This window comes from Chryseobacterium sp. GVT01B (genome assembly GCF_019970045.1).
GTDB lineage: Bacteria > Bacteroidota > Bacteroidia > Flavobacteriales > Weeksellaceae > Chryseobacterium.
The window spans coordinates 346,029-403,699 of sequence record NZ_JAHXYI010000005.1 but is presented as its reverse complement, the minus strand read 5'-3'; the positions used below and the strand labels follow the sequence as shown (position 1 = coordinate 403,699).

Sequence of the window (57,671 nt, the reverse complement as noted above, 5' to 3'; positions counted from 1 at the left end):
TGCGAAGCCTGGGTTTCCACCACCACCACCTTGGATTTCTTTTGCAAGATCCTTTACGATAGTGCCAGCCTGATAATCTGCAGCCAGATCATCAGAAACACCAACAGTAATCATTGGTTTTCCGTCTGCATCAGAAAGAATGATCGTTACAGAAGCAGGGATTTCTCTCTTCAGCTGGAATACGATGTCTTTTACAGAACCTGCATCCAGAGAAGTTTTCTTTACAAGAAGCTGTTTGTTGCCTTTCTGCTCATAAGCATTTTTCCATTCTCCGATTTCCCCTTTTGCTTTTTCCTTTTTAAGAGCATCTACTTCAGCCTTCAATGATGTATTTTCTTCGATCAGTTTCTCGATAGATCTTACCACATCTTTAGACTTTAATAATTGAGAAAGCTCAATAATCTGTTTTTCAAGATTGCTGAAATACTCTTCAGATTTATCTCCTGAAATCGCTTCAATCCTTCTGATTCCCGCAGCAGCAGAACCTTCAGAAGTGATTTTGAAATGACCGATTTCGCTGGTGTTTTTTACGTGAGTTCCTCCGCAAAGTTCTTTTGAACTTCCAAACTGGATCATTCTTACGCTGTCACCATATTTTTCACCAAATAAAGCCATTGCTCCTTTCTCCAGAGCTTCCTGGATCGGAATATTTCTGAATTCCTGTAAAGCAATACTTTCCTTGATTTTCTTATTTACTTTTTCTTCAATTAATGCCAGTTCTTCCTCTGTCATTTTATTGAAGTGAGAGAAGTCGAAACGTAGATAATCAGGACCTACATAAGACCCTTTCTGCTCTACGTGAGTACCTAAAACGTCTCTTAAAGCCTCGTGCAGAAGGTGAGTTACAGAGTGGTTTGCCTGAGAGTTTTTTCTTTCAGAAGCATTTACTTTAGCATAGAAAACAGCGCCTGCATCTTTCGGAAGACCGCTGATCAATGAAATGATCAATCCGTTTTCTTTTTTCGTTTCCAGTACTTCAAAGCTTTCAACAGCGTTCTCAAGAACACCTTTGTCTCCAACCTGTCCACCTCCTTCAGGATAGAAAGGGGAGCTGCTTAGTACTACCTGGTAAAATTCTCCGTCTTTATTTTCTACCTTTCTGTATCTGGTAATATACGTTTCAGATTCAGTCTGGTCATATCCTACAAAGGTTTCAGGCTTCGATTCAAGATTTACCCAGTCATATACTTTCTGAGCAGAATCAGCTTTTGAACGAAGTTTTTGTTTCTCCATCTCAGCTTTGAAACCTTCTTCATCAATCGTTAATCCTTTCTCTTCAGCAATGATTCTTGTTAAATCATCAGGGAAACCATAAGTATCATACAATTCAAAAACCTCTTCGCTTGGTAATACTTTCTGATTATTTGCAATAGTCTGCTGAATCAGTTTTTCAACTCTGATCAGACCGTTTTCAATTGTCTTTAAGAATGAATCTTCTTCACTTTTGATCACTTCAGCAACCAGTTTTCCTTGTTTTTCAAGTTCAGGGAAGAAAGGTCCCATTTGCTCCTGAAGAACAGCCACCAATTTGTAAAGGAAAGGCTCTTTCATATCCAGGAATCGGTAAGAATAAGAAATTCCTCTTCTTAAAATTCTTCTGATTACATAACCTGCACCTCCATTTGAAGGTAACTGTCCGTCTGCAATCGCAAAAGAAACCGCTCTGATATGATCTACCACAACACGGATGGCAATATCTTTTTCGTCTTCTAAAATTCCTGTATATTTTTTACCTGAAAGTTCTTCAACTTTAGCAATAAGCGGAGTGAAAACGTCTGTATCATAGTTGGAAGACTTCCCTTGAAGCGCCATACAAAGACGTTCAAAGCCCATTCCCGTATCCACGTGCTGAGCAGGAAGCTTCTCTAACGATTTATCTGCTTTTCTGTTGAATTCCATGAAAACCAGGTTCCATACTTCTACAACCTGTGGGTGGTCATTATTTACCAGTTCAAGTCCTGAAACTTTCGCTTTTTCCTCTGGTGTTCTCAAATCGACATGGATTTCTGAACACGGTCCGCACGGTCCGCTTTCACCCATTTCCCAGAAGTTATCTTTTTTATTTCCGTTAATGATTCTGTCTTCTGAAATGTGAGACTTCCAGAAATCATAAGCATCCTGATCTCTGTCCAGATTTTCAGAAGCATCACCTTCAAAAATCGTTACGTATAAATTTTCTTTTGGAATTCCGTATACTTCAGTCAGTAATTCCCAGGCAAAAGCAATAGCCTCTTTTTTGAAGTAATCCCCGAAAGACCAGTTTCCCAGCATCTCAAACATGGTGTGGTGATAAGTATCTCTACCTACATCATCCAGGTCATTGTGCTTCCCTGAAACTCTCAGACACTTTTGGGTATCGGCAATTCTAGGGGCGGTAGGTGTTTTGTAGCCAAGGAAAAAATCCTTGAACTGCGTCATTCCGGAGTTGGAAAACATAAGGGTAGGGTCATCTTTCAGCACAATAGGAGCTGAAGGAACAATAAGGTGCCCCTTACTTTTAAAATAGTCTAAAAATTTTTGACGTATCTCTTGTGATGTCATAGTATTGCTTTTGCTTTTTTTAATATCAAATTTTGATAAGATGCAAATTTAAGATTTTTAAGCGATTTGTAATAATTTTATGCTATGTTTTGAATGGGGATGGGTTTTGATAATGAAGGGGCATCATTTTTTGATTACACCTTGTAAACCTTTTAGTTTTTTAAAACCTATAAAGTTTGAAAGCTTATCGATAAAAGCCAGCAGAGTTAAATTGTACTTGATTACAACAACAGATACAGGTTTTGTGAAGAATCAATTTAAAAGTTTTATTTTGGAGCAAAGAATTTCCTATGAAATATAGTATTGTATTTTTATTCTTAACAATGTTCATTTATTCCCAGAAAAGAGTTTCAAATACAGATGTTACCAACTTCTGGAAAGCCTATGATCTGGTACAGAAATCTAATGATTCTCTGGAACAGATGGAAATTATTAAGTCAGAATATCTGGAAAAAGCAAGTCCGGCACTTAATGCATTGATAAAAATGGATACAATGAGCGTTTCAGATTATGTCAGAAGTATTAATACAACACCGAAGCGCTGGAATAAAGTGCGTGCAAAGACACTGGAGATTGCAGAGCAGGATTATGATCTAGAAAAGCTGTATACGTCTTTTAAAAAAATCTATCCGCCGTTTCACAGTCCTCAGATTAGTTTTGTGATAGGTACTTTTAACAGAGGAGGAACCACAACCCGGGAATTTATTTTAGTAGGAACAGAAGTCGCTGCACTTACTTCACCCTCAGATTCGGAAATCAAACTGTCTACAGAGTATACTATTGCCCATGAGCTGGTTCATGTACAGCAGGATTATATCAATGGAGTGAATAATGAAGAGGAATATCGTAATCTGGATTTATTAGGCTGGGCTTTGATGGAAGGTTCCTGTGATTTTATTGCTGAAAAGCTTTTGGGAAAACTTCCTCACATTGCTTATATGGATTATGGCAGACAGCATGAGGTGCAGCTTTGGTCTGAATTTAAAAAAGAGATGTACTTATATGATACAGAAAAATGGATGTATAATGGCCCTTCCAAAGATAAACCCGCTGATCTTGCATATTTTATAGGATATACCATCTCTAAGAGCTATTATGAAAAGGCCGCAGATAAAAAAGCAGCATTGAAGGAAATAATTAATATCAATTATTCAAAAAAAGAACATCATACATTTTTTTTTAAAGCAGGCTATGGGAAATAAGATTACCTGTTATTTTGTGATTTTCCGTTTAACTTATTACCTTCGTTGTGATCTGAAATAAGACAAAAAATCCTCCACATGACAAAAAACGAAGAGTTGAAAAGCTGGATAGAACAGTATTCCGGGCCGCTTCTGAAAAAAGCGCTTTACCTGCTTTCAAATAAGGAGGATGCTCAGGACGTAGTTCAGGAGGTTTTTCTCGCTGCCTACTCGGGATATGATTCTTTTGAAATGAAAAGCCAGCCTCTCACCTGGCTGATGGCTATTCTGAACAGGAAAACTGCTGATTTTTACAGAAAAAAATATAAATCAGAACCTAATATCAGACTCGATCATTTTTTTGATGAAACAGGATCATGGAAAAATAATGATATTTTAAATGACTGGAATGTATCGGGTGAAGGTGATGAACTTTTAGATAATCAGGATTTTAATAAAACATTAGAGGAATGTATTGAGGAATTGCCCTCCAGATGGAAGATTCTGCTTAAAATGTATTATATCGAAGAAAAAAAAGCACCGGAAGTAAGTCAGGAATTGAATGTTTCTACGACTAATCTTTGGAAGATACTTCAAAGAAGCCGGATACAGCTGAGAGAATGCCTGGAGTTTAACTGGTTTTCAAGATCGTAAATGAAATGATAAGAAAAATACTACATATCCTTTTTTTACCATGCAGTGAAGCAACATTGCTCATGGAAAAACATAATGCCGATACCATTTCTGCCAAAGAAAAAAGAAAACTTAACATCCACCTGATGATCTGTAAATGGTGCAGGATGTACAAACAAAAACTGGAAATCCTGGATAAAGTTCTCGCCAAGACATTTTCTGAACAGAAAACCGAAATAAATGAATCTGAAATTCAGGATTTTAAAAATAAAATGATCGATAAATTAAATTTCTAAGAAAAATTCTGTCAGGATTGTGAAAAGGCTCCGACTATACTATTGAAAACAATAAAGTATTCAATTAAAATCTTAAAAACATGGTCGGAACAGTACACGAATCTAAAAATCAATTCACCCGGACCGGGTATTATATCTCCCTTTTCGGAGCAGCTCTTATTTTGCTGTGGATCGGTATTTTCAAATTTACCCCTACAGAAGCAGCCGCAATAAAACCTTTGGTAGAAAACCATTTCTTAACTTTTTTCGTATATAAGATTATGAGCATTCAGGCAGTGTCAAATCTTATCGGAGTGATAGAAATTATCATTGCATTACTCCTGATATTTAGTGCGAAATTTGCTGTACTGAAGAAGTATGCAGGAATAGGAATGATAGTCATTTTTCTGGTAACATTAAGCTATTTGTTTACAACGCCGGGAATATGGAAAGTGGTGGATGGAGTTCCTGTGACAGATTTCTTTATTGTAAAAGACCTGATGCTTTTAGGATTTGGATTGATGCTCGTTCAAAATAATAAGTAATGAATAAAAAGGTAAAAATGAAAAATATATTAATTGTACTCGGAATCATTCTGGGTATAGCAGTCTTTGCTGCGGGATCCGGGCTTTTCAAAAAAAACAAGCCTAATGTAGTGGAAATAAAAAAAGAAAATGAGAAAATTATGGATAACAAAAACGTTAGAGAGATTTATTTTGCAGGTGGATGTTTCTGGGGAACAGAACATTTTTTTCAACAGATTCGTGGTGTTGTAGGAACAGAAGTGGGGTATGCTAATGGAAATACCCAAAATCCTACTTATGAAGAGGTAGTAAGTCATACAACAGGTTTTGCTGAAACAGTGAAAGTGAAGTATGACCCCGAGCAGGTAGATCTGAAACTGTTAATTGACCTTTATTTTAAAACCATTGATCCTACAAGCAAAGATCAGCAGGGAAATGACAGAGGAAACCAGTACAGAACAGGAATTTATTTCACTAACAAAACAGATGAAGCTGTAGTAAAAGATGAAGTTCAGAAACTGGCAAAAAACTATAATAAGCCTTTATTGGTAGAAACTATTCCATTGAAAAACTTTTATAGAGCAGAAGATTACCATCAGGATTATCTGGATAAAAATCCGGGAGGATATTGCCACATTGAACCGGGACTTTTTGAAATGGCAAAAAAAGCAAATCCGCTTCCAAAGCCAGCCTACCAAAAACAGGATAAAAAAGTTTTAAAAGAAAAACTGACTGCAGAACAGTATAATGTTACTCAGGAAAACGGTACAGAAAGACCTTTTCAGAATGAATACTGGAATGAAACCCGCGAAGGAATTTATGTAGATATTACCACAGGAGAACCTTTGTTTATCTCTACAGATAAATTTGAATCCGGCTGTGGATGGCCAAGTTTCTCAAAACCTATTACAAAGGCTTTGATTGATGAAAAACTGGATCGTACTCACGGAATGGACAGAGTAGAAGTAAGAAGTAAAACCGGTGATGCCCACTTGGGACACGTTTTCACAGACGGTCCTACAGACAAAGGCGGACTTCGTTACTGTATCAACAGTGCTTCGCTGAAATTTATTCCAAAAGCTGAAATGGAAACAAAAGGATACGGAAAATATCTTCCGTTGTTAGATAAAAAGTAATATGAAAGGAAGGCTGCCATCTGGCAGCCTTTTTATTTTGAATCTTTAAATCATTCAATCTTTAATTCTAACCATTGAAACCTACCAATCTCTTTTTCTCAGAATCCAGTACGATCCGAATATGAATAGAGCAGACCATACCAGACATGCAATAAGACTTTCTGTAGGGTAGTGGAACTCATATTTTACGCCCATCATTTTAGCCATATTTAATCTCATCATCGGATTAGGAATAAGGCTGGACATACTTTCCAACGGTAAAAGATGCGTGATGAAAAAGTCATTCTGAAGAATTTCATTTCTCTGTGGCCCCTGCATCCCTTTTACTTTTGAGAATACTTCCACAGCTGTTAAAATTCCTTCCCCAATCCAGAAAACAAAAAGAGCAAGAAATACAAACACTGATTTTCTCAGTAAAATGGAAAGAAACATTAAGAAACAGAAGAAAGTAAACAGTTTTACAAAGTAATTTCCAATAAAGAAAATCTCAGCAACAACCTTTGCAGATTCTTTTGTATTTGAATATTGATAACCAAGGAATATAGTAATACCCAATACAATCAACGTTGAAACGATCGTAAAAATACTTATCGTCAGTAGTTTTGAAGTAATGAATTCTTTTCTGCTTAATCCATCAATCGTATTCTGCTTAAACATCCGGTTGCTGAATTCCTGCGAAATAGAGAAAACAATAATCAGTCCCAGGAATATTTTCAATAAAGCAACAATCCATGTGGTAAAGTTCCAGATTTCCGGGAAATTGTAAATCCCCTGTTCCTTTAAGTTAATCGTTCCTCCAAAAACATCAAAGTCAACCAATCCGATGAAAAGCAATGCGATAAGAATGGCGAAATAAAGTATTGTGAAAACCTTAAACGGTTTATAGTTCAGGTTTTTGTAGTATTCCAGTTTTAATAATTTTATCATGACTAATTGGTGTTTTTTACAAGTTCAAGGAATTGAGATTCAAGAGATAGTTTTTTCTTGGTCAGATGAGAAAGATAAATCCCTTTCTCTGCCAGTTTCTGATTCATAGCCGACGCTGAAATAGAAGCATCATCACGGATCTGAGCCTTGATAAGATCGCCTTCCTGATTGATGGAGGAGAACCATTGAAGCTCGTTCAAAGCATTTAAAAGCTGTGTGTTATTGTCCGCTTTCAGTTCAAAATATCCATTGTTGGAAGTCATTTCATCCACTCGTCCGCAGTAAATGGAATTTCCTTCTTTCAATACAATCACATGGCTGCAGATTTTTTCAATTTCATCCAAAAGGTGGCTGGCAATAATGATCGTGATCCCCTGTTTGGCAATATTACTGATGATTTCTCTGATCTGAATAATTCCTTCCGGATCCAGTCCGTTGGTTGGTTCATCTAATATCATCACTTCAGGGTTTTTTAGCATCGCGGAAGCAATAGCAAGACGTTGTTTCATTCCCAGAGAAAAGGTTTTGAACGTATCTTTTCTCCTTTCAAACAGGTTTACGGTTTTCAAGACTTCATCAATTCTTGAATAAGGAGCATTTTTAATTTCTGCTACAATTTTAAGATTGGTTTCTGCACTTAAATAAGGGTAAAAGTTGGGCTGCTCGATAATTGCTCCGATCTTTTTTAAAGTTTCCGGATCCGTTCCTTTTTTACCAAACCAGAACCAGTCTCCGCTGGTAGGATTGATGGTTGAAAGCAACATCCCGAAAGTAGTAGATTTTCCGCTTCCATTCGGACCCAGAAGCCCATAAACATTTCCTTTTTCAACGTCAAAAGAGATATTGTTGACCACAACCCTTTTGAATTTTTTCGTTAAATTTTTTACTGATAAAATCTTTTCCATGTAATTTGTTTTACATAGTAGTAGTCTATATAAATTAGATAATGTTACAGAATTATCATAAATCAATATTAATTTATGGGTAAATACATTAAATTTGATAGAATTAATCAAGACTTATGAAGCTAATTGAACTGGCAGAAGAACTTAATGTTTCTGCAGAAGCCATAAAACAGTTTATACAGGATTTCGATCTGGAATTGGTAGAATGCATCAGTACCAATTTTGAAGTAAAAGACGATTTTGAAAAATTTGCCCGCGAAAATATAGACTTTTTAAGGTTGTACGAAAAAGACCTGGATAAGAATAAAACACTGGAACAGATTGCCAAAGTTATTAATCAGCCTAAAGAAAAGGTTGAAAAGGTGATTAAAGATAACAACCTCAATATTTTTGATAACGGCTTTTTCAAATCCTCAATATCAAGCTATGGAATTGATAACAAATTGGGAGGAAACTACCAGTTTGTCTATGATTATTTCGGACACAAAACCAGCCTCCAGCAAAGAGATTTTATAGGATACAGAGATCTGTTCTTTTACACCTCCACTGTTTTGGAGCCATTCCTGAATCCGCAGCAGATCAAAGACTGGGGTATCAACAAACCTGCAGGAATTATTCTGTACGGACCTCCGGGAAGTGGTAAAATATTTTGGGCAAATAAAATTGCTGAGATTATCGGATACCAGTTTAAAGAAGTCAAGAAACATTATCTGGGAACTTCTTTGATTGACGGAAATGAAATCAATTTCAGTGATTTTTTACTGAGCATGATGAAAGAAAATAAAATGCTTCTTTTCATGGACGATTTTGACGAAATTATGATGCAGAGAAGAGCGGAAACAGATATTGCATCCTGTAATCTTGAAGCTCAGGAGCTTATCCTTCATTATATCGGGAAATTTGAAAAAGAAGGTGTTCTGATGGTGGGCTCTGCCAATTCTGTCTCGGAAATTAATGAAGAAATTCTTGCTCCGGGAAGATTTGATGTGATGATCCCGATCTTTCCACCTAATGCTTCAGAACGTTCAGAGATCATTTTATATGCAATGACCAGAGGACTTGAGGAAGATTCGCTGCTTTATAAAATACTTAAAAATAACAAAGCAGATAAAGTCCCTTTCTGGCATGAAATATCCGGTAAAATGAGGGCTTTCAGTAATACCATGCTGATCGATTTCACCCAAAGTTTAAAGAAAAGAATTAAAAACCTGTATCAAAGAACCAGAAATGAAAAACTGAAGATTGATCAGGAACTTTTGAACGGGGCACTGAGAGATGCCGGTTCAAAACTTACTGAAGAATATCTGGATCAGGTGGCCAAGTTCTTAGCCGATGCCATTATCAATAATTTTGATGATTTCAAGTTGAGAATTCAGGCTTTGAAAAATGAACTGGAAACTTATAGAGTTGTCGAAGAACCACAAAGAGCCATTGGGTTTCAGCATAATGAGGAGGAGAAAGATAAGGGGTAATAGGGTTTAGAGTTCAAGGTTTAAAGTTTAAAGTTTGAGGTTTCTGGTTTTATGATCTATCTTTTACCAGATATGAATTTGTCATGAATACATTTTACTTTTTTACATAAATACATTTTATAAAAATCACTCATGAACAGCATCTGGGAACTGGAAACTTTCTACAGGAAAAGAGATATCATTATCATTGGTGCCGGGTTTTCCGGGCTTTGGACAGCGATATCTATCAAAGAGAAATATCCCGAAAAGTCGATTTTAATTATTGAGCGGAATGCCATTCCTCTGGGAGCTTCAACGAGGAATGCCGGGTTTGCCTGTTTCGGAAGCCTTACTGAAGTGATTGCTGATTCACAGAAAATGGGTTGGGAGAAAACTCTGGAGCTTGTTAAAATGAGATTTGACGGACTTCAGAAAATTCAGCATTATTTTAAAAATGATGAAATTGATTTTGAACTTACTGGCGGCTATGAAATTTTAAATAATGAAGAACCTTTATTCTATCTCGATTCCGTTAATGAAAAGCTGAAAGCAATAACTGGTCTGGATAAAACCTATACTCTGAAACAGGACAAAATAAAGGAATTCGGGTTGGAAAAATCTGCATTTCTGATTGAAAACCCTTGTGAAGGGAGTCTGCATTCAGGAAAACTGTTGCAGAAATTGCTTGAAAAGTGCCATGAGCTGAAAGTAGAATTTTTATTCGGAACAGAAGTTGGAAATATTGAAGAAACAGCCAATAAGATGGAGGTTTGTCTTTCCGGTGATCTTTCTGTAAAAGCAGATAAAGTGATCTGTTGTACCAACGCTTTCACTTCCAGGTTTCTGGAAAAAGAAAATATCATTCCTGCCCGTGGACAGATTCTTCTGACAGAACCCATAGAAGGATTGAAGCTGAAAGGAACTTTTCACTATGATGAAGGGTATTATTATTTCAGGAATCTCGGAAACCGGGTGTTATTGGGTGGTGGAAGAAATCAGGATTTTGAAACAGAAGAAACAACGGCTTTTGAAACGACAGAATTTTTACAAAATCATTTGGAAAACTTTTTAAAAGAAGTCATACTTCCTTATAAAGACTTTAAAATAGCACTCCGCTGGTCAGGAATTATGGCGATGGGCGATGAAAAATCACCTATTGTAAAACAACTTTCAGAAAGGCAGTTTTGTGCGGTAAGACTTTCAGGGATGGGCGTTGCTCTGGCTCCTAAGATGGGTGAAATAATGGCTGATATGATTTGAAATAAAGAGGTATACCAATGAAATACTTACCCTACGAACGCATTACTTACAAAACAAATTTATCTGAACAGGAAGTTTTAACAAGACTTTCAGGCTTTGTAGAACCTAAAAAATTTGGTTTGGGAAAAAATTATATAAAAGAATATGAAGGAACTGTGAATAATAATAGCTTTGAAATAAGCAAAGTTATTCAGTACAGAAACTCGTTTCTTCCTCAGATAAATGGTAGAATTCAAAATGAAAATAATGGAACCCAAATACAGGTGACCATGTCGCTACATGCATTTGTCTTCTTTTTTTTAATAGTCTGGTGTTCATTTGCTCTGATTTTCTTCATAGGAGTTTCCATAAGAACTATAAGAGAAAAGGAAATATCAGTAGAACTTTTTCTTCCTCTAGGTATGCTCTTGTTTGTCTACATTTTAACTATGGTAGGATTCAAATCGGAAAGTAAACAATCAAAAGAATATCTTAGAAGAAGCTTTGATGCTGAAATTATCAATGACTAATTACTCATTATCCCACCAGTTCAATAGTTCAGAGTCTATTTTTTCCGGATTGAATTCAAACCCTGAACTCCACATGCTGGAACCCCCAAAACTTTAAACCCGGAACTTTGAACCCGCACCTCTCCACTCTAAAAGAATTCCTTATTTTTGCAAAAAGAAACATTCGTGATTAACAACGACCAGATAAAAGAAGTTCAATCCAGAATTGAAGACTTACACAGATACCTTCAGATTGAAAAAAAGAAGATAGAAATTGCCAATGATGATGAAAAAACTGCGGCACCAGAATTTTGGGACAATCCAAAAACTGCTGAAGCATTTTTAAAACAGCTTCGTTCCAAGAAAAAATGGGTGGAAGGTTATGATGAAATTCAGACGCAGTTTGAAGATATACAGGTTTTAGTGGATTTTGCCAAAGAAGATCCGGATTCTGAAAAAGAACTGGATGAAACCTTTCCGCAATTGGTAGAAAAAATTGAGGATCTTGAATTCAAAAATATGCTTTCCAATGAAGGTGATGAGCTTTCTGCTGTACTTCAGATCACCGCTGGGGCTGGAGGTACAGAAAGCTGTGACTGGGCGGCTATGCTGATGAGAATGTACACCATGTGGGCAGAAAAACAAGGATATAAAATCCGTGAGCTGAACTTTCAGGAAGGTGATGTAGCCGGTGTGAAGACAGTTACCCTGGAGATTGAAGGAGAATTTGCTTTTGGATATCTGAGAGGTGAAAATGGGGTACACCGTTTAGTAAGAATTTCGCCTTTCGACAGTAATGCAAAACGTCATACCAGCTTTGTTTCCGTATATGTTTATCCTTTGGTAGATGATACGATCGAAATTAATATTAACCCTGCTGATATCTCTTTTGAAACGATGAGGTCTTCCGGAGCAGGAGGGCAGAACGTAAACAAGGTAGAAACCGCTGTACGTCTTCGTCACGCACCAACCGGAATTATCATTGAAAACTCAGAATCCCGTTCTCAGCTTCAGAATAAAGAAAAAGCAATGCAGCTTCTTCGTTCAAGACTCTATGAAATGGAACTGGAAGAGCGTATGAAGGCAAGAAATGAGATAGAAGCCAATAAAATGAAGATCGAATGGGGAAGCCAGATCCGAAATTATGTAATGCACCCTTACAAACTAGTAAAAGATGTACGCTCAGGTCATGAAACTTCAGATGTGGATGCTGTAATGAATGGAAATCTTACCCCATTCTTAAAAGCATTTCTAATGGCCGATGGGACGGCGGTTTCGGATGATGACCTTGACCTTTAAAAATCATGTTTGAATTTTAGTTAAAATCTTATAATTAATTTTTGTTTCAGACATTTTAGACTTATTTTTGTTGTTCATCGATATTTATGGAAGATTTCAATAGCTGGAAGGATTTATTAAACCCGGAGTTTTATATTAAAATGGGAGGGTTTTGGCTTATTTTGTTTATCGTATTTGCTGAAACAGGGCTTTTTGTAGGGTTTTTCCTGCCGGGAGATTCACTTTTGTTCGTTTCAGGAATTTATGCCGTTGAAATCATCAAAGAGACTTTTGGCTCTACAGGGAGCGATTTCTTAGATACTACATTATTAGCTTCGGGAGTAGCTCTTGCCGCTATTATTGGAAATGAAGTAGGATACTATTTCGGAAGAAAGGCCGGGCCTGCTTTATATAAAAGACCGGATTCAATGCTTTTCAAGAAAAAATACCTTTACCAGGCTCATGATTTCTTTGAAAAACACGGAGCATTAGCAATTATTATGGCCAGATTCTTACCTGTTGTAAGAACTTTTACACCCATTGTAGCAGGAATTGTGAAGATGGATAAAAAGGAATTTTTAAGAGATAATATTATTGGTGCTGTGCTATGGTCATTCATTTTGATCTTTGCCGGACATTATCTGGATAAACTGTTTATGGAACAGTTTGGAATCAACCTAAAAGAGAAACTGGAATACATCATTATTGTGATTGTCCTGGTGACAACACTTCCGGTGATCTTCAAATTTGTATTCGGAAAAAAAGAAGACCTTTCTAAAAAATATGAAGACCAGGATTTTGAATAAATAAAAAATTCAATCAAAATATAGAGCCATCTCAATAGTGAGATGGCTTTTTTATGCATAAGAAATGTTTTTTACCCCGCAAAGTTCGCAAGGTTATTATTATGATCTGTTATTTTTTCGTTCGCAGAGGTGTTTCACTTAGCTAAGTCACCTGCCTAGAGGAACGAAGTGTCTTTGCGACCGAGATATATAAGCATTAAAATTCTTTTGCGACCATAGCGTTTTTAAATACATCTACCAGGCAAAAATTGTTTTTTTTATACTGGATATTTAAAAGACTCTTATGAACGAATTGGTTAGGATAGTTGTTTAATTATTTTGAATAGATAATTATTTTTTGATCCATTCCAGAATGTTGGGATAGATGATACTGTCTCTTTTTCTTTTACTGAAGAACCTTGGAGCATGACCAGCACCTTTCATAAAGATAAACTTGTGTGGAATATTCATTTGGGTAAGCGCTGAGTCCATGGAAATTCCCTGATGCTGATTGACAAGAAAATCATTGTTACCCTGAAACAGGAGGGTAGGAACATTGGTAATATTCGCAATAGGGCTGGCTTCTCTGAAGGCTTCAGAAACATTTTTCCGGTCAAATTTACTGCCTACTACCTTTTGAAAAGTGGGAGATGTATATTTGGAATAAAAAGATTTAAGATACTCAGCGCTGTAAAAATCTGTTGGTCCACTGAGAGAAATAATCTTTTTGATCTGATCAGAATGCTGATATCCGTAGAGTAATGCCAGATGTCCGCCGGCACTTTCTCCCAGAAGAATATAATTGTTGGGCAGAAGTTCTGCTTTTTCCGTTAAAGAATTGAATTTTTCAATCGCCAGGCCAATATCCTCAAGCTGTTGTTTATAAGTGATTTTTTTCTTTGCAGAAACTAACCGATAATTCATACTGATACTCGGAATTTTGTTTTCAAAAAGCATTTTCTGAATCTGTATCATGTGTTCCTTTTTACCTAAAGTCCAGGCGCCGCCATGAACGATAAGAACAACGGGAGAATCTTCAGCATAATCTTTGGGAAGAAAGACATCCATTTTCTGTCTTTTATGCTCACCGTATTTTAAATTGTAAATTTTCTGCTGACCTCCGGGACCTACCCAGACTCTGAACTTTGTATTGCAGGACTGCAGCAGAAAACCGAAACATCCCATTACGAAAAAATGATACCTGAGAATGAGCTTTTTCATTAATTAAATTTAAGAAAAAATTGATGTATTGTCAATGATAGATGTCAAATTACTTAAAGTCTTTCGGCTGTTTTTGATGAAAGTCCTTTTTTGATACTGATAACATCTTTTTCTCCTTTCTTGAATATGAAAGAAATTTCGCTGTCATCATCCTGCAGGAAAAATACATCCTCTTTTTCAGCCAGCATTCTCACTTTGGGAATAGTACTGCTCTGAATAAAGAGCTGACCGTTTTCGTATAGAATATGAATAATACTGTCGTCCGCAAGTTTATAATTACCCACATATTTTTTAAGTAAATCAGTACTTAAAGTGACTTCTTTCTTAGGTTGTGGAAGAGTATAGGTTTGATCTAAAAGGGCTGCTAGAATGGTGTTCCCTGCTTTTTCCAGTTTTTTACTCGTGATATTATTGAGAAGAATAATGCTGAGATCCTCTTCAGGAAGCATGGCAAAATAACTTGTAGAACCTTCTATATTTCCACCATGGTTGATGAGTTTTTTACCATACAGATCATCAATAAACCATCCGTAACCATAGCCGCTCAAATATGGGGTTGTAGCTTTTTTAAATGTTTCTTTGGATACAATTTTATAGTCTCTTAATCCTTTATAATAATTGTAAAGGTCTTCAGCAGTACTGTAAATCTGTCCTGCAGGGCCCGTTAATGTTGAATTCCAGACTTCTGTTTTTTCCTGTCTTGTATTTGAAATATATGAATAGGGAACTGTTTTATATGGACTTTTCAGAGCCAGATAATTAAAGCCTGTGTGAGTCATCTTCAGAGGATTTAATATGTTTTTTCTTATCGCATCTTCATAAGAAAGGCCCGTTAATTTTTCAATAATAATTCCCAGCAGAATATAGCCTGAATTGGTATATGAGAATTGAGTACCCGGCTGAAAAGCCAGAGGCTCGTTTCTAAAATAAGAAAGCTCTTTATCTCTGGTAATACTTTTTCCGGTGTGAAGCAGGCTGAAATACTCCTTGTTTTGCAATACTTCATAGATACCTGAACTGTGGGTAAGCAGATGCTCTATCGTGATTTCATTTCCTCTCGGATAATCGGGAATAAACTTTGAGATGGGATCATGAACAGAAAGTTTTCCCTCTTCACTTAATTTTATAATCATTAGAGCTGTGAAAGATTTGGTCAAAGAAGCAATCTGATAGACACTTTCGTTTTGATTGGGGATCTTTTTTTCTGCATTTTGCCAGCCGTAAGACTTTTCAAAAATGATTTTATTCTGATAATGGATTAAAGCTGTTCCATTAAATTTATTGATAGCTGCGTATGCTCTTATGATACTGTCTATTTCCTGTTTTTTCTTTACCTGATCAATAGTGCTGACATTCGTTTCAGTCTGGGCTTTTAAAGGAGAGCAAAATATGCTGAACATAAAAATTGAACATGGTAAGACTAAAATAGAGGATTGACGTCGCATAGTATCAGATTTTAAAAACGGTTAAAAGTAAGCAGATTTTTGTTATGTTGTTAGCACATAATTTATTATCCATAAGAATTTGAATACTCAGCTGCCGAGAGCTTTATAATTTATCCGGAAACTGTGTAGCAAGCTATAAGTTTTCAGCATAGCGGCTCAGGGAATTATTGTATCTGGGCAAATGTTTTGAAATTGCTTTCAGGGTTAATGATAATGCTTCTTTGTATTCTCCCGCTGAAGAAAGGGACAGCGCTAAAAAAGAGTCTACTGCATCATTCAGTTCATCAGAATAATTAGCTTTTTCTTCCCTTAAAATATCAATACTTTCTTCTATCTTTCCATTATTTCTTAAGGTACTTGCCAGCTGGATTCTTGCTCTTCTCCTTCGCAAACCGGTTAGACCATGATCTAATGCAGATCTGTACAAAGGTTCCGCTTCCTTTTCATATCCCGTTGAATCAAAAGCACAGGCTTTTTCAAAATCAGCAATAGCCAGGGAATCCGTTAGTAATTCTACATGACTTCTAATTTGGTGAATAAACTCTTCATGGTGTATTGTTCCCAGTTTTAACCATATACTTTGTAATTGAGTTTCCCAGTTTTCATCCATTGGATAGATTTTAAACAAAGATATAAAATATTGAAAGCTGGGTATTGATTAATCATTCTTATAATTTTCAAAATTATTGTCAGATTATGAATCTAAAAACGGAATTAAATATTTATTTTTGCTGAACTTAACAAAGATTAAAAAATTATTAAAATATGGCATCAGGCTTTTTTGCAATTTTAGATGATATTGCAGCATTGATGGATGATGTAGCAGTTACGAGTAAGGTTGCTACCCAAAAGACAGCTGGTATTTTAGGAGATGACCTTGCTGTAAATGCAGAAAAAGCCACTGGCTTTCTTTCTTCCAGAGAAATTCCGGTTCTGTGGGCTATCACCAAAGGATCATTTATCAATAAACTGATTATTCTTCCTATCGTTTTTTTACTCAATTGGTTGTATGCTCCTGCTATTAATTATGTATTGATCCTTGGAGGATTCTATCTGGCCTTTGAAGGAGTTGAAAAAATAATAGAATTTCTTTTTCATCGTGACAAAAAGGGGCATGAAGTTATAGAGGAAATTGTAGAAGAAGAAAAAAGTTCTGAAGAAATAGAAAAACAGAAAGTAAAATCGGCAATTACAACGGATTTTATTTTATCAATTGAGATCGTTATTATTGCTTTAGGAACCGTACTGGAAGAAAGTCATCCTTTCATTACGCAGATTTTAGTAACGAGCCTGGTGGCGTTTATTGCTACTGTTGGGGTTTATGGAATTGTAGCTTTGATCGTAAGAATGGATGATGCAGGTTTTAAATTGATAAAGAAAAGTAATGATAAAGGTTTTTTCGGGAGCCTTGGACATCTATTAGTGAAGGCTTTACCTATTGTTATTAAAATATTAGGAGTCGTTGGAACAATTGCCTTAATAATGGTTGCTGGTGGAATTTTTCTACATAGAATAGAATTTTTTCATGGCGTACTTCCAACCTGGCCGGATGTTTTAAAAGAGCTTACGCTTGGAGTTGCTGGCGGATTGGCAGCGGTTGCTGTATTTACATTAGGAAAAGGAATCTATTCATTGGCGACAAAAAAATAAAAACAGAATTAGAATTAAATAACCAAAAAAATCCTGTATTCGTAAGAATGTAGGATTTTTTATGGTCTGGCTTAAAGATTATTTTGAACCTTTCAACCCTAACTTTTAAATGAAAAAAGAGACTTTTTACAAGTCTCTTTTTATATTAATTGAATAAATCTTTTACTTTATCAAAAAAAGTTTTTTCCTTTCCGGATGGTTCTGCAACCATTTCTCCGCTGGACATCTGCTTTTCAAAGAAGTCTTTCTGATCTTTAGTAAGCTTTTGTGGCGTCCATACATTAATGTGGATAAACATGTCTCCTTTTCCGTAACTGTCGATGCTTGGAAGTCCTTTTCCTGCCAATCTTAAGATCTTTCCGGACTGAGTTCCCGGATCAACGGTAATTTTTACTTTTCCGCCTACAGTAGGAATTTCTTTTTTCGTTCCTAAAGCAGCTTCAGCAAAAGAAACATACAGTTCCTGGTGAAGATTATCGCCTTCTCTCTTAATGATTTGATCTACTTCCTCTTCAATGATGACCAATAAATCCCCTGGAATTCCACCAAATGGAGCATCATTTCCTTTCCCTCTTACATTCAGCTGAATTCCGTCTCTTGCTCCTGCTGGAATGTTGATCGTGATTTCCTCTTCATCTTTGATAAGACCTTGTGCATTGGCTCCTGCAGGAATCTTGTCAGCAACTTTCCCAATTCCCTGACAAGTACTACATGTAGTTTGAGTCTGCATTTGACCAAACATGGTATTCATTACTTTTAACTGAACACCGGAACCGTTACAGGTAGGACATGTTTTTGAAGTGGCACCTTCTGCCATCTTCATTTTCTTTACTTTAATGGTTTTCTGAGTTCCGTTTACCATTTCCTCAAGATTCAGCTTGATTCTGATTCTTAAATTAGAACCTTTTACCTGCTGACGGCCTCCACCGCCACCACCAAATCCTCCGAAACCACCACCGAAAATATCTCCAAACTGGCTGAAAATATCCTCCATGTTCATTCCGCCTCCGAAGCCACCGCCTCCGAAACCGCCATTTCCACCCATTCCGGCGTGACCGAACTGGTCGTATCTGGCACGTTTCTGATCGTCGCTTAGAACTTCGTAAGCCTCAGCAGCTTCTTTAAATTTTTCTTCAGCCTCCTTATCACCAGGATTTTTATCCGGGTGAAATTTGATGGCCATTTTACGGTATGCTTTTTTTATTTCGTCGGCGGATGCAGATTTGCTGATCTCAAGAACCTCGTAATAATCTCTTTTTGACATGACAATTTTATAATTGATTGTTGATAAATGATAAAAGATATTCTAAAGCTAATAAGTGAAACATTCATCAATTATCACTCATCATTTATCATTTATGAATTTTAATTTCCTGTTACTACTTTTGCAAAACGGATTACTTTATCACCTAAAGTATATCCAGTTTCAATAACGTCTACGATTTTTCCTTTCAAATCTTCCGATGGAGCAGGGATCTGAGTAATCGCTTCATGGAAATCAACATTAAAGCTGTCACCAGCTCTTACTTCCATTGTTTGTAAGCCTTTTTCGGTAAGTTTATTTTTGAATTTCTGATAGATAAGCTCTACACCTTGCAGGTCAGCCGGGTTTCCGTTTTTAGCGATTTCCTTTAATGCTCTTTCAAAATCATCTAAAACCCCTAACATTGAAACCATCATCTCCTGGTTAGCATATTGGAAGAATTCCATCTTCTCCTTGCTTGTTCTTTTTTTATAGTTTTCGAATTCAGCATACAATCTGATGTAACGGTCTTTTTCTTCTGCCAAAAGTTCTTCTGGTGAAGGAGCTGCTGTCACATTGTCCTGAGACGTTGCGTCATTCTGAACGTTGTTTTCTTCCTGATTATTGATGCTTTCTTCGTTAATATCCTGGTTTTCCATAATTCAATATTTATTTACTGTTTGTTTGACAAAGAGCCTGCCAAATCCAAAATCAGGACATTAAGGCAGAAAAATGAGTGAAGGTGAATAGTGAATAAATCAATCCGCTTCGCTTGTGAATTTTATAAGTGTGTAGTTTTAAAAATTGACTTTGCGAAGCAAAAACTGACTATTGACCATTCACTAATAATGTCCAATAGTCAATTTAAAAACTATAGTTGTATTTTTTATTCTCCTGTAAACGTTTGATACAAAAGGTACAGGTTTAAAACAATAATAATAATGGAAATTGCCCACACGCAGATTTTAAGGAACGGTTTGTTGACGAATTCTCCCATTTTCGCTTTATCATTGGTAAACATAACCAATGGTACAACGGCAAAACTTAGCTGCATGGATAGAATGACCTGGCTTAAAACCAATAGTTCGGTCGTTCCCTGTTCACCGTAAAGGATAGCAACAATAAGAGCCGGAATTACCGCAATAAGTCTTGTGATGAGCCTTCTCAGCCATGGCTTTAATCTGATATTTAAAAACCCTTCCATTACAATCTGTCCTGCAAGAGTTCCTGTCAATGTAGAGTTTTGTCCGGATGCCAATAACGCAATAGCAAACGCAATACTTGCCATTGAAGCTCCCAGAATAGGGGTAAGCATTTTATAAGCATCATGAATATCTGCTACATGTTCGTTACCTGTTGTATGGAAGGTGGCTGCAGCCAGAATAAGTATCGCGGCATTGATGAAGAAAGCCAGCATCAATGAAACCGTACTGTCCAGGGTAGCAAACTTTATCGCTTCTTTTTTGCCTTGTGTATCCCGGGTATAATCTCTGGTCTGTACAATACTGCTGTGCAGATACAGGTTGTGGGGCATTACGGTGGCTCCTAAGATCCCAATAGCAATATAAAGCATTGCGGGATTCTGAATGATTTCCTTTTGAGGAACCAATCCTCCCAGAATTTCATTGAAAGCAGGCTTAGAAATAACGATTTCATAGACAAAACAGGCAAGGATAATGAATATAAGTCCTCCTACAATACTTTCAATCCATCGGAAACCTTTGGCCTGAAGTAAAAGAATAATTAAAACATCCACTGTGGTAATGACAATTCCCCACGTTAGCGGAATGTGAAATAATAGGTTTAACGCAATTGCAGAACCAATGACCTCGGCGAGATCACAGGCGGCAATAGCTATTTCACAAAATACCCAGAGAATAAAATTAGTAGTGGGGCTGAAGTGATCTCTGCATGCCTGTGCAAGATCTCTTTCTGCAACAACTCCCAGTTTCACGGATAAATGCTGTAAAACCATCGCGAAAATATTGGAAATAAGAATTACCGATAGCAGGGTATACCCAAACTGAGCACCTCCGGCAATATCTGTAGCCCAGTTTCCCGGATCCATATATCCTACAGCAATCATCAGTCCAGGTCCTGCAAATGCAAGATATTTTCTCCAGAAATTTGCATTTTTAGGGACTTTGATAGATGAATAAACCTCTGATAAGGAATGAGATGTTTTATCTTTTCGCCAGGCGTTTTTTATATTGAAATTCATAAATGTTAGAAATGACTAACAAATTTAATTAAATAAATGTAAACAGAGAAATCATGGCATAAAAAAATCCCGGAAATTACTTCCCGGGATCTAATTTTTATTAAATCTAAAGATTATTTTGCAAATCTTACAGACATTTTTCTGTCAGCAGCTCTTTCTGCATCAGAAGCTTTTGCATCTACAGTAGCAAATTTACTTCCATAACCTTCTGCTTCTAAAACCTGAGCTCCAACTCCGGCTTTTGCTAAAGCAGCTTTGATAAATTCAGCTCTTGCTTTTGATAATTTTACATTAGAAGCTTCATTTCCAGTTTTATCCGTGTAACCACCGATTTTAATTTTTGCATCAGGGAAAGCCTTAAGGATAGCTACCAGGTTGTCCAATTGTCCTTGTGAACCTGCTTCAAGCTCAGTAGAGCTTCCCATTTTGAAATTAACATGGTCAAAATCATACCACTTATCTTTCAGTGCAGAATCATCAGCTGCATTTTTGTAAGCTCCTGATTTTAGGAAAGTAATCATCTGATCTTCCATACCACCTTTGTAACCTTTTAACATTACCCCGTTAAGGTCAATGTTTTCATCGGTTTTAGCAGTAGCCGGAACAGGTGTTGCGGTTCCTGTTGTAGCGGTATCTGCAGTAGAAGTGGTCGTCGCAGAGTCAGACGTAGCAGTAGTTGTGGTAGTGGTTTGTTTTTTCTCGCACTGTTTCCACAAGAAATACCCGGCTGCCAGTAACAGTAAAAGCGGAAGCAACCATTTCCAGATGGAGCCTCCGCCTTGATTATTATTGTTATTATTTTCAAATCGTTCTCTCACTTCTCTAGCTCCTTCTGAAACATTTTCTCTTGCTGTAGCTACACCTTCTGCGATGTTATCTTTAGCAGTAGAAGTTACTGAAGAAACTGTTTCCTTCGCCTGACCAAACCAATTTTCAGCTCCCAATCCAAAGGAAGCCAAAGAAAGACCTGCCGGCAATAAGGAAGAAATAATGCCTTTCTGATCGTTCAGCAAACTGGAAATACCTGAAGCACCCAAATTATTGTCTGCTGCATATTTTCCAACTGTGCCTACTGTAGCTCCAGTCACCAGGTTTAACAAAGAACTAGCAGAGGTATTGCTTACTCCTGAAAAACTAGCAATGGAATTAACTAATCCACTTACTTTATCTCCAAAAATTGAAGACAACAAGTTAGAAATAATAGGGTTGCTGGACGAACCGCCTAGTAAATTTCCTAAAATTCCACTTGAAGAGGCTTGTGTAATAGCATCCACAACGCCAGGCTTATCTGCATTATTGGCTAATCCACCTACTACAGCAGGTAACAATCCGCCAATTGCTTTAGAAATACCGGATTCACTTTCTCCAAACTGCGAGGCAGCCTGTGAAACCAAAGCGGGACCTAATTGTCCTTTAATTAAATCAATGACATTTAAAGACATAATAATAAATTTTTTTGATTAATGTTGAGATAAATTTAAACAAAAATCCGTCCAAATGTCACTTTTTTTTGAATATTTCTTTAAAAATTAACGATTTTTTTTAAAATCATTAAAATTTTTAATAAGCTTTTGCGAATAACACACGTCTCTTAGATGGTTTTCCGGAAACCAATGAAATTCCTTCTTCTACATCATCATCTAAAGGAATACATCTGATGGTAGCCTTCGTTTCATCCTTGATCTGTTCTTCTTCTTCAGCTGTACCATCCCAATGCGCATAGATGAAACCACCTTTTTCTTCCAAGACTTTTTTGAATTCTTCGTAAGTATCCACTTTCGTAAAATTATCTTTTCTGAATTCAAGAGCTTTGTTATAAAGATCCTGCTGAATTGTTTTCAATAGATCTTCGATATAAGAGTCCAGACCTTCGATAGAACGAACTTCTTTTGTCAGATTATCTCTTCTCGCAATTTCCACAGATTTATTTTCAAGATCTCTTGGTCCCATCGCGATTCTTACAGGAACTCCTTTCAATTCGTATTCTGCAAATTTCCAACCTGGTTTGTTCTGAGTATCATTGTCAAATTTCACAGAAATACCTTTTGCTTTCAGTTTAGCCTGAATATCCAACGCTACTTCACTGATTTGCTCTAACTGCTCTTCTCCCTTAAAGATCGGAACAATCACCACCTGAATCGGTGCCAGGGTAGGAGGCAGTACCAATCCGAAATCGTCAGAGTGTGTCATAATCAAAGCTCCCATCAAACGGGTTGATGTTCCCCATGATGTAGCCCACGCATGTTCTATTTTCCCTTCTTTATTGGTGAATTTTACGTCAAATGCTTTTGCGAAATTCTGTCCTAAGAAGTGAGATGTTCCCGCCTGTAAAGCTTTTCCATCCTGCATTAATGCTTCAATACAATAGGTTTCATCAGCTCCAGCGAATCTTTCAGAAGGTGTTTTTAACCCCTGAATTACCGGCATTGCCATAAAGTTTTCTGCAAAATCTGCATATACTTTATTCATTTTTTCTGCTTCTTCCACAGCTTCATCTTTTGTTGCGTGAGCGGTGTGGCCCTCCTGCCATAAGAATTCTGCAGTTCTTAAGAAAAGACGTGTTCTCATTTCCCAACGAACAACATTCGCCCATTGGTTGATCAGTATCGGTAAGTCTCTGTAAGACTGAATCCAGTTTTTATATGTATTCCAGATAATAGCTTCTGAAGTAGGACGAACGATAAGCTCTTCTTCCAGTTTCGCATCCGGGTCTACAATCAGTTTGGATGGATTGTCCGGATCGGTTTTTAATCTGTAGTGAGTAACAACAGCGCATTCTTTTGCAAAACCTTCTGCATTTTTTTCCTCAGCCTCAAACAAGCTCTTGGGCACAAAAAGCGGGAAGTATGCGTTAACGTGACCTGTTTCTTTGAACTTTTTATCCATTTCATCACGCATTTTTTCCCAGATCGCATAGCCATACGGTTTGATCACCATACATCCACGCACGCCTGAGTTTTCAGCTAAATCAGCTTTTACAACCAGCTCATTATACCATTTGCTGTAATCTTCGCTTCTTGAGGTTAATTTTGCCATTATTTTTTAAAATTTTTTTAACTTTTGTACATTATTGTTATCTAAAAATAAAAATCTATTTTTGATAGATTTTTTTACCAGTATTTTGGTACATTTTTGGTACAGATTGCAAATATAATTTAAATTAAAAATTTTTACGTTATCATGAAAAGAAATATACATAAAAATTTGCTTGGTCTGCTAAGATCCAAAGGGGTGTTGGCAATATCAGGCGGATTATTACTTGTGTCTTGTGGTGCTCAGATGGGAGGGTATAGCGAGACGGATGGGGTGTATTACGACCCCAATAAGGATACGCTACCTGAAGGAGTTATCATTAATGATAGCGGAAACAGAGTAGGAGAATATTATGACTATTATCAGGATTCCAATGTTATTCAAAATGCAGAGGCGAATTCCAGAGAACAGCAAAACAGATATAATGACTGGAGTGGTACCAACACCAATTGGAACTCCAATGCTACCGATTCAGACTGGGGACTTTATGCAGGTTCGCAGACAAACTACTATGACAACTCATGGGGATGGGGATCTCCTTGGGGCTGGTATGGTGGTTACAGCCCATATTGGGGCTGGGGCATGAACCGCGGCTGGGGCTGGGGTGCAAGCATATCCTGGGGTTGGGGCGGATCATTCGGATGGGGCTGGGGAGGCTCTTACGGATGGGGAAATCCATACTGGGGATACGGTGGATATTATGACCCATTCTGGGGCGGTTACGGAAACCCTTATTGGGGATACGGAGGCGGTTACTGGGGTGGCGGATACTACAACAGACCTGTTTACAGAAGAAGCGGTGCCAGTGGAGGAGGATTCCAGAATACAGGTGTAGCTAACGCAGTATACAGAACCAATACAGCCAATTCAGGCTTCCGAAATACTAATGGTGGTTTCAGAAACGGAAATAACGGAGGTTTCAGAGATTCTAATTCAAACGGAGGTTTCAGAAATAGTAACGGCGGATTTAGAAACACAGATAATGGTGGCTTCAGAAATTCCAACTCAAATGGCGGTTTCAGAAACTCCAATTCAAATGGTGGATTCCGTAATACTGCACCACAGACAAGACCTAATTATAATTATCAGCAATCACAGCCTAGAAACAACAATAATGGAGGCTTCAGATCTAATGATTCAGGAGGTTTCAGATCTAGCGGTGGCTTCAACTCCGGTGGAGGCGGCTTCAGAGGCGGTTCTTCTGGCGGCGGTGGCGGAATGAGATCCGGCGGCGGAGGCAGAGGTGGATTCAGATAATTTTCAAACGAATAAACTATTAAAAAATAATGTTAAAAAAATCTTTAGTATTAATGAGTATTTCTGCGGCATTTTATGCGCAGGCTCAGGATGTTTCTGTGATAAGAAATACCGTGGATGTTTACTCAAGTACTCCTATGGTGGGATCAGCTAAGTTCAATGCAATGGCTGGAGCTAATGGTGCACTGGGTGGTGATGCAAACTCTTTGCTTACCAACCCGGCAGGTTTAGGGGTAGCTATTTCAGGAGAGGTTTCAGGAACTTTATCTATTTTAGGCAATAAAAACAGCAGCTCTTTGGCTGGATCTACCATAGACTATAGCAAAACTAAGGGAGACCTTGGAAATGCAGGAGGGATCATTGCTTTCCCGCTGATGACAGAAACGGCTTGGAAGTTTATTAATATCGGTATTAATTTTTCCAATCAGTCTCTTGATAATGTAATTCAGTCACCGGGTAATAACAATGTTGTTTACGCTTTTGATAAAGATGATATAACCAAGGATGCAGCATTGGCAGGACATATCTATGAAAGATATGGTAATTTGTCAAAGATGAGTTTTGGGGTAGGAGCGAATTACAATCATAATTTATACTTAGGAGCAGGTTTCAATTTTTTCAACGCTTCAGTTGATCAATATGATACTTTATTTTACCGAAATCTTGCCAATAATTCTACAGAAGGGTTCAGTAAGCAGGATACTCCTTATACAGAAAGATCATCAGGTTTTTCTGCTTCATTAGGGGTTATCGGAAAGCTAAGTCCTAATTTCAGAGTGGGAGCATCTCTTGAAACTCCTACATTCTGGACAATAGACAGAAATTATTATTTCTATAATGATCCTGTTTACGGAGACGATATGGGTGCTGAAAACAGAAAGTTTACTTCACCGCTTAAAGCAACAGTGAGTGCTGCATTTGTAGCAAGTAAAAACTTCTCTTTGAACGTAGACTATACCCTTGGACTTACAAAGCCTGATTATAAAGTATACGGCGGTGCAGAAAGATCATTAAATGATTTCTTTAAAGAGAATTATAAAAACCTTTCTGAAGTGAGAGTAGGAGCTGAGTACAGAGTACAGCAGTTCAGACTGAGAGGAGGTTATGCTTACCAGTCAAGTCCTTTTGATGCCCTTACGATCAGTAGATTTAATGATGCTGGTACTGTAGGAGATCAATCGTACAGCAACATGATGCTAAGTGACAGAAATACACTTTCTTTCGGTATCGGGTATGATTTCAAATCATTCTATGTAGATGCATCTTATCAGAATATCTCATCTAAGTACACTAACCCTTTTATGAGAGGATATATGGACGGAAATTCTGATTCATCTTATTATTCTGCCAATAACATCTTTGAAAGTGATGCGTATGCAGCAAGTGAGGTTAAAAATAACAGAAACAATTTCTTCCTTACAGTAGGATGGAAATTCTAAGCTTTAGATAAGCTATATACAATAAAAAAAGCTCTGGGAAATTCCGGAGCTTTTTTTATTTTTTAATGAGAATGAGCAGCAGGATGTTGATGGAAGAGATGCATCATCAATGCAAGTGAAACTCCTAGAACAACCAGTCCGATTTTGACCCAGTCAATATTGTGATTTTTATTACTTTCAAAAATGATTACCGATGAAATGTGAAGGAAAATTCCTCCTACGATAGCCAGAAAATAGGGCTGAAGATCAGGATTGAAATAGTTTCCTAACAACATTCCCATTGGAGAGGCCAAAGCAAATAAGGCAACAATGAGAATAGAAGGATAAGATGAAGAACTTTTTGATTCTCCTTTTCTGTTGAATAAAAATGCCCCCAGAATAAATGAAATGGGAAGATTGTGAAATACAATTCCCCAAAGATAAGGGGACATCTCATGCTCTTCATTGGCAAGAGGGATTCCTTCAATGAAAGCATGGATAAACAATCCGACCATTAAAGCAGCAGGAAGAATATTGTGTTCATTATGATGATGGAAGTGTCCGTGTTCAAAACCTTTGGTAAGAGCTTCCAGAATCATCTGTAGAAGAACTCCTGCAATTACAAATATTCCAAGACTATTGCTTCCAGCAGAGGTATACACCTGAGGGAAAACTTCATTGAGACAGATTGTAATTAAAAAACCGGCACTTAATATCAGTAGATTTTTGGCCAGTTTTTCTTTTTTACCAAAGTGCTTTCCCAGGAATACTCCTGTTATTACACTTAAAATCAGTAAAAGTACTGTTGTCATTATTTTTTCTTAAATAAATTGATGCAACGCGGGGAATTTTCTTTTTTAAATTCATTCAGCTGATAATCTCCCCAGATTTTTATTCTTTCAAAACCACATTCCGAAGCATAAGCATGAATGGCTTCTAATGTGTGAAGCTTTACTTTTTCAAAGAAATGAAAAGGCTTACCGTCTGCTTCAAAACGGATATCTTTGATGACATGTCTGCCCTCTATCTTTTTAAGAATCCTGAAATCTATATCACCACGGGTGATTGTTGTTTCAGGGACTAAAGTTTTTCTTACATACTCTTCATTCAGATAATCCAGCACAAAATATCCTCCGGGCTTCAATGCATTGTAAACCGACTGGAATACTTTTTTGTCATCATTTTCATTGTCAAAATACCCAAAACTTGTAAATAAATTGAATACAGCATCCATCGGGTCTGCATCAATTGGGTTTCTCATATCATGAACTTCAAAAAGCAGAGTTTGATTTTCATATTGTTTGTCAGATTCAATACTTTGTCTGGAAAGATCAAGACCCAAAACATCATATCCTAATTTATTAAGGAAAACAGAGTGTCTTCCCTTTCCGCAGGCAAGATCTATGATTTTCGACTGAGGCGGAAGCTGAAGGTCCGCTGTGAGCTTTTTAATGAAGTTTTCAGCTTCAGTATAGTCTCTGTTGCTATAAAGCAAATGATAATAAGGGGTATCAAACCAAGATTCAAACCATTCCATAATGCAAAAATAACTAAATTTGTGCGGTTAAAAGCAAAGTATTTTACAACATTAAGAGATTGAAAAATTCAATTGGACAAGAAGTTGGAGGGCTAATCTTTTAATTATTAAAGCTTTAAATCTTTTAATTCACACTTATGGATACAGAAAATATTAAAATACAGATAAAGACATTCTTCGGATTGGAGCAGATTCTGGCAGAAGAAATCAAAAAATTGGGTGGAAGGAATGTTGAAATTAAAAACAGAGCGGTAAATTGTGAAGGAGATCTGGGTTTTCTTTACAAAATCAATTACTCTGCAAGAACAGCATTGAAAATTCTGGTGCCCATTCATGAGTTCAAGGCTTTCAACCAGCATCAGTTTTATGACAGACTTTTCAAGTTTGAATGGGAAAACTTTATGGATGTAGACCAGTCTTTCTCTATTGATGCGACAGTAAACTCTGAAACGTTCAAACACTCACAGTTTGTAACTTTAAAAATGAAGGATGCGATCGTGGATTATTTCCAGGAAAAATTCAAAAGACGCCCGAATGTAGAAACAAGAAATCCGGATATCAAATTCCATCTTCATATTGACAGAGAATTGGTAATGATCTCAATGGACTCTTCAGGAGATCCTTTGTTCAAAAGAGGATACAGAAGAGAACAGGGAGAAGCACCTATCAATGAGGTTTTGGCTAGCGGAATGCTTCAGCTTGCAGGATGGGATGGAAAAGGTAATTTCCTTGATCCTATGTGTGGTTCCGGAACATTATTGATTGAAGCAGCTATGATTGCTCTGGATCTTCCGGCTCAGATCTTCAGAAAGAGATTCGGATTCCAGAACTGGAATAATTATGATGCAGAACTGTTCTCGAAAATTAAAGAATTCAGAATTAACAGAGTCAGACAGTTTGATGGAAAAATTGTTGGGTATGACATTGATGCAAGAATGCTGAATGCTGCAAGAATGAACGTAGAAGCGGCAGAAATGGAAGATATCATTGAGATTAAAAAACAAAACTTCTTTGAGTCTAAAAAAGAACTTTTCCCTTTATTGATGGTATTTAACCCTCCATATGACGAGAGAATTTCCATTAATGATGATGATTTCTACAAAAAAATCGGGGATACTTTCAAAACTAATTATCCGAATACATTGGCATGGCTGATCTCTTCTGATCTTGAAGCGGTGAAGAAAATAGGTTTACGTCCTTCAAGAAAGATCAAACTTTTCAACGGAAAACTGGAAACGAGATTTTTACAGTACGAAATGTATGAAGGAACGAAGAAAGTACATAAGCTGGAGGAAAATAAATAATAGTTTGTATCGTTTAGAATAATAAACTGATGGCCTGGAATTTTCTTGATGGACTTGATATAATTGTCGATGTATTGGAGCTGTTTGGTTCTGGTTCACGTTCAACTTCTGATAGAAAAAGCCTGAACTATGATGAGAAGCCACAAAAAAAGAGTTCAGGAAGATCTAAATATTTTACAGAGAAAGTCAGTGCTGGGCTTATTGCAGCTACAATATTCCTTTTTCTGATTGTTTTTAAAGATCCATTGCCAGCAGAAAATTACACACAAACTTTGGTTGTAACTTCCTTAATAGGAGTTGTGATTTCATTTGTAATGTTTTTTATATTACATGTGATGGAGCTCTATTATTTTAAGAATATCTTTAAACTGCTCCTGTTCAGTTGTTCGGTAATTGCTTTCTTTATTTCTGCAGTAATGTATAGCTATTTCAGATCTGGCTGGTTTATATAAAGGTTTTAAAGTAAAAATATAAAGAAGTTATATAACCAGAATTATCTCTTCTGATCTTGAAGCCGTGAAGAATCGGTTTACGTCCTTCAAGAAAGATCAAACTTTTCAACGGAAAGCTGGAAACGAGATTTTTACAGTACGAAATGTATGAAGGAACGAAGAAAGTACATAAATTGGAAGATAAATAAAGATTAGCTATGTCCTGGAATTTTTTAGATATATTTGATGTGGTTTTGGATGTATTTGGTCTGTTTAGCTCCGGATCAAAATCATCGGGCTCATCAGGCTCAAAACCTAAAAGAAAGGCTTTAAATCACAATGTAATATCTCAAAAGAAAGAGCTAAAAGATTCGGATATTCCACAGAAAAAATAAATTCAGTACTTATCTATTGGTTGTATTTTCTTTTTTTATTTCTGTAGTAATGTATACTTAAATGAAAAGTATAATAAATATTAAATCAACTAAAGTCGTTCAGGAATGAACGACTTTGCTTTTTTTATTTGTGTTAATTAGAATCTTATTCGAAGTAATTTTATTTCAACTTTGTTCTTGTGTATTTTTTTTATAGCTTTTTAATTCCAAATTTTGAATAAGTTTGAGTGTCTACATTATCATATGGAACAGTATATCCTAATACAGAACCCGGAGTGCCTCCATAATAAATATTTTTATATTCTATAACTACTAAATCATTTTGTTTTAGTGATATATCTGTAGACATTGTATTGATTGAGATGGTTCCTAAAAGACCGGCAGGCATATCTGCTGCAACAGTTCCTAGTAAATATTTCTTGACAGTAGTATTTGTAAGATAATCTGAAACATAAGTCCCATTTGGAAATACATAGGCTACAACAGGAATATGTGCTCCTGCTGCTACATAGGTTGTAATAAATGGAATAGGTCTTATAATTATAGTAGAGGAGATTTGGTAAAGACCATCTTCTTGTATTTTAAAACCATTCATATTACTAGCATGGGTAGTTGTGCCATCTCCTACAAATAATCCATATGGATCATAAAACTCAGGATTGGTTCCATCGGGTTTTTTCCATCTTAATACCTCTGCAGTTGGGCCACAAGTTAAAGCACCACTACATCCCCAACCTCCAATATTATTAGAGGTATATTCTGTACCACCTCCTACGGATGCAGACATATAAGTAGAAGATGTAGTATATCTGATCCAAACATGCCCGTTAAAATAATACATTCCTTCGGTTTTTACATTGATAGTTTGACCAGTAAGATTAGTATCTGAAGCTGCTGAGGTAGCATAAACAACAGCACCCTTTTGAGCCGTAGTATACGTTTTGCCATGCAATTGGTCTCCTGTAATTCTGGGAGGAATAATTCCGTCCATAGTAGTATTATCAGTAGGTTTTCCTACTATGTCCAAGGTAGCCTTTGGAGTTGCGTTATTAATACCTACCTGGGAGAATATCAAGATATTAGCTGCTGTGATTAATATCGTTGATAACAGTTTTTTTTTCATGATTTTATATATTATTTAATAAATGATAAAATTTAAACTTATTTGTGTTTTTAGAATCTTAGTCAGATTACTGTGTATTTTCTATTTTAACCTCTTTACAAATATTGAAATTCTTCTAATATCATCGCTGGCATTTGTAGTGTTATTGTTATCAATTACAGAGTAAAATTCGGCTTTGTACCAACGTCCATTCACTAATAAATGAGCTGTTTCAATTTCAGTATGATTATTACTTGGATCACTCAGGCTAACAGGAGTACTGCTGGTAGTCATATTAACTCCATACCCATTGTAGATCCCATTATCTAAATTAATAAACTGCCCGTCGGCAAGCCAAATATTAGAAGTTCCGTAACTTCCAGCACTGGATATTGCCGAAAAATTAACTTTTAAATTAGCTCCGGAAACATTGACTAAACGAGGAACGGCTGAAACAGTACCATTGGATGTAACACCTTCAATAAAATAAACGTCAAACCTCATTCCGTCTATCGTTGGAACATCCGAGGAATAATAACTCAGATAGTTTTGAGCAACTGTAGATGTAGGACTCAGGCCGCCACTTCCTACATTGGCAGGTGCAGTGCCAGACCAATAGATTTCCTGACCCAATCCTATTATATTTGTTCCAACAGTAGCTGTACATGTTTTACCGCCGGCATTAATGGTAAAGTTGGTTGTTGTTGGGCTGGATACCGTTGGAGTACCTGAAACACTATAAATAAGATTTCCTGCACCTAAAGCCAGATTTCCTGACTGCAGCGTTGCTGTAAGTCCATTTGAAGAGATGACTTGCGAAGGGTAAATTCCACCGTTTCCTCCTGTGTAAGGAATATTCAATGTACCTGAATAAACTACATTTTGGGTATAAGTACTTGGAGAAAGGGTAGCGCCATTACAAAGAAGATTGTCTATTGTACCAATAGTGAGAGAAGAATTGTCAAGACCTCTCCATTGAGAACCGTTCCAAAATACATATCCTGTAAAAGTAAGTCCGGCTGTTCCTGTATTATATACCAATAATCCGGTTGCAGGAGAAGGTATGGTAGTAGCATCTGTTATAGAGGTTAAAGAAATTCTGGGTGCGAGAACTCCTTTATTGGTTGAATTTATATCAAGTATGGCAGATGCATCCGGAGAAGAGGTTCCTATTCCTACCCCTCCTGTTTGGCTGAATAAATAGCTTGAGATTATTGTAAATCCCAAGAACAATAATTTTTTTTTCATGTCTTATGTTAATTTAAAATTTAAATAAATCATTCTATGTATTTTTTCTATTCACGGTTTAAATTTTGCCTATGTCTGTAAGAATGGTATTTTTTTATGGAAGAATTTCCCAAAATATATTTTACACATCTGTATAGGATGATATCGAGTTTGTTAATTTTCTGGAACATAATGTGAATGTTAGTTATATTGTTCAGGTCTATGTTTTTAGTTCCTCACAGACCTTAGAAATCCTGCTTGAATTTTGTATGATAATGATCTTTCTCTGATAAGAACAGGGCAAACATAAAGGAATTGAATGTAAAAATTACATAGTTGATTATGATGGCGTATATTTATTATTTATTTGTTTAACATGTTGTTGGTGAGTCTATTGTGGGTTTTGAATTTTACAATATTGTAATCTTTTTTACCTAAAATGAGATGTGTATTTACAGATGTGATTTTGATAATCCTTTTTTGGCTCTAAAAAATATGTATCCCTTGTATAAAAATTTTTACGATGAGGATTTTTTGAAAAATGACAGATATGTCTACCATTTTTTTATATGCCTTTATTGGTGATTTTTGCATAAAAAACCTTTCATTAGTTTGAAAGGTCAGATTAACTGAAGGTTGTTGGTTTTTAAACAATATATTTTCTTTTCCATTTTGTAAGGGTATTTCTGCTCATTTTAAAGTCAATAGCGGTCTGGTAATTGGTTATCTTATTTTTTTTCTGATACTCTAATATTCTTATAATGGTTTCTGTATCATAAGATTTGTGTTTTTGATTGGATCTAAAAACGGCACAATCCTGAGCATCAGAAATTATATTGTTCAGCTTTATTATATCTAATGTTGTTAATTTATTTTTTTCCAAGATAATTCTGCATTCTTCTTTTTTGTGCGGATATTTTTTTTGAATCATATCCGTATAAATTCTCTTATAGTTTGGGATGGTATTTTTTACTTTTGATATTTTTGTATCCATTTATGTAGAGTGGCTTTGGGAATTTTATATTCAGTTACTATTTCCTGTTTTGTTTTTTCTCCTTTTTTAATTTCTGTCAGAATAAAATCTATAATTTCTGTTGTATAGATGCTCTTTCTGAAATTAGGCAGAGAACTTTTCACATTATTCAATTTCTTATTTCCTTTGGGTGCATATAATATTAAATGTTGAGAATACAATCTGAAAAAATCATATTCTAATAATTTAGACCACTTAAGAATGATATTGATATCTAATGATGCACTATCATACATCTCATCAATGTCTCTTTCCGGGAGGTTGAAGAAGCGGCATATTCTTGAGATCTCAATCTTTTCTTCTTCGACTTTGTTCTGTAATAGTTTTCCTATATGTATTTCTTTGAAATCCATGTTTTTAATATTAACTTTACGTTATGAAATTATAATACTTTCTTTGAAAGATCTGGTTTTGATTTAATAGTATAAAGGCTTCCTGTAGCAATTTTGTTTAAAGAATTAAGAACAATAATTGTGTGAAACAGTGTGGCAAATATGAGATAACTGAACGTAAAGAAATAATATATGATGATGATAGGGTATATTTATTTCTTTTGAATTTAAATTATTGACATTTAAATTGTTATATTTCAATTATTGATGATAATGTTATTTTTTTTACCAATAAATACAATTGACGATTGTGGTTTTTTATTGTTTTTATCTGAAATAATTGTCAAAGAAAAATAATCTATATTTTTGCGCCCTGCAAATTTAAAATATCACAAATGAGCTACAATAAATCAAAAAAGAAAATCACTTTAACTTTTGTGATCATATTGCTTGTTATTTCGATGAGTTTTAGTATTCTCTTTTATACTTGGGGACTTGTTATACCTGCAATTCATCATTTAATTGTTGCCATATTTTCTCTTTACATTTTCATAGTAGTCTGGAATTATAAAACTAATTTTGATTTTATTCATCTTATTCAGATAGCTTTATACCCCTTTATTATTATATTTTTTATCAGTAATATTATCTTTTGGAAGGTTATGCCCATTAATATAATATGGGGCGTTGCTTTTCCTTTAGCCAGCTTATTTCTGCATCATATGAAAAAGACCATCAATGTTTCGGTCTTCATCGTTGTTTCTATTATGGCAGCTCCTTTTATCTCTAATATTTTTGGAATCTCAGATACAATGAGTTTGGCCTTTAAAATATTATCAGAAGAGCAATTGTTTATTCTAAACTATATTGATATTTCATTTTTTATAATCGTAATAGCTATTATTATATATCAATTTTATTTGCATAATGAAGCTTATATAGAGAATAAAATAAGCATGACGGAGGCAATTAATCCATCTGATCCATCTGTTGTTATAGATGATCCGGAGCCAGATACTCAACAGAGTGTGTATGATATAAAGCTAAATAGGATTTACCAAAATATGGTCAAGCATATAGATGCAGATAGATTGTATGAGAATCCTGATTTCAGATTGGAGGATCTGGCAAAAGTTGTAGGAACAAATAGATCCTATGCCTCCGCTGCCTTGAATAAACAAGGAAAGACATTTAATAATTTTATTAATTGGTATAGGATTGAACATGCAAAGAGGGAATTACAGGATAATAAAAAAAGTATGAGAGAAATATATACAGAGGCAGGTTTTCGATACCATTCCACTTTTTTAAAAGTCTTTGAAGAAGTTGTTGGTGTAAAACCTTCGAAATATCAATACGTACAAAAAGAATCTCAGAAATGAGATATGATTAATCCAGTTCCTTGTGGATCTTACTAAATGGCTTTCATATTATTATAAAATAAAATAGGTTGTACTCATGTGGTACAACCTATTTTGTTTTATTGCGTCAGTGAAGGAGCAAAACCATACTGCTTTTTAAAAGCATGTGAAAAATGCGACAGGTCTTCAAAACCTACTTCAAGAAAAACATCAGATGGTTTTTTATTCTTTTCTGATAAGTGATAATAGGCCAGTTCAAGACGTTTTTGCGTAAGCCACCGCTGTGGTGTCGTTTGAAATATTTTTCTGAAATCTCTGTTGAAAGTAGATAAACTTCTTCCCGTCAGATATCCATATCGTTCCAACGGCATATTAAACATATAATTCTTTTCCATGAAGTTAATCAGATCTACTTTCCCCGGCTCATCAAAATCAGCGAGTACAGAATCTATATTGTGATCAATTTCCCTTAAAATACTGATGGCTTCAGTGATCTTCAGGTGAGCGATATTCTCAGGAAATGGTCCTTCAATCTCAAAATAAGGAATGAGTGACGCAAGACAGCTGTTCAGAAGCGGATGGCTGCTGAAACTGTGAATGCTGGATTCCCCGGGTCTATTTTTCTTTTGATAATCAACAGCGCTGTAAAATGCTTTCAACCGTTCTGTGGTAAGATGCATAACCACTGCTTTGTGAGGAAGCCCGTCTTTTGGATAATTGATAATCGTGGCAAGATGATTTCTCGGAATCAGAAAAATATCTCCGGCTTTGAAAATATAGGTTTTGTCTGCCTGGATAATTTTCGTTTCTCCTGATATGAACCAGACCAGCATATGATATTCAAAAACCGTTTCTGTTTTGAACAGCTTATCATCATAGCTGGAAAGCTTGATATCCGGTGTGAGGTATTGTATCTGGAAATCCATTGTCAAAAGTTTTTCATTACAAATGTATTTAAAAACGGCGACTATATAGAATTTTACACCATTGTCATTGACTACGTCGAATCTTCGATTTCTGACGAAGGAAGAATCTCATGTAAAGCTTAGATTCTTCATTTCACTGCGTTAGATTCAGAATGACAGCGTCATAAAAAGATAGAAGGATTAATGTAGGATTGTATATAATTGCCTAAAAACAGTTATTTGGAATCAAAGTTAAATCCCAACATCTCTTCACTCAGTTTCCATAATTGCTCAGCATTTTTTTTATCAATAGAATAAGGCTGTACCCCACGGATGGTAGCAGGTTCATCAAACCTGTGCTCAATTTGCCCTCTGTCGATTTCTGCAATATCACAGTTTTCACAATAAACTCCGCCGATTCCGTTAAGCTGTGGGCTTACGGCACACCAGACTGTTGTTGCAGCTCCTTGTTGAATGGTTTTTAAACGTGCTTCAACTTCCGGTTTGATATTTCCGTTTTCATCATGCGTTCCGAGCTGCTTAAAAAGTTCAATAGGCTCTTCTCTTCCCAAATCGGTACCATAAACTGAACCTGGGTGAAGGGAATACGCTCTGATATTGAACTCTTTTCCTTTTTCATCAAGTTCTACAGCAAACAGATTACATGCTGTTTTAGATTGTCCATATCCGGAAAGCGTGTCATACTCTCTTTTCTCAAAATTCGGGTCTTCAAAATCAAAAGGAGCCATTTGATGGCCATATGAAGAAACACTTATAACCCTCGCTCCGTTTGCTTTTTTCAGAGCCAGCCATAATTTTGCGGTAAGATGAAACTGCCCAAGGTAATTGGTTGCCAATTGAGACTCTATACCTCTGCTGTCCCTGCGGAGAGGAACCCACATGATGCCCGCATTATTAATGAGAATATCCAGACTTCTGCCTGATGATACAAATTTTTCTGCAAAAGAGTCAATAGATGCAGGATCCATCAGATCCATTTTTTCAAGTTCAAAATTTTCAATTCCTGTAAGGTTTTTTTCTGCTTTTTCAATATCTCTTGCGGGAATAATGACATGTGCTCCGGCGGAGGTAAGGGCTTTTGTGGTTTCAAGGCCGATTCCTGCATACCCGCCGGTAATGATAACTGTTTTTCCGGTAAGATCAATTCCTTTTATAACTTCCTGAGCTGTTGAGAAAGCATTAAAGCCTGATTGAATAGGTTGTTGCATTGTGCTGATAATAGATTCCATTTTATTGTTGTTTTAAATTTCTAAAGCAAAATTATAATGGATTCCTCAGCTTTATTTTGTTTAAAATGTCAAATGACTTGGCTCAGAATTTCATTTGTAAAATCCATGGCTTGAGAAAGATAAAACTCTACTTCGTTAATTTCTCTGAATAAGCTGTTAAACTGTTTGTAGATTGTTCTGCGAATAAGTAATTTTGAAAAATTTTCAATTTGAAGCCTACTATTTCCATTGTCGTTGCCATTTACAACCGAAAAGATGAACTTTTTGAGTTACTGACCTCTCTTACCCAGCAGACGGATAAGGAATTCGAGATCATTATTGTAGATGACGGCTCTCTGATCGATCTGAAACCTACCATCAAGAACTTTGAACAGGGATTGGATATTAAATATTTCAGAAAGAATAATTCAGGACCGGGACTGACAAGAAATTATGGGGCGGCAAGAGCAGCAAATGAATGGCTCGTATTTGTAGACAGTGATGTCATTGTTGAAAAAGATTATATTGAACATATTAAAAACGATATTCTTACAATTCCTTGTGATGCGTTTGGAGGGGCAGATAAAGCACATAAAGGGTTTAATCTGATGCAGAAAGCTATTTCCTATTCCATGACTTCTGTGTTTACAACCGGAGGAATCAGAGGAAGTAAGAAAGCGGTTTCCAAATTTCAGCCCAGAAGTTTTAACATGGGAGTAAAAAAAGCCGTTTTTGAAAAAGTAGGCGGATTTTCTGAAATGAGAATAGGAGAGGATCCGGATCTATCCATGACCCTTTGGGAAAGCGGATTTACCACTGCCTTTTTTGATGATATTGCGGTATATCATAAACGTAGAGTTGATTTTGGAAAATTCTCCAAGCAGGTGTATCAGTTTGGCTGTGCAAGGCCGATTCTTAATCAGAGACACCCGAATTATGTGAAGATTTCTTTTGCATTTCCTACCTTATTTATGTTAGGATATATGATGGGATTTCTGGAATATTTTATAATGCATAGAGGGATAATCCTTTCTTTTTATGGATTGTACACGTTTCTGGTGTTGTTTCATGCTTTATTACTGACTAAAAATATCAGTATTGCCGGAATGGCGGTTATTTCCACGTATATTCAGATGTTTTCCTATGGATATGGGTTCCTGAAATCCTGGATTCTGCTGAATGTTTTAAGAATGAAACCGGAGGAGGCTTTTCCACATCATTATTATAAGAAATAATAGGGAGCATCCTGTACAGGTTTTGGCTAAAGCCGTTGAAAGGCTTATTTCTTTGATAAATGGGCTGAAGCCCATTCCTATTGAATTTTTTACTCACAATTATTATACACAACGCTTGTCATTCCGTAGGAATCTCACTCCTTATTTATCGTTAATTTATTATCCAAATTTAAAAAAATATCAACCTAGATTCCTACGGAATGACATACTGTATGGATAATCTACGCGAATAATTTGTATGGAGTCTGGGGGAATAAGTGTACATATATACATTCCACTTTTCATTCCCTAGGAATCTCAACGGTGATTAAAGCCATTATAATTTCCCTAACAACCCCGTTTGTAACCACCCGACACCTCGGGTAGTCTAAAACAATAGTGAAACAAACCATCCGAGTCCTCGGATTGTTAAAAACAAGTATGTTTGAGACTTCCCGAGATGTCGGGTAGTCTCCTGCAAGTTGCGGAGAACCTTCCGAGATGTCGGAAGGTTTGTTTTAAGTCTGTTTGTAACCAAACAACTTTTATAATGCTCGAATGAGCTGGTGAAGCCTGCTAAAAACTTGACACTGCACCACAGAAATAAAATCCAGCTACAACAAATAAAAAAAAACTCAGCACATTGCTGAGTTTTTTTATTCTTTATTCTTAAGGGCTTCCTGTAACCTTTGGTTTTCCTTTTTCAGAAGCTCTATATAGTCTTTTTGATTTTCCAGAAGAAATTCAGGGATGTTGCAATAATAATTTGTACTTACTGTTGCAGTTTCATTATTGCTTATTGTTCCAATATTATTACTATCGGTATTATTTTCAAAATTATTAATCAGTTTCGCTTCCTCTTCTTCATAGATTTCTTCTACGGGAACTTCCAGAAAGCGGGCGATTTTTTCCCATTCGTCATTTCTTATAGATACATCACCACTTTCCTTTCTGGAGTAGTTAGATACATCTGTAGCTATGAAATCTGCCACTTGCTGTTGTGTGATACCTTTTCTTTTTCTTACGTTGCGTAGTTTTTCTTTTTGCATGACCCGTATTTTCTACAAATATGCAAAATATTACGCGAAAAATATTTCTTTTTTTCAGAAATTGTGAGGGAACAGTTTTTTCAATCATAAAGAAGTTTTTGAGTACAATCAGAGTAGCACTTTTCGTACATAGGAATCTAAAATCAGATGCTGTGATTTGAATAAAAAAAGGCTGTTTCAATTGAAACAGCCTTTTTACAATAAATTAGGATATGGAAATGTTTTCATGGTGGTTAAGAACACCTACTTTCAGCATACACTCCTTCATTTTATGGTAAGTTCTTTTGATGTCGTGGTCAAGACCGATGGAGAATCTGATCAATCCGTCAGAAATTCCTATGGATGCCCTTTCTTCTTCTGGGATTTCAGATGAAGTAGATTTTCCTGAGCATGAGAATAAGGTTTTATAGAACCCTAAGCTTACTGCAAGATAGCCAAGGTTTTCTGCCTGCATCAGCTCCATCAGTTCATTTGCTTTTTCTGTTGTACCTGCATCCAGAGTCAGTAATCCTCCGTAGCCGTATTCTTCATGAATCATGCTTTTCATTAATTCATGGTTTTTGTGCGATGGTAATCCGGGATAAGATACCTTTAAACCATCTGTCTCAAATCTTTCAGCAAGATACATGGCATTGTGGCTGTGCTGCTTTATTCTGATGTGTAATGTTCTCAGGTTTTTTAAGATACTTGATGATCTTAAACTGTCCATAGTAGGTCCCAGAAGCATACATGCTCCGGAATTTACATTTTTAGTATCATCAATAAATGCCTGTGTTGCACAATATACACCTCCTACCGTATCACTGCTTCCGTTGATGAATTTCGTTAAACTGTGGATCACAACATCTGCCCCGAATGCTGTCGGAGATATTGAAAGCGGAGAGAAGGTATTATCTACAATCAGTTTCAGATTGTGTTTTTTACAGATTTCGGAAAGTTTTCTAAGGTCTGCTACTTCAAGGAGCGGATTACTTACACTTTCACAGTAAATTACTTTAGTATTGGGAGTAATAGCATTTTCTATAGATTCAAAATTGTTGATATCAACAAAGCTGGTTGCAACATTAAACTGAGGCATAAAGTTTTTAAGAAAAGCATACGTTCCTCCGTAGATGGTTCTGCTAGAAATAATATGGTCACCACTTTTGCATACCTGCATCAAAACCGAAGTAATAGCTCCCATTCCGGATGCTGTAACGTTGGCAGATTCCGTGTTTTCCAACTTGGCAAGAGCTTGAGCCAGATAAAGGTTCATAGGTGATGAATGTCTGGAATACAGGTAGCATCCTTCCGCATTTCCTTCAAAAGTATCAAACATGGTCTTTGCAGAAAGGAATGTATAAGTAGAGCTGTCCGAGATAGAAGGATTCACTCCTCCGAATTCACCAAAATACTGAAGATCCTGGATCTCATTGGCTGCGTTAAAGTTTTCCATAAATATTGTTTTTATTTTATTGTTCCAATTTGCATTAATTTGCTAATTATTACAACATAAATTTGAATTTATAGAAAATAAAACTGTAAAATATTGTTTATTTAGAAAAAATATTTAGTATCTTCGATAGTATTAAACTTTTACCAAAAAAATATCTATGGAACTTGACGAAACTGATAAGAAACTGTTACTTTTTTTACAGGCTGACTGTAAACAAACCACCAAAGAGCTCTCCGGCAAGCTTGGATTGTCTGTCACCGCAGTTTATGAGCGTGTAAAAAAGCTTGAAAATGCGGGTGTCATTTCAAAGTACGTGGCTTTGCTGGACAAAAGTAAAGTTAAGAAAAATTTTATCGTTCTGTGCCATGTAAAATTAAGCCAGCATAAAAAAGAATTTGTTCTGCAATTTGAAAAAGAAGTGATGGATTTACAGGAGGTTACCGAATGCTTCCATGTGAGCGGAGATTATGATTATATCCTTAAAATAGGAGTAAAAGATATTGAAGACTACCGTAATTTTATGCTGACAAAGCTTACGACACTTCAGCACATCGCAAGCACACACAGCTCATTTATGATTTCTGAGGTTAAAAATACAACGGCGATTGTATTGTAGATCATTGAAAATTTTCCTGCTTAGCTATTGGTTTTCTTTCGTTATTTTATCGATAAAATAATGAAGTCTTTTGATATCTGCTCTTCCTTTGTTTTTATCATTTAAAAAGCAGGTCGTTACAATAACCATTTTTAAATCCGGGATGACACAGATGAGCTGACCGCCGTATCCGGTTGCAACAAAAGCCTGATGTCCGTTGGTTTTTCTTCGCCACCAATAATAGCCATATCCGTTGGCATTAGGCATTACGTCCCAGGAATCCAGTTTTACCTGCTCTGAGGTAGACTCCTGAACCCACTTCTGAGATACAATCTGTCTGCCTCCAAGTTTTCCGTTGTTGAGAATCATAGAACCGAATTTCAACATATCTTCAGGTTTCATAAACATTTCAGAACCTCCAATATTTCTGTTCATGGAGTCTGTATCCCATCGGGGTACATTTATCTTTAGCGGTTTAAAGAGGTTCTCTGTTGCAAATTGTTTCAGGTTGGTCTTTACAATTTTTGCCAATGCTGCGCTGAAAAGATGGGTTTCTCCACTGTTATAGTTGAATACGGTTCCAGGATATTCTTCAAAAGGCAGATCCAGCACAAACTTTACAGGATCACCGGAAAAAAGCATGGCCGTTGAAAGTTTTGAATTTTCAGTCCAGTCGAAACCTCCCTGCATGGTCAGGAGATTTTTTAAAGTTAAAGTATTTCTTATTGAATCATGGGCAACCTTTCCTTCAATATTGGAAATGTTTTTAAAACTGCTTCTTGAAACATTGTATTCCGGAAGAATTTTCAAAACCGGAGTGTTGAGATTGGGAAGCAGGTTTTTATCCTTTGCTATTCCTGCCAGAACAGAGACGATACTTTTGGTAACAGACTTTATACTGAAGACCGTTTCTTTATTCGCTCCGTGAAAATACTGCTCATAAATTACCTTATCATTTTCAGAAACAATAAAAGACCCCAGAGACGGAATGCTGTCATTGATTTCTTTGGTAAATTGGTCTGTAAACTCTTTGGGTAATTCTTTGTTGAAAGCTGCCTGTGCTTTCAATTCAGAACAGAATAGGGTAAGACACAGTATTGTCAAAATCTGCAGTATTTGCTTTGATCTCATTGTTTAAAAAAGAAGGGATACATTATTAGTTGATGAAAAAATATACGTTAAAATCTGTCCGAAACAGAACCGCAATTCAATTTTGGACAGATTTTAGCTGATGTTTTCAATTCTTCTAAATTATGAAAAACAATGAAGTTTTAAATATGTTTTAAAGAATATTTTTTAATTTTTTTGAATGATTTTCAGGGTGTGAAATAGCCCACTTTAAGAAAGAAATTAAACCAAAACTCCGTTTTTAGAAGAAATAGGATCTGGGAGATCGGTTTCTCCACTCATCTGAAGCAGATCAATTTCAATCGTTCTGCAGATAGAAAGCATGGGAACGTCAAACATCAATCCTGCAAAAGGGTTTTCAGAATAATCACCTACCAGTTCCATAATAATGTAGATCCATCCGATAATAATACAGAACGGAATAGAAGTCCATATTCCCCAATCACCAAGTTTTGCAAATTCATTTACTAATCCAAGAGGAAGAAGCATGATAAAAAGAATGTTGAAAACAAAGGCTGTACTGGCAAACTGCCTTGGGGAAGGGAATTTTTTGATTCTTTCAGCCTGTCCCTGAAAATTATAGAATTCATTCAGACTGTTTTGCAGCTGAGTTTGGTTGAATTCTGTAATGGCCCCCATGTTTTTAAGCTCATTGATGTCTTTTGCCTGCTGGGATACCAGGTAAGTGGCAAAGTTTTTATAATCATTTTTAAGTTCATATTCTTCCTCCGAAAGATATTTATGGAGGAAAATAGGAGCTCTTCCGTAATCCGGAAATCCAGCTTTGATCAGTCTGTTTCTTCTCAGGTTGATATTCCCGAATTTCTTTTCTGTACTGATATGTTCCCATTCTGTAGGCACCAAAAGCTGTTCACGGAAAGTATACAACCATGCAATATGTCGAAAGACGATTCTTTTTTTACGGTCTTCAAGGTCAAAAACTCCAATTCCTTCGTTTTTGGTATCAAAAGCATACACCATAGAAGCAAATGAACGGCTAGAGTTCACAATACCACCCCAGATTTTTCTGGCTTCCCAAAGTCTGTCATAAGCCTGGTTGTTTTTAAAACCAACAAGGAATGCTTCTGCTGTACCAATCAGTGCAACAGGAACCCAGGGAATTGTCATCCAGTGCCAGTTGAAGAAATAAAAGAAAACAGCAATCAATGTACACCAGATAGAGATTAAGACCAGATGTATACCTGCCAGATTGAGAACCTGTTTATAATTGACGTATTTGGTTGTGATCATAAAGATAGATGTGTTTTTCGTGTAGAGACAAAATAAATACCAAACTGTGATGGGTTTTGTTTTGTAATGCTTGTCAGGTAATAGATAATCGGGTTTTCTTGGTTTATAATAGTCTAAAATTGAGATTGATAATCTTAAATAAATGTAATAAAAAAAATGCATAAAAAAACCTCTAAAAATTTTAGAGGTTTTAATTTTATATAAAATTAATATTTCAGCATTTCTTCGATCTTATTGCTGAGTTTTTCAGCATTAGGAAGCATTTCTTTTTCCAGAATCAAATTGATAGGAACAGCAGGAACATCCAGTGATCCCATGGTTTCTACCGGTGCATCAAGATATTTGAAGCAGTTTTTAGAGATACGGTGGGCAAAAGCTTCTGCAAAAGAGTTGTTAAGCTGTTCTTCTGTGAGAACGATACATTTTCCGTGAGCTTTCACTCTTTCAAAAACAAGTTCTTCATCCAGAGGGATTAATGTTCTTAAGTCAATTACTTCAACTCTTCCGTTGAAATTCTTAGCGGCTTCTTTAGCCCAATAAACTCCCATTCCGTAAGTAACCACTAATAAGGTTCTGCCTTTTTCAGTTTCATTCTTATCAGCTTCGATGATTACTTTACCTTTTCCAAATGGAAGAACATAATCTTCAGCGGGTTCTATCGTTTTAGCATCTTCGGTTCCCGGAACTTTACTCCAGTATAATCCTTTATGTTCAAGCATTACTACCGGGTTCGGATCGTAATAAGCTGCTTTTAATAGACCTTTAAAGTCTGCTGCATTACTTGGATATGCTATTTTGATTCCTTTAATATTGGCTAAAATACTTTCAACACTTCCGCTGTGGTAAGGACCGCCGCCGCCATATGCCCCGATAGGAACACGGATGATATTGCTTACAGGGAATTTTCCGCCACTTAAATAGTTGGATTTTGAAATCTCTGTGATTAACTGGTTGATTCCCGGATAAATATAATCTGCAAACTGAACTTCAACAATTGGTTTTAAGCCTACAGCACTCATTCCGGCAGTAGATCCTATGATATAAGCTTCCTGAATGGCTGTGTTGAAAACTCTTTTACTTCCGAATTTTTTCCCTAAAGTAACTGTTTCACGGAAAACGCCGCCAATTCTTTCACCTACATCCTGCCCGTAAAGAAGAGCTTCAGGGTGTTTCCACATCAGTTCCTGAATGGCATGGATAGCAGCATCTACCATTACAATTTTTTCTCCGTTGGCTGGCTCACGTGTTCCTGTTTCCTCGGTAATAGGAGTAGGAGCGAAAACGTGCTGCATTACGGTTTCAGGCTTTGGATCTTCTGCATTTTTAGCTTTTTCAAAAGCTTCTTCTGCTTCAAGACGTGCCTTTTTAGTGATTTGCTTTAAAAGATCTTCGTCAATTCCTGTTTCCAGTAAATGTTTTCTAAGGATTTCTCCCGGATCTTTAGCTCTATGTTTAGTTAAATCTTCTTCGTCTCTATAGAATTCTCTTCTTACTCCGGAAGTATGGTGGCCGATCAAAACTGTTTTTGCACAAACAACTAAAGGTTTTCTTTCTGTTCTTACAAAATCTACGGCCTTCTTCATCGCTTCAAAACTTTCTACGAAATCTGTTCCGTCTACTCTCATTCTGCTTAATCCCGTGAATCCAGCAACAAAATCATAGGCATCACAGGTTCTTGCTTCGTCCTTCGTTACGGAAATTCCCCATTCATTATCCTGTACAAGGAAAATGATAGGAAGCTGATGTAAAGCCGCAAACTGTAAAGCTTCGCTCACTTCACCTTCTGTAACAGAATTATCTCCAAGACTGCAGATAACAACAGGATTATTTTCAAATTCCTGCAGATTGAAGTCCTGGATGTATTTGATTCCCTGTGCTACTCCTGTAGTAGGGATGGTTTGCATTCCGGTTGCAGAACTCTGGTGAACAATCTTAGGTTTGTTTTCATCTCTGCTTGAAGGATGGGAATAATAAGATCTTCCTCCAGAAAAAGGGTCATCAGCTTTAGCCAGTAATTGAAGCATTAACTGATAAGGTTCAAAACCAATTCCTAAAAGAATACTTTCGTCCCTATAGTAAGGAGAAACCCAGTCTTCTTTTTTCAACTGATACGCTGTTGCAAGCTGGATGGCTTCGTGACCTCTTGAAGTACTGTGCACGTATTTGCATACGTTTCTGTTTTCTTCATAAATATCCGCCATTGCTTTGGCCAGCATCATATGATTATACGCTTTGAGTAATATATCCTGAGAAACTTTTTCGTGAAGTGCATTTTCCATAGGAAGCAAATATACATAAAAAAACAAAATACTAACAACTGTTAGTATTTTGTAAAAAATCTTTGTCTATATAGGTTATTCCTTGATCACTTTTTTAGAAATAACATCTTTGTCTGTTTTTACTTCAATGATGTAAATTCCTTTCGTGTAAGTTGATAAATCTATTGGCTCTTTCTCATTATTAATGGTACCGCTTTGTAATTTCTTACCTGTAAGGTCATATACATTGAATGTAGATTTTTTAGGAGCATTCAGAATGTTTGTAAAATCTTTCGTAACCGTAGGAGCAATGGCAAGGTTGCTTAGAGCATTTACAGCATCTTTAGTTCCTAATACTTGAGTGAATCCTGTCACGATAATTGAATAATTCTGAGGAGCTGTAACACTGGGGTTTGCGTTATTCTTTAATGTTCCTTTATGTGAAATTTCAATTTTATAATTTCTTCCTGCTATAGGAGCATCTACAACTACCTGTTCTACATTGTCTACAGTGTTGTCACCTTTAACTGCTGTATTTGGGCTTGTTGCGTTTAATTTCCATGGTAAGTAAACTGTATTTGTTTCCATGTCGGTAATTCTAAGATCCAGATCATTGACCAATCTAGAGCTTCTGTTGTTGTAAGCATCACTCCAGCTTATTGTGGCCGGTATTTTGTATTCCGGATCAATCCATGAAATGGTTACTTTTATTGGAGTGTTTCCAGTTGCCAGAATTGTTTTAGAATTAGCAGCTCCGTTATTTAATGTTTCGTTATTGAAAATAACTGTGTTGTTGGATTTTCCTACTAATAATTCAGCTCCCTTTTTAGCATCAATGAATCCCCATCCGAACAATGGGTCCGGTCCCGGATTTCCTGCTTCGGCTGCTGAATGGATCGTTAAGGCTTTAGCTGCAGCAGCATTTAATTCATTTCCGCTAAATAATTGTTTGTTAATTTGAGTCCACAGGCCGATTACTGCTGTTACTACAGGTGCTGAATAAGAAGTTCCGCTGCCAACTGTTAACCCTTGGCTGCCAACTGTGTCTTCAGCAGTGGATGCGCTTCCTACATCAGTTCCTACTGCTGAAATATCTGGTTTGATACCTCCATCATCTCTAGGTCCTGCGCTGCTGTAATCAGAATGAATTACATCAGCGGATGTAGTGTATCTCCCTGAGTTGGCAGTAATTCTGTCGGTAGCTCCTACGACAATAATATTCTTGGCTAATGAACCAGGACCTATACAGTCAAATCCCTGTGCACAGTTGGTGCTAGGCAGTACATCTGTTGCTGCAAATGCTACAGGGTTACCATTGTTGTCAGTGTAGTATGTGGGAAGTGGAGTGGGAGTTGGGTAGTTAGGTCCAAATCCAAAATAATTACCCGAAGATTTTACTATAACGTAGTTAGGATTATTATAAACAATGGCATCATAATTTTGATCATTGCTGAAGTACGTTCCCTGCAAGTCATATGAAGAACCGGGACTGTTGAAAGCACCGTTCCAAACCCATGCATTGGCTCCGTTTACTGTATCTAGATTCCATCCTACATTTGATCCATAAGAGTGATTTGATATTTTAGGCTGGGCTGTCAGAATCTTTTGGAATACAGTACTTGTAGATGTGTCTCCAGGTAATACAGAATCACGGAAAGTGTAAGAATCCATGGTTGAGTTTTTTGCTACTCCCTGGAAGTTTATTGTTCTGGAAGTACCATCTGTAAAAGTCACTGATTGTGAATAAGTTTTTGCTCCCATAAAACCAGCGACAGCAGTAGAGTGTGCTGAATAATTCAAAGTACTGGCTTCTTTGTTTGTAATTCGGTTTGCAGTATTATTAAAGAATACATGTCCGCCAAAAACTCTTCCTCCGTCGAATATTGTATATTTAATATTCTCACCATTAAATGCTCCGGTAAGCCCGGTTACTGTTCCATTCTGAAGAAAGTCAGCGTTTGCATTTTTAATTTGGTCCATATCTTCATTACTGTTAAAAAAAGGTTTGCCATTTGGCATAAAGCCTGCTAAACTGGTTCTTTTTTCTTCAAATCCTTTCAGAGTTTCAGAAGCTTTGTTATTACCTGAACGTTTTGCTACATAAGAGTCAAACTTTGCGCTGTTCTCTTTGTTTTGTTTTTCAAACTCTCTTTTTAATTCTTCATTATTTTGCGCACTTGTTAATGTAATAATCAATGTGCTGATTAAAAGTAATTGTTTCTTCATTTTTGAGTAATAAATTATAAAATTATGGTTAATCAAATTTATAGCAAAAAACTGATAACTAGTTAGTTTTGGTAAATAATTCTAATTTTTTTAATAATATTTTAATATTTTATTTCGTGCTTGTTTGAGTTGTTTATATTTTTAATAAAATGAGATAATTTTGTTATCGCGAATTATGGTTTATTCTTGATATTGGGTATAAATTAATTGAAAAAAATGGAGTAACTTTACATTCTCTTTTATAAAAAAGTTAGAACATTATATGTATTTAATTTTTGACACAGAAACAACAGGTTTACCAAAAAATTTCAACGCTCCGCTTTCAGATTCGGAAAACTGGCCAAGAATGGTTCAGATTGCATGGCAGATACATGATGATGATGGGAATTTAGTTGAGAATCAGGATTATATAATAAAACCTGAAGGATATGATATTCCCTTCAATGCAGCCCGTATTCACGGGATTACAACGAAAATCGCCAATGAAGAAGGGCGTGACCTTGAAGAAGTTTTAAAAGAATTTGCTGAAGTTTTAGATAGAGTAAGAGTGGTTTCCGGACACAATGTGGAATTCGATTACAATATTGTAGGAGCGGAATTTTACAGAAAGAACCTTAAAGATAATCTACAGGATAAACCCAGAGCAGATACCATGATTTTGGGAACCGACTTCTGCCAGCTTGGTGGAGGAAGGGGAGGAAAATATAAATCGCCGAAACTTGAAGAACTTTACGAAAAGCTTTATGGAAGTAAGTTTGATGAAGCGCATAATGCTGCTGCCGACGTAAATGCTACGGCAAGAGCGTTCTTTGAAATGATAAGAATTGGGGTAGTTCCTGCAGAAACATTAAAGATTTCTGAAGATCAGCTGGCGTATTTCAAGAGTCTTTATCCGGATCCGATAAAGCCTTTCAATATTGTTATCAGAAGGCAGGTTGCAGATTTTCATAATAAGAAAAAGCAGCAGGATTTCGGAAGTGTTGATGAGATTGATCTGGGCAAATATTTCAATTTTGACAATCACAGTGTTTTCTCAACATTAATGGCGACTTCCAGCATTAATGATTTAATTAAAAAAGCTACGGATGATAATTTCCCTGCCGTTGGAATGGTGGATTTGGGAAATATGATGGGTGCCTTTAAATTTGTTTCAGCAATTGAAGGGGCAAATGGTGACCGCGCAAAAAAACATAAAGAATATTTAGCTAAAAAGCAGGAAGCAGAGGAGAACGGAGAAGAATTTAATGAGAATGAACCTGTTTCAGAGCCTTTAATTCCTGTAGTGGGTTGTGAATTTTATATTTCAGACCGTTACGAGCAGAAACAGTTTACGAAAGATGATCCCGACAGAAGAACGCAGGTGGTTTTGCTTGCGAAAGATTTTGAAGGATATAAAAACCTGGCCAAACTTTCAAGTATTGGTTTCTTAAAAGGATTTTATTTTGGAGTTCCAAGGATTAGCCGTGAATTGATTGCTGAGTATAAAGAAGGTTTAATTGCCCTTACTTCAGGAATTCTGGGAGATATTCCCGATGCGATCTTAAATACAGGTGAGCAAAAAGGGGAGGAGCTTTTCAAATGGTGGAAGGATACTTTTGAAGATGACTTTTATGTTCAGATTCAGAATCATAAACTGCCTGAAGAAGAGCATTTAAATGATGTTTTATTGCATTTTGCAGATAAATATAATGTTAAAATTTTAGCCCAGAACGAAACTTTTTATACCAATAAAGACGATTCTAATATTCAGGATATTGTAAGCTGTATCAAAGACGGAGAAAAATTGACAACTCCTGTCGGAAAGGGCTTTGGAAAGAGAAGAGGATTAGCTACAGGAGAATATTACATCAAAAATTCTGACGAAATAAAAGAAGCCTTTTTAGCTTATCCTGATGCGTTTGATGCTTATGAGGAATTCACGGCAAAATTTAAACCTTATACCTTAAAAAGAGACGTTTTACTTCCAAAATTTGATATTCCGGAAGAATTTATTCATGCTGAAGATGATATTGATGGAGGGAAACGCGGTGAGATGGCGTATTTGACGCATTTAACATATGAAGGGGCGAAAAAAAGATATGCAGATACCGGCGGAATCACAGACGAAATCAAAGAACGTTTGGATTTTGAACTGGAGGTAGTTGCTAATACAGGATATCCCGGTTATTTCCTGATTGTACAGGATTTTTGTAATGAAGCAAGAAAAATGGGTGTTTGGGTTGGTCCTGGCCGTGGTTCTGCAGCAGGTTCTGCAGTAGCATATTGCACTGGAATTACCAATGTAGATCCTATTAAATATGATTTGCTTTTTGAGCGATTTCTGAATCCGGAAAGGGTTTCCATGCCTGATATTGATATTGACTTTGATGATGAAGGACGTGATAAAATCATCAAATGGGTAGTTGAAAAATATGGTAAGAATCAGGTAGCACAGATTATTACGTACTCTGTTTTAGGGGGGAAATCTGCGATTAAAGATGCGGGAAGAGTATTAGATGTCCCGATTCCTGACACGAATAATATTGCAAAATTAATTCCGCCAAGCCCGGGGATGAACATTGCAAAAGCTTTATCTAAATACGATAAGCTAAAACCGGAGGAACAAATGCTTGTTGATGAAATGAGATATGTTCTGAATAGCCCGGATGATGCCCGCCATGACGTACTTGCGAGTGCGAAAAAAATGGAAGGCTGCATCAGAAATACCGGTATTCATGCCTGCGGGGTGATTATTACTCCTGAAGATGTAAGTAACCTTGTACCGGTGACCATCGCTGCAAAAGATGCAGATATTCTGGTTTCGCAGTTTGATAACTCTGTGGCAGAAAGTGCGGGTCTTTTGAAGATGGACTTCCTGGGGCTGAGAACTTTAACGATCATTAAGGATGCATTAAAGCTTGTAAAGGCAAGATATAATATAGATATTGATCCGGATCTTATTCCGCTTGATGATGCCAAAACATATCAGTTGTTTAAAGAAGGACGAACAGTAGGGATTTTCCAGTATGAAAGTCCTGGGATGCAAAAATACATGAGGGAGCTTAAGCCAACGGTTTTTGCCGACCTTATTGCCATGAACGCCTTATATCGTCCGGGGCCTATCAAATATATTCCGAACTTCATTAACAGAAAGCACGGAATTGAAGAGATTGTTTATGACTTACCGGAAACAGAAGAATATTTAAAAGAAACATACGGGATTACCGTTTATCAGGAGCAGGTAATGCTTTTGTCCCAGAAATTGGCCAATTTTACCAAAGGTGAAGCCGATACTTTGAGAAAAGCGATGGGTAAAAAGCAGATTGATGTCCTTAATAAAATGTACCCGAAATTCATTGAAGGAGGTAGAAAGAACAACCTGAATGAAGAAAGGCTGGAGAAAATCTGGAATGACTGGAAAGCCTTTGCAGAATATGCCTTCAACAAATCTCACTCTACCTGTTATGCATTTATTGCTTACCAGACAGCTTATCTGAAAGCCAATTATCCCGCAGAATATATGGCGAGTGTAATGAGTAATAACATTAACAATACGGATTCAATTACCATGTTTATGGAGGATTGTAAAAGTATGGGAGTAGATGTGTTAGGACCGGATGTAAATGAATCTCAGTATAAATTCTCTGTAAACGAAAAAGGACAGATTCGTTTCGGCTTGGGAGCAATTAAAGGGATTGGAGAAGGTCCGAGTGAAGGAATTACACGGGAAAGAGCGAATGGAAGATTCAAAAATATTTATGATTTCTTTGAAAGAATTCTCCCTTCGCAAATGAATAAAAGGGTAGCAGAAAGTTTGGTGCTTGCGGGAGCTTTTGATGAATTGGATTCTTTCCACAGAGGTCAGTATTTTGATATTGATATGTCTGGAAGAACAAATCTTGAAAGGTTGATCAGATACGGACAAAGCTTCCAGGAGAGTAAAAATGAGATGGAGCATTCTCTTTTTGCGGATTTTGCAGAAGAAGTTCAGATTGAGCAGCCGAAATTAGCACCTTGCCCGGAATGGCCAAACATGCATAAACTTAATAAAGAAAAAGAAACGATCGGATTTTACCTTTCCGCACATCCTTTGGATGAATTTAAATACCAATATCAGTTTATGCAGGGGCAGCTTTCTAAAAAGTCGGTATTGGAGAAGGATGAAGAAAAAGTGGTTATAGATGAAGCTCCTATTCTGGAAAAAGACTCTGCTGATGAGGTTGCAGATCTTGTAGAGATTGTTTCTGATGACATCGTAGCCGGTGAAGAGGAAGAGGTTATAGAAGAAGTTACGAAAAAAGCTGAACCGAAAGGAGTTTTTCATTTTTTGAATCTTGATGAAGTGGATGCTTATAAAGAGCAGGCTTTTGCCAATAAGCAGGAAGAACTTTTTGAAGAAAAGAAAAAAGACTGGAAAACCTTACAAAAAGAAAGAGAAAACGGTGGTGGTGGAAAAGAATATACTGTTGCTGGTCTGATTACGGAATATGTGGTAAAAGATGGTTTCAGGAGTGGTGAAAAAGTAGCTTTTGTTACCCTGGAAGACTATTCTGGATCGTATTCATTCAGATTGGGAGATAGGGATTATATGAGGCTGAAGGAAAAACTGGAAGTGCAGAGGTTTGTTATTTTCAAGATAAAATTTGCTCAGGTAAAAGATGGGAGAGTCTTCGTAAATGTCAATGATGTGATAGAACTGCAGGAAGCGTTCGAACGTTTTGCGAAGAGTATATCTTTGGTTATGGATGTTATGGATGTCAGAGCTGAGGATCTGGACTTTTTCAGGACAGTGCTTGATAGAAATAAAGGAAATCAAAAGCTGAAATTCTTTATCAAAAACCTTGAAGATGATTCCCATATTGAAGTACAATCCATGAAACATTCGGTAGATTTGAATGGAGATTTGATTAAAGAAATCCAGCTTCTTAATAAATATGAGTTTTATTTAAACTAGAAAAAAGGATATAATAATTATAATAGTATAGAGAGTGGCTAAAAGTCACTCTTTTTTTTGTTTATATATTTTTGATATTGATGAAAATTTTTAAATAGTTTTTTATGTTAAATAGAAAAATTTTCTATAGTCTATTTTATTGGTATTGTATTTTAATTGATTGAATTTTAGTGTGTTGTACTTTTTTCAATGAATTGCGAAATAAATATTTAAATTAAATAAACGTTTGATTTTATTTGATTTTATAAGGGTTATTGGCTATTTATTATTAAAATTTTATGATAATTTTTAATATTTGAAATAATATTTATACATTTATCGCCCTAACTTTTATTATTACTATTTATGAAGAAATTATTACTATTAAGTCTATTTTTAATAGCTTCCATTACAAATGCCCAGATAATGCTGGGAAGTGGGAATACCCAGGGCGGGTATGTTCCTATTGATGTTAACTACGGATACAACTACACACAGCAGATTTTTACTAAAAGTGAAATTAATGCCAATGCTGCTGGTAATATTACCGGAATGAAGTTTTATTTACCGAATAATGCTGATATTACAAAATCAGTAGATTGGGTGGTATATGTAGGTCATACTACTAAAACTTCTTTTTCCAGTACTACAGACTGGATTCCTGTATCTGGTTTGTCTCAGGTGTTTTCAGGGACAGTAAGTGCTTCCGGAGGTGAAGTGACTGTAAACTTTACCACACCTTTTGCTTATAACAATACGGATAACCTGGTTGTTGCTGTTGATGAGAATACTGCAGACTACACAGCAACTTCAAATAAATTCTATACGTTTACAGGGGCTTCCAATTCAACTTTGTATTATAGAAGTGATACAACCAATCCGGATCCGGCTTCACCACCTACAGGATCAAGAACAGCAACGAAATCTATTACAAATCTGCTAGGACTTACTCCGGGAGTTCCGGCTTGTCCTGCTGTTGCTACGCCTGCGGCTGCAGCAACAGGTGTTTCGGTATTGCCTACCATTAGCTGGGCTGTTGCAGGCTCTGCTACATCATATAAGATCAGCATCGGAACTACGCCGGGAGCAACCAATGTGATGAACATGCAGGATGTAGGAAATGTAACTTCTTATACTCTAACAAATTCTTTGAGTTTTGATACTCAATATTATTATACAGTATATGCTGCCAATTCTACAGGAGTTTCCCCTGCATGTACAGAAAGATCTTTCACTACAATGGCTACTTTGGGATGTCCGTCTGTGAGTGCGCCTACAGCTGCTCAGGTTGGTTTACCTGTGTTAACGACCTTCTCATGGCCTGCAGTAAGTGGAGCACTGGGATACAACTTAAGTATCGGAACATCTGCAGGTTCATCCAATGTTTTGAGTAATTTTAACATGGGTAATGTTACTACTTATACCCTTACTCCTGCACAGCAGCTGAATCCTACAACGCAGTATTATTATACTATTACAGCTTATAACGGCGGTGTTGTATCAACAGGATGTACTGAAAGAAATTTCACAACTACTATAGTGCCTCCGGCAAATGATAATTGTTCTGGTGCTGTAAATTTAACAGTAAATCCTTCTTTGACTTGTACTGCTACAACTCCTGGTAATACATTGGGAGCTACAGAATCTATGGCTGCAGGTACTTGCAGCGGAGCTCCAAATGATGATGTTTGGTATAAATTTACTGCAACAGCAGCAAGCTATGTTGTAGCGCTTTCTAATGTGACTTCTACGGGAACTACAACAGGGGTTACAGATATGTATTTCCAGGTATTGTCAGGAAGTTGTGGTGGTACTATGACAAGGATGCTATGTTCTGATCCTAATACGAATCTCGTTACCGGCCTTACTCCAGGTCAGACTTATTATATCAGAGTATACACTTATGAGTCTACTGTTACTGCTAATGCAAGTTTCAATATCTGTGTAAGTACACCACCGGCACCGCCAGCTAATGACGACTGTGCAAACGCCGTGGCTATTACTATTAATCCTGATATGAGTTGTGCTAGTATTACAGCAGGAACAACATTGGGAGGAACAAGTTCAGGAGTTGCTCTTGGTTCTTGTTCAGGAACAGCTGACGATGATGTTTGGTATAAATTTACTGCGACGTCAACAGGTCATACTTTCCAGCTGAAAAATATAGTTTCTGTAGGAAATGTTTCTACAACATCTTTGTATGCTCAGGTATTCAGTGGTGCTTGCGGAGCTTTGGTAAGTACTACATGTATCAGCTCAAATACAAACTTTACAAACTTAACAGGTCTTACTGCAGGTCAGACTTATTATGTAAGAGTATATACTTATGATTCAAATTCAGGGGCGAGCTTCTATGCCAACTCTTTTGATATTTGTATGGGAACACTTCCTGCAGCTCCTGCTAATGATGAGTGTTCGGCTGCTGTTTCTTTATCTGTAAGCCCAACATTGACATGTGCTTCACCGGTATCAGGAACAACTTTAAGTGCTACTAATTCAGGATTGGCAGTAAGTCCATGTACAGGAACTGCTGATGATGATGTTTGGTATAAATTTACAGCTACAGGTACTGACCATGTAGTATTGCTTTCAAACGTTACTGCAGTGGGAACTTCTACGTCTACGAGTGTATATACTCAGGTTTTCAGTGGAGCTTGTGGTACTTTGACAAGTATTAAATGTGGTACTGCTGTGAATACACCACTTACCGGTCTTACTCCAGGTCAGACTTACTATGTGAGAGTTTATAACTCCAATACAAACGGTAGTACACTATATGCTAATAGCTTCAATATTTGTATTGGTACACCTCCGCCGCCGCCTGCAAATGATGATTGTGCAAATGCTGCATCTCTTTCTGTGAGCAGTACAGATGCTTTCCTGAATGCTGTGAATGGTTCTACTGTGAGTGCTACTCAAAGTTCTGGAGTTACAGCACCTACATGTAGTGCATCCGGTACTAATGATGATGTTTGGTATTCATTTACTGCAACAGGTGCTACACATCTTGTACATGTTTTATATACTGATAATGCAACAAGTACACAGATATATTCTGGAACATGTGGAGCTTTAACAGCTATGACTTGTTTTGATGGTGCTTATGGAAATTCAAGTATATTATTGCAAAACCTTGTAGCAGGACAAACATATTATGTTAGAGTGTATTCATCTACAAGTACAGCAACTACAACATCCAATTTCCAGATTGCTGTAACCACTCCTTCGCCTGTAACTAATGATACTTGTGATACCGCTATTGCTTTGGCTTGTAATGGTACGGCTCAGGGTGTTAATGCTCTTGCAGGAGATGAAACACTTCCTGCTTCAACATGTGGTAGTTCTGGAAGTACGGCATCTTATAAAGGTGTTTGGTATACAGTAAAAGCTACTGAAAACGGTCCTATTACTATTGATGCTTGCGGTACGCAATATGACGCTTATTTAAGAGTATATACAGGTACTTGTGGTTCACTTACTTGTTTCAGTAACAGTTCAGGTGTAGGATATGCTGACGCCGGTTGTGCAGTTAGCCTTTATAATGCTCCAACATTAACATTTACAGGAGTTGCAGGGACTACTTATTATGTATTGCTTACAGGATATGCTGCAACCAGAGTTGGTAATTATAGCATTTCTGTTACGCAAGGATGTTCAGGGCTTGCAACGGCTGAAGTTGAAAAGAAAAACAATGAAATTAAAGCTTACCCTAATCCATTTGTAGACGTTCTGAATATTTCAGATGCTTCTAAAGTAAAATCTGCTTCTGTAGTTGATGCTGCAGGAAGAGTAGTAAAGACTATTGATAATCCTTCTTCTACGCTTCACTTAGGAGATTTGAAACAAGGAATGTATTTAGTAGTATTGAATATGAA

46 protein-coding genes and 1 pseudogene (2 of these 47 cut by a window edge) are annotated in these 57,671 nt (G+C 36.5%); 22 read left to right on the top strand and 25 right to left on the bottom strand.

Annotated elements, in window-relative coordinates:
• Positions 1-2,541 carry the 5' portion of an alanine--tRNA ligase gene (gene alaS / locus LC457_RS14175; protein WP_223600451.1) on the bottom strand. The gene continues 63 nt to the left of window position 1, outside the view, so the window shows 2,541 of its 2,604 coding nt (coding positions 1-2,541); the start codon lies at positions 2,539-2,541; its stop codon lies off the left edge, out of view.
• A 290-nt stretch (positions 2,542-2,831) separates the two neighbouring features.
• Here alaS and LC457_RS14170 point away from each other — a divergent pair, with 290 nt between their 5' ends.
• From LC457_RS14170 to msrB, 5 genes are all read left to right on the top strand, one after another.
• Positions 2,832-3,743 carry a hypothetical protein gene (locus LC457_RS14170; protein ID WP_223600450.1) on the top strand — a complete coding sequence of 304 codons (912 nt, stop codon included), beginning with the start codon at positions 2,832-2,834 and terminating at the stop codon, positions 3,741-3,743.
• Between the two features lie 78 nt (positions 3,744-3,821).
• Positions 3,822-4,376: a sigma-70 family RNA polymerase sigma factor gene (locus LC457_RS14165; protein WP_223600449.1), complete on the top strand. Its 555-nt coding sequence runs from the start codon at positions 3,822-3,824 to the stop codon at positions 4,374-4,376.
• 62 nt (positions 4,377-4,438) lie between these two features.
• Positions 4,439-4,651 carry a hypothetical protein gene (locus LC457_RS14160; RefSeq protein WP_223600448.1) on the top strand — a complete coding sequence of 71 codons (213 nt, stop codon included), beginning with the start codon at positions 4,439-4,441 and terminating at the stop codon, positions 4,649-4,651.
• Positions 4,652-4,731: 80 nt separating this feature from the next.
• The gene (locus LC457_RS14155) at positions 4,732-5,175 is read left to right on the top strand and encodes a DUF417 family protein (RefSeq protein WP_223600447.1); all 444 of its coding nucleotides are present in this window, start codon (positions 4,732-4,734) and stop codon (positions 5,173-5,175) included.
• Between the two features lie 17 nt (positions 5,176-5,192).
• Positions 5,193-6,290 carry a peptide-methionine (R)-S-oxide reductase MsrB gene (msrB, locus tag LC457_RS14150; RefSeq protein ID WP_223600446.1) on the top strand — a complete coding sequence of 366 codons (1,098 nt, stop codon included), beginning with the start codon at positions 5,193-5,195 and terminating at the stop codon, positions 6,288-6,290.
• A gap of 81 nt (positions 6,291-6,371) precedes the next feature.
• Here the strand turns inward: msrB and LC457_RS14145 are convergent, their stop codons facing one another.
• Both LC457_RS14145 and LC457_RS14140 read right to left on the bottom strand, forming a co-directional pair.
• Positions 6,372-7,217 carry an ABC transporter permease gene (locus tag LC457_RS14145; protein WP_223600445.1) on the bottom strand — a complete coding sequence of 282 codons (846 nt, stop codon included), beginning with the start codon at positions 7,215-7,217 and terminating at the stop codon, positions 6,372-6,374.
• A gap of 2 nt (positions 7,218-7,219) precedes the next feature.
• Positions 7,220-8,122: an ABC transporter ATP-binding protein gene (locus tag LC457_RS14140; protein ID WP_223600444.1), complete on the bottom strand. Its 903-nt coding sequence runs from the start codon at positions 8,120-8,122 to the stop codon at positions 7,220-7,222.
• A 116-nt stretch (positions 8,123-8,238) separates the two neighbouring features.
• Here LC457_RS14140 and LC457_RS14135 point away from each other — a divergent pair, with 116 nt between their 5' ends.
• From LC457_RS14135 to LC457_RS14115, 5 genes are all read left to right on the top strand, one after another.
• Positions 8,239-9,594: an AAA family ATPase gene (locus tag LC457_RS14135; protein WP_223600443.1), complete on the top strand. Its 1,356-nt coding sequence runs from the start codon at positions 8,239-8,241 to the stop codon at positions 9,592-9,594.
• A 132-nt stretch (positions 9,595-9,726) separates the two neighbouring features.
• Positions 9,727-10,833 carry an FAD-binding oxidoreductase gene (locus LC457_RS14130; RefSeq protein ID WP_223600442.1) on the top strand — a complete coding sequence of 369 codons (1,107 nt, stop codon included), beginning with the start codon at positions 9,727-9,729 and terminating at the stop codon, positions 10,831-10,833.
• A 17-nt stretch (positions 10,834-10,850) separates the two neighbouring features.
• The gene (locus LC457_RS14125) at positions 10,851-11,342 is read left to right on the top strand and encodes a hypothetical protein (protein WP_223600441.1); all 492 of its coding nucleotides are present in this window, start codon (positions 10,851-10,853) and stop codon (positions 11,340-11,342) included.
• 165 nt (positions 11,343-11,507) lie between these two features.
• Positions 11,508-12,620, top strand: a complete 1,113-nt coding sequence (prfB, locus tag LC457_RS14120) for a peptide chain release factor 2 (RefSeq protein WP_047381300.1) — start codon at positions 11,508-11,510, stop codon at positions 12,618-12,620.
• Positions 12,621-12,706: 86 nt separating this feature from the next.
• The gene (locus LC457_RS14115; RefSeq protein WP_149388142.1) at positions 12,707-13,405 is read left to right on the top strand and encodes a DedA family protein; all 699 of its coding nucleotides are present in this window, start codon (positions 12,707-12,709) and stop codon (positions 13,403-13,405) included.
• 330 nt (positions 13,406-13,735) lie between these two features.
• Here LC457_RS14115 and LC457_RS14110 read toward each other — a convergent pair whose 3' ends face one another.
• From LC457_RS14110 to LC457_RS14100, 3 genes are all read right to left on the bottom strand, one after another.
• Positions 13,736-14,605: an alpha/beta hydrolase gene (locus tag LC457_RS14110; protein WP_223600440.1), complete on the bottom strand. Its 870-nt coding sequence runs from the start codon at positions 14,603-14,605 to the stop codon at positions 13,736-13,738.
• Positions 14,606-14,658: 53 nt separating this feature from the next.
• On the bottom strand, positions 14,659-16,050 hold the full coding sequence (locus LC457_RS14105) for a serine hydrolase (RefSeq protein ID WP_223600439.1): 1,392 nt from the start codon (positions 16,048-16,050) through the stop codon (positions 14,659-14,661).
• A 133-nt stretch (positions 16,051-16,183) separates the two neighbouring features.
• Positions 16,184-16,660, bottom strand: coding sequence for a tetratricopeptide repeat protein (locus LC457_RS14100; protein ID WP_223600438.1), 477 nt, complete (start codon positions 16,658-16,660; stop codon positions 16,184-16,186).
• A 155-nt stretch (positions 16,661-16,815) separates the two neighbouring features.
• On the opposite strand from LC457_RS14100, the gene LC457_RS14095 reads away from it, so the two are divergent.
• Positions 16,816-17,700, top strand: a complete 885-nt coding sequence (locus tag LC457_RS14095) for a DUF808 family protein (protein ID WP_223600437.1) — start codon at positions 16,816-16,818, stop codon at positions 17,698-17,700.
• A gap of 145 nt (positions 17,701-17,845) precedes the next feature.
• Here the strand turns inward: LC457_RS14095 and dnaJ are convergent, their stop codons facing one another.
• The 5 genes from dnaJ to proS all read right to left on the bottom strand — a co-directional run bounded on the left by dnaJ (position 17,846) and on the right by proS (position 24,200).
• Positions 17,846-18,964, bottom strand: a complete 1,119-nt coding sequence (gene dnaJ, locus LC457_RS14090) for a molecular chaperone DnaJ (RefSeq protein ID WP_047423678.1) — start codon at positions 18,962-18,964, stop codon at positions 17,846-17,848.
• A 101-nt stretch (positions 18,965-19,065) separates the two neighbouring features.
• Positions 19,066-19,605, bottom strand: a complete 540-nt coding sequence (locus tag LC457_RS14085; RefSeq protein ID WP_374200551.1) for a nucleotide exchange factor GrpE — start codon at positions 19,603-19,605, stop codon at positions 19,066-19,068.
• 224 nt (positions 19,606-19,829) lie between these two features.
• Entirely contained in the window at positions 19,830-21,164 is a 1,335-nt protein-coding gene (locus tag LC457_RS14080) for an Nramp family divalent metal transporter (protein WP_223600436.1), read from the bottom strand.
• Between the two features lie 113 nt (positions 21,165-21,277).
• A complete protein-coding gene (locus LC457_RS14075; RefSeq protein ID WP_223600435.1) occupies positions 21,278-22,606 on the bottom strand; it encodes an OmpA family protein in 1,329 nt (442 codons plus the stop codon).
• A gap of 118 nt (positions 22,607-22,724) precedes the next feature.
• Positions 22,725-24,200, bottom strand: a complete 1,476-nt coding sequence (proS, locus tag LC457_RS14070) for a proline--tRNA ligase (protein ID WP_223600434.1) — start codon at positions 24,198-24,200, stop codon at positions 22,725-22,727.
• A gap of 144 nt (positions 24,201-24,344) precedes the next feature.
• Here proS and LC457_RS14065 point away from each other — a divergent pair, with 144 nt between their 5' ends.
• Together LC457_RS14065 and LC457_RS14060 are read left to right on the top strand one after the other, a co-directional pair.
• Positions 24,345-25,454, top strand: a complete 1,110-nt coding sequence (locus LC457_RS14065) for a prolyl-tRNA synthetase (RefSeq protein ID WP_223600433.1) — start codon at positions 24,345-24,347, stop codon at positions 25,452-25,454.
• A gap of 29 nt (positions 25,455-25,483) precedes the next feature.
• On the top strand, positions 25,484-26,893 hold the full coding sequence (locus tag LC457_RS14060; protein ID WP_142719398.1) for an OmpP1/FadL family transporter: 1,410 nt from the start codon (positions 25,484-25,486) through the stop codon (positions 26,891-26,893).
• 62 nt (positions 26,894-26,955) lie between these two features.
• Here LC457_RS14060 and LC457_RS14055 read toward each other — a convergent pair whose 3' ends face one another.
• Positions 26,956-27,684: a ZIP family metal transporter gene (locus tag LC457_RS14055; protein ID WP_223600432.1), complete on the bottom strand. Its 729-nt coding sequence runs from the start codon at positions 27,682-27,684 to the stop codon at positions 26,956-26,958.
• On the bottom strand, positions 27,684-28,409 hold the full coding sequence (locus tag LC457_RS14050; protein WP_213278514.1) for a class I SAM-dependent methyltransferase: 726 nt from the start codon (positions 28,407-28,409) through the stop codon (positions 27,684-27,686). Before LC457_RS14050 ends, LC457_RS14055 begins: the two co-directional genes overlap by 1 nt.
• A 137-nt stretch (positions 28,410-28,546) precedes the next feature.
• On the opposite strand from LC457_RS14050, the gene LC457_RS14045 reads away from it, so the two are divergent.
• The 4 genes and pseudogenes from LC457_RS14045 to LC457_RS14035 all read left to right on the top strand — a co-directional run bounded on the left by LC457_RS14045 (position 28,547) and on the right by LC457_RS14035 (position 30,539).
• Positions 28,547-29,713 carry a class I SAM-dependent RNA methyltransferase gene (locus tag LC457_RS14045; protein ID WP_223600431.1) on the top strand — a complete coding sequence of 389 codons (1,167 nt, stop codon included), beginning with the start codon at positions 28,547-28,549 and terminating at the stop codon, positions 29,711-29,713.
• Between the two features lie 29 nt (positions 29,714-29,742).
• Positions 29,743-30,165, top strand: a complete 423-nt coding sequence (locus LC457_RS14040) for a branched-chain amino acid ABC transporter substrate-binding protein (protein WP_223600430.1) — start codon at positions 29,743-29,745, stop codon at positions 30,163-30,165.
• A gap of 40 nt (positions 30,166-30,205) precedes the next feature.
• A pseudogene (locus LC457_RS23505) lies at positions 30,206-30,353 on the top strand (class I SAM-dependent RNA methyltransferase); the annotation flags it as partial.
• Positions 30,354-30,362: 9 nt separating this feature from the next.
• Positions 30,363-30,539 carry a hypothetical protein gene (locus LC457_RS14035; RefSeq protein WP_223600429.1) on the top strand — a complete coding sequence of 59 codons (177 nt, stop codon included), beginning with the start codon at positions 30,363-30,365 and terminating at the stop codon, positions 30,537-30,539.
• Between the two features lie 190 nt (positions 30,540-30,729).
• Here the strand turns inward: LC457_RS14035 and LC457_RS14030 are convergent, their stop codons facing one another.
• The 4 genes from LC457_RS14030 to LC457_RS14015 form a co-directional block, all read right to left on the bottom strand.
• A complete protein-coding gene (locus LC457_RS14030) occupies positions 30,730-31,662 on the bottom strand; it encodes a hypothetical protein (RefSeq protein WP_223600428.1) in 933 nt (310 codons plus the stop codon).
• A gap of 81 nt (positions 31,663-31,743) precedes the next feature.
• Positions 31,744-32,889, bottom strand: coding sequence for a hypothetical protein (locus LC457_RS14025; RefSeq protein WP_223600427.1), 1,146 nt, complete (start codon positions 32,887-32,889; stop codon positions 31,744-31,746).
• A gap of 625 nt (positions 32,890-33,514) precedes the next feature.
• The gene (locus LC457_RS14020) at positions 33,515-33,862 is read right to left on the bottom strand and encodes a helix-turn-helix domain-containing protein (protein WP_223600426.1); all 348 of its coding nucleotides are present in this window, start codon (positions 33,860-33,862) and stop codon (positions 33,515-33,517) included.
• Positions 33,838-34,254 carry a transposase gene (locus LC457_RS14015; RefSeq protein ID WP_223600425.1) on the bottom strand — a complete coding sequence of 139 codons (417 nt, stop codon included), beginning with the start codon at positions 34,252-34,254 and terminating at the stop codon, positions 33,838-33,840. The genes LC457_RS14020 and LC457_RS14015 overlap by 25 nt, the downstream gene beginning before the upstream one ends.
• A gap of 374 nt (positions 34,255-34,628) precedes the next feature.
• On the opposite strand from LC457_RS14015, the gene LC457_RS14010 reads away from it, so the two are divergent.
• Positions 34,629-35,615 (top strand): AraC family transcriptional regulator, encoded by a 987-nt coding sequence (locus LC457_RS14010; protein WP_223600424.1) that lies wholly within the window; start codon positions 34,629-34,631, stop codon positions 35,613-35,615.
• 98 nt (positions 35,616-35,713) lie between these two features.
• Here the strand turns inward: LC457_RS14010 and LC457_RS14005 are convergent, their stop codons facing one another.
• Together LC457_RS14005 and LC457_RS14000 are read right to left on the bottom strand one after the other, a co-directional pair.
• Entirely contained in the window at positions 35,714-36,520 is an 807-nt protein-coding gene (locus LC457_RS14005) for an AraC family transcriptional regulator (RefSeq protein WP_223600423.1), read from the bottom strand.
• A 215-nt stretch (positions 36,521-36,735) separates the two neighbouring features.
• The gene (locus tag LC457_RS14000; protein WP_223600422.1) at positions 36,736-37,749 is read right to left on the bottom strand and encodes an SDR family NAD(P)-dependent oxidoreductase; all 1,014 of its coding nucleotides are present in this window, start codon (positions 37,747-37,749) and stop codon (positions 36,736-36,738) included.
• 209 nt (positions 37,750-37,958) lie between these two features.
• Between LC457_RS14000 and LC457_RS13995 the strand changes: the two genes are divergently transcribed.
• The gene (locus tag LC457_RS13995; protein ID WP_223600421.1) at positions 37,959-38,963 is read left to right on the top strand and encodes a glycosyltransferase family 2 protein; all 1,005 of its coding nucleotides are present in this window, start codon (positions 37,959-37,961) and stop codon (positions 38,961-38,963) included.
• Between the two features lie 635 nt (positions 38,964-39,598).
• On the opposite strand, the gene LC457_RS13990 is transcribed toward LC457_RS13995, so the two are convergent.
• On the bottom strand, positions 39,599-39,991 hold the full coding sequence (locus LC457_RS13990) for a helix-turn-helix domain-containing protein (RefSeq protein ID WP_223600420.1): 393 nt from the start codon (positions 39,989-39,991) through the stop codon (positions 39,599-39,601).
• Between the two features lie 205 nt (positions 39,992-40,196).
• On the bottom strand, positions 40,197-41,426 hold the full coding sequence (locus LC457_RS13985) for an aminotransferase class I/II-fold pyridoxal phosphate-dependent enzyme (protein ID WP_223600419.1): 1,230 nt from the start codon (positions 41,424-41,426) through the stop codon (positions 40,197-40,199).
• A 157-nt stretch (positions 41,427-41,583) separates the two neighbouring features.
• On the opposite strand from LC457_RS13985, the gene LC457_RS13980 reads away from it, so the two are divergent.
• A complete protein-coding gene (locus tag LC457_RS13980) occupies positions 41,584-42,042 on the top strand; it encodes an Lrp/AsnC family transcriptional regulator (protein ID WP_223600418.1) in 459 nt (152 codons plus the stop codon).
• Positions 42,043-42,066: 24 nt separating this feature from the next.
• Here LC457_RS13980 and LC457_RS13975 read toward each other — a convergent pair whose 3' ends face one another.
• The 4 genes from LC457_RS13975 to LC457_RS13960 form a co-directional block, all read right to left on the bottom strand.
• A complete protein-coding gene (locus LC457_RS13975) occupies positions 42,067-43,152 on the bottom strand; it encodes a serine hydrolase (protein WP_223600417.1) in 1,086 nt (361 codons plus the stop codon).
• A gap of 219 nt (positions 43,153-43,371) precedes the next feature.
• Positions 43,372-44,400, bottom strand: a complete 1,029-nt coding sequence (locus tag LC457_RS13970; protein WP_223600416.1) for a bestrophin family protein — start codon at positions 44,398-44,400, stop codon at positions 43,372-43,374.
• A 206-nt stretch (positions 44,401-44,606) separates the two neighbouring features.
• Positions 44,607-46,679 (bottom strand): thiamine pyrophosphate-dependent enzyme, encoded by a 2,073-nt coding sequence (locus LC457_RS13965; protein WP_223600415.1) that lies wholly within the window; start codon positions 46,677-46,679, stop codon positions 44,607-44,609.
• A gap of 75 nt (positions 46,680-46,754) precedes the next feature.
• Entirely contained in the window at positions 46,755-48,884 is a 2,130-nt protein-coding gene (locus LC457_RS13960; RefSeq protein WP_223600414.1) for a S8 family peptidase, read from the bottom strand.
• Positions 48,885-49,146: 262 nt separating this feature from the next.
• On the opposite strand from LC457_RS13960, the gene dnaE reads away from it, so the two are divergent.
• Together dnaE and LC457_RS13950 are read left to right on the top strand one after the other, a co-directional pair.
• Entirely contained in the window at positions 49,147-53,817 is a 4,671-nt protein-coding gene (gene dnaE / locus LC457_RS13955) for a DNA polymerase III subunit alpha (protein ID WP_223600413.1), read from the top strand.
• A 345-nt stretch (positions 53,818-54,162) separates the two neighbouring features.
• Positions 54,163-57,671 carry the 5' portion of a T9SS type A sorting domain-containing protein gene (locus LC457_RS13950; RefSeq protein WP_223600412.1) on the top strand. It continues 40 nt past the right edge of the window, so 3,509 of the gene's 3,549 nt are visible here — the first part of the coding sequence; the start codon lies at positions 54,163-54,165; the stop codon falls past the right edge of the window.

Coding starts and splice junctions, on each gene's coding strand:
- LC457_RS13990 (WP_223600420.1), bottom strand. CDS start 39,991: ATGCAAAAAGAAAAACTACGCAACGTAAGAAAAAGAAAAGGTATCACA.
- LC457_RS14155 (WP_223600447.1), top strand. CDS start 4,732: ATGGTCGGAACAGTACACGAATCTAAAAATCAATTCACCCGGACCGGG.
- LC457_RS14055 (WP_223600432.1), bottom strand. CDS start 27,684: ATGACAACAGTACTTTTACTGATTTTAAGTGTAATAACAGGAGTATTC.
- LC457_RS14160 (WP_223600448.1), top strand. CDS start 4,439: ATGGAAAAACATAATGCCGATACCATTTCTGCCAAAGAAAAAAGAAAA.
- LC457_RS14100 (WP_223600438.1), bottom strand. CDS start 16,660: ATGGATGAAAACTGGGAAACTCAATTACAAAGTATATGGTTAAAACTG.
- LC457_RS14170 (WP_223600450.1), top strand. CDS start 2,832: ATGAAATATAGTATTGTATTTTTATTCTTAACAATGTTCATTTATTCC.
- LC457_RS14110 (WP_223600440.1), bottom strand. CDS start 14,605: ATGAAAAAGCTCATTCTCAGGTATCATTTTTTCGTAATGGGATGTTTC.
- LC457_RS14045 (WP_223600431.1), top strand. CDS start 28,547: ATGGATACAGAAAATATTAAAATACAGATAAAGACATTCTTCGGATTG.
- LC457_RS14080 (WP_223600436.1), bottom strand. CDS start 21,164: ATGAATTTCAATATAAAAAACGCCTGGCGAAAAGATAAAACATCTCAT.
- LC457_RS14065 (WP_223600433.1), top strand. CDS start 24,345: ATGAAAAGAAATATACATAAAAATTTGCTTGGTCTGCTAAGATCCAAA.
- LC457_RS14035 (WP_223600429.1), top strand. CDS start 30,363: ATGTCCTGGAATTTTTTAGATATATTTGATGTGGTTTTGGATGTATTT.
- proS (WP_223600434.1), bottom strand. CDS start 24,200: ATGGCAAAATTAACCTCAAGAAGCGAAGATTACAGCAAATGGTATAAT.
- LC457_RS14115 (WP_149388142.1), top strand. CDS start 12,707: ATGGAAGATTTCAATAGCTGGAAGGATTTATTAAACCCGGAGTTTTAT.
- LC457_RS14010 (WP_223600424.1), top strand. CDS start 34,629: ATGAGCTACAATAAATCAAAAAAGAAAATCACTTTAACTTTTGTGATC.
- LC457_RS14015 (WP_223600425.1), bottom strand. CDS start 34,254: ATGGATTTCAAAGAAATACATATAGGAAAACTATTACAGAACAAAGTC.
- LC457_RS13965 (WP_223600415.1), bottom strand. CDS start 46,679: ATGGAAAATGCACTTCACGAAAAAGTTTCTCAGGATATATTACTCAAA.
- LC457_RS14040 (WP_223600430.1), top strand. CDS start 29,743: ATGGCCTGGAATTTTCTTGATGGACTTGATATAATTGTCGATGTATTG.
- LC457_RS14005 (WP_223600423.1), bottom strand. CDS start 36,520: ATGGATTTCCAGATACAATACCTCACACCGGATATCAAGCTTTCCAGC.
- LC457_RS14020 (WP_223600426.1), bottom strand. CDS start 33,862: ATGGATACAAAAATATCAAAAGTAAAAAATACCATCCCAAACTATAAG.
- LC457_RS13985 (WP_223600419.1), bottom strand. CDS start 41,426: ATGGAAAACTTTAACGCAGCCAATGAGATCCAGGATCTTCAGTATTTT.
- LC457_RS14050 (WP_213278514.1), bottom strand. CDS start 28,409: ATGGAATGGTTTGAATCTTGGTTTGATACCCCTTATTATCATTTGCTT.
- LC457_RS14140 (WP_223600444.1), bottom strand. CDS start 8,122: ATGGAAAAGATTTTATCAGTAAAAAATTTAACGAAAAAATTCAAAAGG.
- LC457_RS14165 (WP_223600449.1), top strand. CDS start 3,822: ATGACAAAAAACGAAGAGTTGAAAAGCTGGATAGAACAGTATTCCGGG.
- LC457_RS14025 (WP_223600427.1), bottom strand. CDS start 32,889: ATGAAAAAAAAATTATTGTTCTTGGGATTTACAATAATCTCAAGCTAT.
- LC457_RS14125 (WP_223600441.1), top strand. CDS start 10,851: ATGAAATACTTACCCTACGAACGCATTACTTACAAAACAAATTTATCT.
- LC457_RS14000 (WP_223600422.1), bottom strand. CDS start 37,749: ATGGAATCTATTATCAGCACAATGCAACAACCTATTCAATCAGGCTTT.
- LC457_RS14145 (WP_223600445.1), bottom strand. CDS start 7,217: ATGATAAAATTATTAAAACTGGAATACTACAAAAACCTGAACTATAAA.
- LC457_RS14095 (WP_223600437.1), top strand. CDS start 16,816: ATGGCATCAGGCTTTTTTGCAATTTTAGATGATATTGCAGCATTGATG.
- LC457_RS13960 (WP_223600414.1), bottom strand. CDS start 48,884: ATGAAGAAACAATTACTTTTAATCAGCACATTGATTATTACATTAACA.
- dnaE (WP_223600413.1), top strand. CDS start 49,147: ATGTATTTAATTTTTGACACAGAAACAACAGGTTTACCAAAAAATTTC.
- LC457_RS13975 (WP_223600417.1), bottom strand. CDS start 43,152: ATGAGATCAAAGCAAATACTGCAGATTTTGACAATACTGTGTCTTACC.
- LC457_RS14105 (WP_223600439.1), bottom strand. CDS start 16,050: ATGCGACGTCAATCCTCTATTTTAGTCTTACCATGTTCAATTTTTATG.
- LC457_RS13970 (WP_223600416.1), bottom strand. CDS start 44,400: ATGATCACAACCAAATACGTCAATTATAAACAGGTTCTCAATCTGGCA.
- msrB (WP_223600446.1), top strand. CDS start 5,193: ATGAAAAATATATTAATTGTACTCGGAATCATTCTGGGTATAGCAGTC.
- LC457_RS13980 (WP_223600418.1), top strand. CDS start 41,584: ATGGAACTTGACGAAACTGATAAGAAACTGTTACTTTTTTTACAGGCT.
- dnaJ (WP_047423678.1), bottom strand. CDS start 18,964: ATGTCAAAAAGAGATTATTACGAGGTTCTTGAGATCAGCAAATCTGCA.
- LC457_RS14130 (WP_223600442.1), top strand. CDS start 9,727: ATGAACAGCATCTGGGAACTGGAAACTTTCTACAGGAAAAGAGATATC.
- LC457_RS14075 (WP_223600435.1), bottom strand. CDS start 22,606: ATGTCTTTAAATGTCATTGATTTAATTAAAGGACAATTAGGTCCCGCT.
- LC457_RS14135 (WP_223600443.1), top strand. CDS start 8,239: ATGAAGCTAATTGAACTGGCAGAAGAACTTAATGTTTCTGCAGAAGCC.
- LC457_RS14030 (WP_223600428.1), bottom strand. CDS start 31,662: ATGAAAAAAAAACTGTTATCAACGATATTAATCACAGCAGCTAATATC.
- LC457_RS14060 (WP_142719398.1), top strand. CDS start 25,484: ATGTTAAAAAAATCTTTAGTATTAATGAGTATTTCTGCGGCATTTTAT.